Source organism: Comamonas sp. MYb69, assembly GCF_037479315.1.
Classification (GTDB): Bacteria; Pseudomonadota; Gammaproteobacteria; order Burkholderiales; family Burkholderiaceae_C; genus Comamonas.
In genome coordinates this window covers 179,965-229,692 of sequence record NZ_JBBGZG010000010.1, presented here as the reverse complement: position 1 = coordinate 229,692, position 49,728 = coordinate 179,965, and the positions used below count along the sequence as shown (strand labels likewise).

General features: G+C 61.7%; 45 protein-coding genes. 24 read left to right on the top strand and 21 right to left on the bottom strand.

Going from position 1 to position 49,728, the window contains the following annotated elements; all coding sequences use genetic code 11:
* The 3 genes from WH303_RS15580 to WH303_RS15570 all read right to left on the bottom strand — a co-directional run.
* The coding region (locus tag WH303_RS15580; protein ID WP_339519618.1) for a DUF6531 domain-containing protein at positions 1 to 281 on the bottom strand (281 nt) is incomplete at its 3' end.
* A gap of 27 nt (positions 282 to 308) precedes the next feature.
* Positions 309 to 563, bottom strand: coding sequence for a hypothetical protein (locus tag WH303_RS15575; protein WP_312989595.1), 255 nt, complete (start codon positions 561 to 563; stop codon positions 309 to 311).
* Between the two features lie 8 nt (positions 564 to 571).
* Positions 572 to 2,737, bottom strand: a complete 2,166-nt coding sequence (locus tag WH303_RS15570; protein ID WP_339519617.1) for a type VI secretion system Vgr family protein — start codon at positions 2,735 to 2,737, stop codon at positions 572 to 574.
* A 230-nt stretch (positions 2,738 to 2,967) separates the two neighbouring features.
* Here WH303_RS15570 and tssB point away from each other — a divergent pair, with 230 nt between their 5' ends.
* The 7 genes from tssB (at position 2,968) to tssG (ending at position 10,021) form a co-directional block, all read left to right on the top strand.
* Positions 2,968 to 3,528 carry a type VI secretion system contractile sheath small subunit gene (tssB, locus tag WH303_RS15565; protein ID WP_339519616.1) on the top strand — a complete coding sequence of 187 codons (561 nt, stop codon included), beginning with the start codon at positions 2,968 to 2,970 and terminating at the stop codon, positions 3,526 to 3,528.
* Between the two features lie 38 nt (positions 3,529 to 3,566).
* Positions 3,567 to 5,066: a type VI secretion system contractile sheath large subunit gene (gene tssC / locus WH303_RS15560; protein WP_312989592.1), complete on the top strand. Its 1,500-nt coding sequence runs from the start codon at positions 3,567 to 3,569 to the stop codon at positions 5,064 to 5,066.
* Positions 5,067 to 5,110: 44 nt separating this feature from the next.
* Entirely contained in the window at positions 5,111 to 5,650 is a 540-nt protein-coding gene (locus WH303_RS15555; protein ID WP_312989591.1) for an Hcp family type VI secretion system effector, read from the top strand.
* Positions 5,651 to 5,727: 77 nt separating this feature from the next.
* Positions 5,728 to 6,510, top strand: a complete 783-nt coding sequence (locus WH303_RS15550; protein ID WP_339519613.1) for a type VI secretion system accessory protein TagJ — start codon at positions 5,728 to 5,730, stop codon at positions 6,508 to 6,510.
* A gap of 14 nt (positions 6,511 to 6,524) precedes the next feature.
* Positions 6,525 to 7,058 (top strand): type VI secretion system baseplate subunit TssE, encoded by a 534-nt coding sequence (tssE, locus tag WH303_RS15545; RefSeq protein WP_339519611.1) that lies wholly within the window; start codon positions 6,525 to 6,527, stop codon positions 7,056 to 7,058.
* Positions 7,058 to 8,926, top strand: coding sequence for a type VI secretion system baseplate subunit TssF (gene tssF / locus WH303_RS15540; protein ID WP_339519610.1), 1,869 nt, complete (start codon positions 7,058 to 7,060; stop codon positions 8,924 to 8,926). The genes tssE and tssF overlap by 1 nt, the downstream gene beginning before the upstream one ends.
* Before the next feature lie 21 nt (positions 8,927 to 8,947).
* The gene (gene tssG, locus WH303_RS15535) at positions 8,948 to 10,021 is read left to right on the top strand and encodes a type VI secretion system baseplate subunit TssG (protein WP_339519609.1); all 1,074 of its coding nucleotides are present in this window, start codon (positions 8,948 to 8,950) and stop codon (positions 10,019 to 10,021) included.
* A 13-nt stretch (positions 10,022 to 10,034) separates the two neighbouring features.
* Here the strand turns inward: tssG and tssH are convergent, their stop codons facing one another.
* Positions 10,035 to 12,818, bottom strand: coding sequence for a type VI secretion system ATPase TssH (gene tssH / locus WH303_RS15530; protein ID WP_339519608.1), 2,784 nt, complete (start codon positions 12,816 to 12,818; stop codon positions 10,035 to 10,037).
* 243 nt (positions 12,819 to 13,061) lie between these two features.
* Between tssH and tssA the strand changes: the two genes are divergently transcribed.
* The 3 genes from tssA (at position 13,062) to WH303_RS15515 (ending at position 17,124) form a co-directional block, all read left to right on the top strand.
* Positions 13,062 to 14,093 (top strand): type VI secretion system protein TssA, encoded by a 1,032-nt coding sequence (gene tssA / locus WH303_RS15525; RefSeq protein ID WP_339519607.1) that lies wholly within the window; start codon positions 13,062 to 13,064, stop codon positions 14,091 to 14,093.
* 62 nt (positions 14,094 to 14,155) lie between these two features.
* Positions 14,156 to 16,336 (top strand): type VI secretion system-associated FHA domain protein TagH, encoded by a 2,181-nt coding sequence (gene tagH, locus WH303_RS15520; protein ID WP_339519606.1) that lies wholly within the window; start codon positions 14,156 to 14,158, stop codon positions 16,334 to 16,336.
* Positions 16,333 to 17,124: a PP2C family protein-serine/threonine phosphatase gene (locus WH303_RS15515; protein ID WP_043338299.1), complete on the top strand. Its 792-nt coding sequence runs from the start codon at positions 16,333 to 16,335 to the stop codon at positions 17,122 to 17,124. The genes tagH and WH303_RS15515 overlap by 4 nt, the downstream gene beginning before the upstream one ends.
* Positions 17,125 to 17,187: 63 nt before the next feature.
* Here the strand turns inward: WH303_RS15515 and WH303_RS15510 are convergent, their stop codons facing one another.
* The 11 genes from WH303_RS15510 to xseA form a co-directional block, all read right to left on the bottom strand.
* Positions 17,188 to 18,672, bottom strand: coding sequence for a sensor histidine kinase (locus WH303_RS15510; protein ID WP_339519605.1), 1,485 nt, complete (start codon positions 18,670 to 18,672; stop codon positions 17,188 to 17,190).
* Positions 18,669 to 19,379: a response regulator transcription factor gene (locus WH303_RS15505; protein WP_021024975.1), complete on the bottom strand. Its 711-nt coding sequence runs from the start codon at positions 19,377 to 19,379 to the stop codon at positions 18,669 to 18,671. Before WH303_RS15505 ends, WH303_RS15510 begins: the two co-directional genes overlap by 4 nt.
* A 111-nt stretch (positions 19,380 to 19,490) precedes the next feature.
* Positions 19,491 to 20,129, bottom strand: a complete 639-nt coding sequence (locus tag WH303_RS15500) for a sulfite oxidase heme-binding subunit YedZ (protein WP_339519603.1) — start codon at positions 20,127 to 20,129, stop codon at positions 19,491 to 19,493.
* 13 nt (positions 20,130 to 20,142) lie between these two features.
* Positions 20,143 to 21,123, bottom strand: a complete 981-nt coding sequence (gene msrP, locus WH303_RS15495; protein WP_339519602.1) for a protein-methionine-sulfoxide reductase catalytic subunit MsrP — start codon at positions 21,121 to 21,123, stop codon at positions 20,143 to 20,145.
* Between the two features lie 290 nt (positions 21,124 to 21,413).
* The gene (locus WH303_RS15490; RefSeq protein WP_339519600.1) at positions 21,414 to 22,826 is read right to left on the bottom strand and encodes an insecticidal delta-endotoxin Cry8Ea1 family protein; all 1,413 of its coding nucleotides are present in this window, start codon (positions 22,824 to 22,826) and stop codon (positions 21,414 to 21,416) included.
* A 1,186-nt stretch (positions 22,827 to 24,012) separates the two neighbouring features.
* A complete protein-coding gene (locus WH303_RS15485) occupies positions 24,013 to 26,490 on the bottom strand; it encodes a TonB-dependent siderophore receptor (RefSeq protein ID WP_339519598.1) in 2,478 nt (825 codons plus the stop codon).
* A gap of 164 nt (positions 26,491 to 26,654) precedes the next feature.
* Positions 26,655 to 27,662, bottom strand: coding sequence for a FecR domain-containing protein (locus tag WH303_RS15480; RefSeq protein ID WP_339519597.1), 1,008 nt, complete (start codon positions 27,660 to 27,662; stop codon positions 26,655 to 26,657).
* A gap of 10 nt (positions 27,663 to 27,672) precedes the next feature.
* A complete protein-coding gene (locus WH303_RS15475; protein ID WP_339519596.1) occupies positions 27,673 to 28,230 on the bottom strand; it encodes a sigma-70 family RNA polymerase sigma factor in 558 nt (185 codons plus the stop codon).
* Between the two features lie 29 nt (positions 28,231 to 28,259).
* Entirely contained in the window at positions 28,260 to 30,512 is a 2,253-nt protein-coding gene (locus tag WH303_RS15470) for a TonB-dependent receptor (protein ID WP_339519595.1), read from the bottom strand.
* Positions 30,513 to 30,754: 242 nt separating this feature from the next.
* A complete protein-coding gene (locus WH303_RS15465; RefSeq protein ID WP_021026539.1) occupies positions 30,755 to 31,336 on the bottom strand; it encodes a superoxide dismutase in 582 nt (193 codons plus the stop codon).
* A gap of 216 nt (positions 31,337 to 31,552) precedes the next feature.
* A complete protein-coding gene (gene xseA / locus WH303_RS15460) occupies positions 31,553 to 32,908 on the bottom strand; it encodes an exodeoxyribonuclease VII large subunit (RefSeq protein ID WP_339519592.1) in 1,356 nt (451 codons plus the stop codon).
* A gap of 615 nt (positions 32,909 to 33,523) precedes the next feature.
* Between xseA and WH303_RS15455 the strand changes: the two genes are divergently transcribed.
* The 7 genes from WH303_RS15455 (at position 33,524) to adk (ending at position 38,570) form a co-directional block, all read left to right on the top strand.
* On the top strand, positions 33,524 to 34,144 hold the full coding sequence (locus WH303_RS15455) for a MotA/TolQ/ExbB proton channel family protein (protein WP_021026538.1): 621 nt from the start codon (positions 33,524 to 33,526) through the stop codon (positions 34,142 to 34,144).
* 19 nt (positions 34,145 to 34,163) lie between these two features.
* Positions 34,164 to 34,580 carry an ExbD/TolR family protein gene (locus WH303_RS15450; RefSeq protein WP_021026537.1) on the top strand — a complete coding sequence of 139 codons (417 nt, stop codon included), beginning with the start codon at positions 34,164 to 34,166 and terminating at the stop codon, positions 34,578 to 34,580.
* A 42-nt stretch (positions 34,581 to 34,622) separates the two neighbouring features.
* Positions 34,623 to 35,750: a tetraacyldisaccharide 4'-kinase gene (gene lpxK, locus WH303_RS15445; protein WP_339519589.1), complete on the top strand. Its 1,128-nt coding sequence runs from the start codon at positions 34,623 to 34,625 to the stop codon at positions 35,748 to 35,750.
* An 8-nt stretch (positions 35,751 to 35,758) separates the two neighbouring features.
* Positions 35,759 to 35,956: a Trm112 family protein gene (locus WH303_RS15440; RefSeq protein WP_027010813.1), complete on the top strand. Its 198-nt coding sequence runs from the start codon at positions 35,759 to 35,761 to the stop codon at positions 35,954 to 35,956.
* 163 nt (positions 35,957 to 36,119) lie between these two features.
* The gene (locus WH303_RS15435) at positions 36,120 to 36,716 is read left to right on the top strand and encodes a hypothetical protein (protein ID WP_339519586.1); all 597 of its coding nucleotides are present in this window, start codon (positions 36,120 to 36,122) and stop codon (positions 36,714 to 36,716) included.
* A 185-nt stretch (positions 36,717 to 36,901) separates the two neighbouring features.
* Positions 36,902 to 37,696, top strand: coding sequence for a 3-deoxy-manno-octulosonate cytidylyltransferase (gene kdsB / locus WH303_RS15430; protein WP_339519584.1), 795 nt, complete (start codon positions 36,902 to 36,904; stop codon positions 37,694 to 37,696).
* Positions 37,697 to 37,913: 217 nt separating this feature from the next.
* Complete coding sequence (adk, locus tag WH303_RS15425) at positions 37,914 to 38,570, top strand: adenylate kinase (RefSeq protein ID WP_116926871.1); 657 nt, start codon at positions 37,914 to 37,916, stop codon at positions 38,568 to 38,570.
* 96 nt (positions 38,571 to 38,666) lie between these two features.
* Here the strand turns inward: adk and WH303_RS15420 are convergent, their stop codons facing one another.
* Positions 38,667 to 39,692, bottom strand: coding sequence for an asparaginase (locus tag WH303_RS15420; RefSeq protein ID WP_339519582.1), 1,026 nt, complete (start codon positions 39,690 to 39,692; stop codon positions 38,667 to 38,669).
* Positions 39,693 to 39,806: 114 nt separating this feature from the next.
* On the opposite strand from WH303_RS15420, the gene lexA reads away from it, so the two are divergent.
* The gene (gene lexA, locus WH303_RS15415; protein WP_339519581.1) at positions 39,807 to 40,523 is read left to right on the top strand and encodes a transcriptional repressor LexA; all 717 of its coding nucleotides are present in this window, start codon (positions 39,807 to 39,809) and stop codon (positions 40,521 to 40,523) included.
* Between the two features lie 144 nt (positions 40,524 to 40,667).
* Positions 40,668 to 41,228 carry a hypothetical protein gene (locus WH303_RS15410; RefSeq protein ID WP_339519579.1) on the top strand — a complete coding sequence of 187 codons (561 nt, stop codon included), beginning with the start codon at positions 40,668 to 40,670 and terminating at the stop codon, positions 41,226 to 41,228.
* A gap of 381 nt (positions 41,229 to 41,609) precedes the next feature.
* Here the strand turns inward: WH303_RS15410 and WH303_RS15405 are convergent, their stop codons facing one another.
* Genes WH303_RS15405 through WH303_RS15395 form a run of 3 tightly spaced genes read right to left on the bottom strand, consistent with a single transcriptional unit; the run spans position 41,610 to position 43,500 of the window.
* Complete coding sequence (locus WH303_RS15405; RefSeq protein WP_339519577.1) at positions 41,610 to 42,245, bottom strand: FMN-dependent NADH-azoreductase; 636 nt, start codon at positions 42,243 to 42,245, stop codon at positions 41,610 to 41,612.
* A gap of 58 nt (positions 42,246 to 42,303) precedes the next feature.
* Positions 42,304 to 43,029, bottom strand: coding sequence for an SDR family oxidoreductase (locus tag WH303_RS15400; protein WP_339519575.1), 726 nt, complete (start codon positions 43,027 to 43,029; stop codon positions 42,304 to 42,306).
* Between the two features lie 33 nt (positions 43,030 to 43,062).
* A complete protein-coding gene (locus tag WH303_RS15395) occupies positions 43,063 to 43,500 on the bottom strand; it encodes a carboxymuconolactone decarboxylase family protein (RefSeq protein ID WP_027010670.1) in 438 nt (145 codons plus the stop codon).
* Between the two features lie 106 nt (positions 43,501 to 43,606).
* Here WH303_RS15395 and pdxR point away from each other — a divergent pair, with 106 nt between their 5' ends.
* Positions 43,607 to 45,052 carry a MocR-like pyridoxine biosynthesis transcription factor PdxR gene (pdxR, locus tag WH303_RS15390; protein ID WP_339519572.1) on the top strand — a complete coding sequence of 482 codons (1,446 nt, stop codon included), beginning with the start codon at positions 43,607 to 43,609 and terminating at the stop codon, positions 45,050 to 45,052.
* Positions 45,053 to 45,068: 16 nt separating this feature from the next.
* Here pdxR and WH303_RS15385 read toward each other — a convergent pair whose 3' ends face one another.
* Complete coding sequence (locus tag WH303_RS15385; protein WP_339519570.1) at positions 45,069 to 45,863, bottom strand: crotonase/enoyl-CoA hydratase family protein; 795 nt, start codon at positions 45,861 to 45,863, stop codon at positions 45,069 to 45,071.
* Positions 45,864 to 46,075: 212 nt separating this feature from the next.
* Here WH303_RS15385 and WH303_RS15380 point away from each other — a divergent pair, with 212 nt between their 5' ends.
* Positions 46,076 to 47,065, top strand: coding sequence for a Bug family tripartite tricarboxylate transporter substrate binding protein (locus tag WH303_RS15380; RefSeq protein ID WP_339519567.1), 990 nt, complete (start codon positions 46,076 to 46,078; stop codon positions 47,063 to 47,065).
* A 55-nt stretch (positions 47,066 to 47,120) separates the two neighbouring features.
* Positions 47,121 to 47,909 carry an enoyl-CoA hydratase/isomerase family protein gene (locus WH303_RS15375; RefSeq protein ID WP_339519566.1) on the top strand — a complete coding sequence of 263 codons (789 nt, stop codon included), beginning with the start codon at positions 47,121 to 47,123 and terminating at the stop codon, positions 47,907 to 47,909.
* A gap of 56 nt (positions 47,910 to 47,965) precedes the next feature.
* Here the strand turns inward: WH303_RS15375 and WH303_RS15370 are convergent, their stop codons facing one another.
* On the bottom strand, positions 47,966 to 48,391 hold the full coding sequence (locus WH303_RS15370; RefSeq protein ID WP_339519564.1) for a PaaI family thioesterase: 426 nt from the start codon (positions 48,389 to 48,391) through the stop codon (positions 47,966 to 47,968).
* Between the two features lie 119 nt (positions 48,392 to 48,510).
* Here WH303_RS15370 and WH303_RS15365 point away from each other — a divergent pair, with 119 nt between their 5' ends.
* A complete protein-coding gene (locus WH303_RS15365; protein ID WP_339519562.1) occupies positions 48,511 to 49,005 on the top strand; it encodes a flavodoxin family protein in 495 nt (164 codons plus the stop codon).
* Between the two features lie 74 nt (positions 49,006 to 49,079).
* On the top strand, positions 49,080 to 49,550 hold the full coding sequence (locus WH303_RS15360; RefSeq protein WP_339519560.1) for a CopD family protein: 471 nt from the start codon (positions 49,080 to 49,082) through the stop codon (positions 49,548 to 49,550).
* Positions 49,551 to 49,728: the final 178 nt, after the last annotated feature.

Here is a 49,728-nt window from a genome sequence, read left to right as displayed (position 1 = left end):
TCGGCATTGACGTAGCTGCTGTACTGGCGCTGCCAGACCAGAGGCATGGCGCCGGGCAGCGCAAAGTCGAGGTCAGATGCACCGGACAGAACCTTGGCGCCTAGCTGCGGGTTGACGGGGTTGCCGACGGCCTTGCCGTTATCTTTACTCTCTGCCTTGCCACCCGGGCAAACCGAGCAAGCCACCCCGCCTTGGGTGCCGATCAGGACCGTGCGCGAGCCCGTGACGATGCGTGCGTATTTGACTTTATCGTCTATGCGGGCGGCGGGTTTTCCTGTCATGTTTTGCTTCCTGTGTTTTCTTAAGATTTATAAAAGGCAAGCGCGCTTGGCGCCACCCAGGCCATGCAGTCCCTTGGCAACTACTTCGATAGCGCTGCCTTTGCTGATGTCCATATAGAGTTGATTGCCGACCGCCCCAAAGGCACCGTGCTCCAACAGATCACCCAGATCGGGAACACAAGCGTCGAAAATTTCGAAGACGGCATATTGGTCGCTGTCTTCAAGTCTGGCTGCGTACATGCCTCTGTCGACATGCGCGAGCTCCACGATCGCTTTTGTCATGCTTGGCCTTAGGGTTTGCAGTTGAGATAAATCATGCTGGCCAGCTCTTGGATCATCTTGGGCGTCAGCGTGATGCTGCTGTCCTTGCAGACCAGCAAGATTTCTTCCGTGGCATTGAGCACAATGCGTTTGGCGCTGACCTCCTGGGTTTCCTCCACCTTGACCGTGTCGCTTTTGACCGTGGTGGTGCGAGGCCCATTGACGACCTCGGTCTTGTCCACCAGGCTGACTTCGACCCGTTTGCCACCGACAATGGAGCTATGGAACAGGCCTACGTTTTCGGAATGGACCATGCCCACGTTGAAGGTAGAGAGCATGCCCACCTTCTCCATACGGATCTGGCCGACGGTGATGTCCCACTTCTTTTTGATGACGTCGGTCTCGTTCTTGTCGATGGTTTTTTTGCGGTTTTGGTGAACCGTCAGCGTTTCATCGAGATCCACCTCTTCCTTGCGCCAGCCGTGCACATTGATCTTTTCGTTGCGGTCTACGATCTCGCTGCGGTCTCGGTGGATGGTGTTGAACTCGTCGCGATCAATTACCTTGCGCCGGTCATTACCCACCCATTTGTCTTCGTCGTTCTCGACCTCGGTGAGCTGGTCCTTTTGCGCATGCAGCCATAGCTGCTCTTGGCCCGCCTTGTCTTCAAAGCGCAGCGCATTGGCATCGCCCGGGCCATTCTTTTCTCCGGCGCCAGCCGCCCCACCCTTGCTGGAATTGGTTTTGATGCCCGACTGGGTTTTGTTGCCCGGCAAGTCCCAGGGCGGCATCTGCATGGCGTTGTAGACGCGGCCAGTGATGATGGGGTAGTCCGGATCACCATTCAAGAAATCAACGATGACTTCTTGTCCGATGCGCGGTATGTGCATGCTTCCGTAGTTGGCTCCCGCCCAGGTTTGGGAGACGCGTATCCAGCAGCTGGAGTTCTCATCAAAACTGCCATACCGGTCCCAGTGGAACTGCACTTTGACGCGGCCGTATTTGTCGGTGTAGATTTCTTCCCCTGCAGGGCCGGTGATGACAGCGGTTTGCGGGCCCGTGGTACGGGGCTTTGGGGTGAGGCGCTGGCTTCGGTAAGCGGTGTTTTTGGGCACCACGGCAAAGCGGATGCGGTAGGTGGTTCCACTGTCCGCGCCACCTCGCTTGCCGCCACCCGAGCCCCCGGCACCATCGCTGCGGCGCACGTTCTCCTCAAACCGGTAGTGCGCCGATTCGATGAGGTACTCTTTGTTCTGGTCCGCTCTGGGGTATTTGTTGAACGTGAAAAGATAGCCCGGCGCGATGTTGCGGGCGTTGCCCTCGCCCTGGGCTATTTCGCGTTGCGCCTTTTGTTGCTCGATGCGGATGCGCGCATAGTTCTCGCCATCCCCAAACTCGGTATAGCCACCGGGCCACTCGTAAAGTTCACGGCTGTCTTCGCTGTGACCTGCAGGCTGCTGCTGCCGGGTATCGAGCAAGGCTTTGGGCTTTTCAAAATCATAGTCATCGGCAGCAAAGTTGCCCGAGGCGATGTCTTCTGCAAACGACCAGCCATCAATGAAGTCTTCGTCATGCACATGCGCGGCCCGCGTTTCTGGATAGTATGAAAGCGTGCTCGGGCCGTTTGGCAACGGACTGTGGCCGCCGATATCGTCGGCTAGCACCAGTGTGTGGCTGCCCTGGCTGTGGCTGAAGTAGTAGTAGCCGCCTTCCAGCTCCAGCAGGCGCGAGACGAAGTTGAAATCACTCTCACCGTACTGGACGATATAGGGCCACTCCCGGTACGCGCCTGTCAGCTTGTCCTCGATGGAGAAGCCATATTTGCCCAGCACCTCCTTGATGATGTCCGGGGCTTTTCTGAACTGGAAGATCTTGAAGTCTGAGCGCCGTGTGGCATGCCACAGCCATGGACGCAGGATGCTCTCGTACAGGTAGTAGTCGCCGTCGCGCCCCACGTAGGTGAACTGGGTCACCTGCCCGGAGATGAACCGCTTGCCCCGACCGTTCTTCTCTGTGGTGAGATCGACTTCAACGCTCATGTCCTTGCCCAGCAAGCTCTTGGCATCGATGGACGCGCTTTGGCTCAACAGACGTACACGAAACCCGAACAGACGCGACATCTGCTCTGTCCCCTCCATCGAGCGAAATTCCAATTGATCGCCCAGTGGGCTGTGGACGACGAAAGTGCGGTTCATGTACCCAGACTCCTCAAAGCTTTGCTATCCATTTCTTCGGCCTCTTGCGTCGCGTGCTGCTCAGCGAGGCCACAAAAAGTTCAGCCAATGATAGTCAAAAAGTTTTGAAAAACTGTTGACGATAGACGACGTTTAAATTGCAATTTTTAAGTAAACTAATGAACATTGCAACATCAATCACCAATAGCTATCGATAGTTTTTGGTCGATCTATCACTGCGGAGCTACGGTATGACAACGAGCATGAACATCAAGCAGCGCCTGGCTGCACGGGGCAAAAGCGGACAAAAATTCATTGCGCGCAATCGCGCTCCGCGCGTTCAGATCGAGTACGACGTGGAGGTCTACGGGTCTGAGAAAAAAATTCAGCTGCCCTTTGTCATGGGTGTGATGGCCGATCTATCTGGCAAGCCGGCAGAGCCTCTGCCGGAAATCGCTGATCGCAAGTTTCTCGAGATCGACGTCGATAACTTCGACAGCCGCATGAAGGCGATCAAGCCACGTGTGTCCTTTCAGGTGCCCAACACCCTCACGGGCGAAGGCAACATGGCCATCGACATCAGCTTTGACAGCATGGATGACTTCTCGCCCGATGCCGTCGCCAAAAAGGTGGACTCGCTCAGCAAGTTGCTGGAAGCGCGCACGCAGCTGGCCAATCTGCTGTCGTACATGGATGGCAAGTCTGGTGCCGAAGACCTGATTGCCAAGGTGCTGGCCGATCCAGCACTGATGAAAGCGCTCTCTTCCACCCCGAACCTGCCCCCTGATACGCCAGCCAACCAAGCGCAATAAACAAAGCTGCATAGCCGCACAAAATGAGAGGACGAAGTATGGCGATCACTGAAAAGCAAGGCCTGGACCAGACCGTCGTGTTGGAGAGCAATGAATTTGCAGCCCTGCTCAGCAAGGAGTTCAAGCCCAAGACAGACCAAGCACAAGAGGCGGTGGTGTCGGCAGTGCGAACCCTGGCCGAGCACGCATTGGCCAACACCAACATCATCTCTGGCGATGCGTACCGAACCGTCGAAGGAATGATCGCCGAGATCGACAGAAAGCTCTCCGAGCAGATCAACCAGATCATTCACCACGCAGATTTCCAGCGTCTGGAAGGAAGCTGGCGCGGCCTGCACTACCTGGTGAACAACACCGAGACGGATGAGACGCTGAAGATTCAGGTCATCAATATCAGCAAGAAGGAACTGGGCAGAACGCTCCAGCGCCACAAAGGCATTTTGTGGGACCAGAGCCCCATCTTCAAGAAGGTGTATGAGGCTGAGTACGGCCAGTTTGGTGGTGAGCCGTTTGGCTGCCTGGTAGGCGATTACTTTTTTGACCACAATCCCCAGGACGTCGCACTGTTGACCGAGATGTCCAAGATTGCGGCTTCTGCACATTGCCCGTTTATATCTGGCGCGGATTCCAGCCTGATGCAGATGGAATCGTGGCAGGAGCTCGCCAATCCCCGCGACCTGACCAAGATTTTTGGCAATACCGAGTACATCAAATGGCGCGCCCTGCGAGATTCCGACGACGCGCGCTACCTCGGCTTGACCATGCCGCGCTACCTGGCGCGCCTGCCCTACAGCAGCAAAGACAATCCGGTGGACGGGTTCGACTTTGAAGAAGACACCGCAGGGGCCAGCCACAATAATTTCTGCTGGTCGAACTCCGCCTATGCGATGGCGACCAACATCAATCGCTCGTTCAAGTACTACGGTTGGTGCACTTCCATTCGCGGTGTGGAATCTGGCGGCATTGTGGAAGATCTGCCCGTCCATATCTTCCCAAGCGACGACGGCGGCGTGGACATCAAATGTCCCACCGAGATTGCCATCAGTGACCGGCGCGAAGCGGAGCTGGCCAAGAACGGCCTGATGCCCCTGGTCTACCGCAAGAACAGTGATGTAGCGGCCTTCATTGGCGCCCAGTCCCTGCAAAAGCCTGCTGAATACTACGACGCGGATGCCACAGCCAATGCCAATCTGTCTGCACGGCTGCCCTACCTGTTTGCCTGCTGCCGGTTTGCGCACTACCTCAAGTGCATCGTGCGCGACAAGATTGGCTCCTTCAAGGAGCGCCACGATGTGGAGCGCTGGCTCAACAACTGGATCATGAACTATGTCGATGGTGATCCGGCCAACTCTTCCGAAGGCATCAAAGCGATGAAGCCTTTGGCAGCCGCCGAAGTGATTGTGGAAGAGATTGAAGACAACCCCGGCTACTACACCGCCAAGTTCTTCTTGCGCCCCCACTACCAGCTCGAAGGCCTCACCGTCTCCTTGAGGCTGGTATCCAAGCTGCCGTCCGTCAAACAGGCAGCAACCCAATAATTTTCCCACTAGCAGTTATTGACCAAAGTATTGGAGGTTGAGAGATGGCCATTAATCGTTTGAACAGCCCAGTTGCCAATGTCGCGCCAGAGCAGCGCCTGGGCGGTATTGTTGATATTTATTGCAAGATCGATGGTGTGGATGGAGAGTCGCAAGACGCCAAGCACCAGGGATGGATCCATGTCGAAGCGCTTGCGGGCGGCGTCGCCAATGCCGGTGCCTTTGCCTACGGCGGTGGCGGTGGCTCGGGCAAGGCCCAGTGGCAAGACATCACCATTCGCGGCAAGTTTGACAAGTGCTTTGCCACCTTGATGCAAAAGTGTGCGACCGGTGAACACATCGGCAAGGTCGAGATCTCCGCATGCAAGGCGGGCGGCGAACAGCAAGAGTTCCTCAACATCAAGATGGAAGACGTGATCATCTCGTCTCTGAATCTCTCTGGTGCTGAATCGACTGAACCCATGTTCGACTGCGGCTTCAACTTTGCCAAGGTCACCGTCACCGGCAAGGGCCAGGACAGCAAGGGCAGCATGGGTGGCGCGGTCACCGCGGGCTACAACGTCAAGCTCAACCAAAAGGTCTGAGCAGCTGGCACGCGCGCTCAATGGAGGGGCTATATGCCCCTCTTTTTCTTATCCTGTCTCCCCTATCCATCCCCACCATGTCCGAACTATCGCTTGTAGAAAAAGTCTCGCAGGTTCAGGGTGCCATCCGCCAAACGCCCTCTGACGACAAGCTACGCATCCATCTTTTTCAGCTGTATGTTCAACAGGGTTGGTGGCAAAAGGCCTTGGCACAGCTGCAGGTAGCAGCTCAGTTGAACGCGTCGCACAAGATGATGGCGCAAGCCTATCGCCTCGCCATCCGCGCAGAAATGGTGCGCGAAGAGGTATTCAAGGGGAAAAAATCACCCCATGTGCTGGGCCAACCGCTGCAGTGGATCAGCTACCTGATCGAGGCGCTGCAAGCAGATGGCCAAGGCCATTCTCAGCAAGCGCTGGAACTTCGGCTGCAAGCCCTTGACCAGGCAAGCGCGGTGGCCGGCCGGCTCGATGACCAGCCTTTTGGCTGGATTGCTGACACCGATTCCCGCTTAGGTCCGGTGCTGGAGGTGTTTGTCAATGGCGACTACTACTGGCTGCCATTTGAAGCCATCCGAGACATCACGATTGACGCCCCCGTTGACCTCCGCGACCTGGTCTGGCTCCCCGCGCAGATCACCCTGGTCAATGAGGGGCACCACGCCATGCTGCTGCCAACGCGGTACCCACTGCTGGACGGGCAGGCAGAAGATGGGCATCTGCAGTCCAGAGCGTCGACCTGGACGCCCATGGAGGGCGATCTTCTGCGTGGACAGGGGGTCAAGGTCCTGACCACAGACACCAGTGATGCCTCACTTTTGGATACGCGCGCCATCCATCTCGACAGCGCCCCAGAGGACTGAGAGCGGTTCAATCTATGCGCCAGGACGACCCCTCGCTTCCCAGCCATGGCAATGCCGACAACCTGCTTCCGACGCTTTTGGATCGGCTCACCGACCACGCGCCCCAGCGTCAGAACGACACGCTGTCGGAGATAGTGGTCTCTCGCAAGCAACTGCGCCAGATTATTTTGCGTGACCTGTCCTGGCTGCTGAATGCCACCAATGCCGATTCGGATGCCGCATTTCAAGAGTTCCCACAGGTCCGGCGCTCGACGCTCAACTATGGGCTGCCGGCGTTCTCAGGCAAGCGCGCATCCGATGTCAAACTCGGTGAGCTCGAAGATGAGATGCGCAGTGCCATCGCATTATTTGAACCCCGTGTGATGACCAGTACCCTCGCTGTGCGGGCCATTGTGTCTTCAGACAATGAGGCGGCCCACAACACCGTGGTGTTTGAGATTCGCGGCCAGATCTGGGCCTATCCCTACCCGATTGAGATGCTGCTTAAATCAAGTATCGATCTGGAGACCGGCTCGGTATCGCTGCTGGATCAATTAGGAGACAACTGATGGATCCCCGCCTGCTCGATTACTACAACCGCGAGCTGTCCTATATGCGCGAGCTGGGACAAGAGTTTGCGCAAGAACACCCCAAAATCGCAGGGCGTCTTGGCATCAAGGGGACCGACATTGCGGACCCGTTTGTCGAGCGTCTTCTGGAGAGCTTTGCGCTGCTGACCGGCCGCATCCAGTTGAAGATGGATGCGGAGTTCCCCCGGTTTTCGCAGCGACTGCTCGAACTGATCTACCCCCACTATCTGGCGCCAACGCCCGCCATGGGCATTGTGCGCATGCACCCGGGCAAGGCCGATAGCGGACTTACCGGGCCCTTTTTGGTGCCTCGCCATACGCTCCTGCGGGCGCCGGTCTCCCCAGGGCAGGTAACGGCCTGCCAGTTTCGAACTGCGCATGATGTTGAGCTGCTCCCCATTGCCATCGAGCAGGCTTGGATGGAGGGCAGCGCCAGCGACGTGCGCATTCCCCACAGCAACAAAAAGGTGGCCAGCAGTTTGCACCTGGCACTCGGCAGCACGGACGGGCGGCCAATCAGCCAATCGGGCTTTGACCGGCTACCCATCTATATTGGCGGCCCCTTGGAGCGAGCACTCTTGGTATTGGAGCTCATCTGTGGCCGCAGGGCCGGCGCGGCCCTTCAGTGGAACGAGGGTGGTCAAGCGCAACAAGTCTGGCTGTCGCCAGCACAGATCGAAGGCATGGGGTTTGAAGCGCAGGAGGCACTGATTCCCTATGGCTCGCAAGGATTCAGCGGCTATCGCATGCTGCAAGAATTCTTCGCCTGCCCGGATCGCTACCGGTTCTTCAATATCAAGGGCCTGGCCCCGCTTCTAGCTCGGGTGGCAGCCACACAGTTCAAGCTCGTTTTCTATTTTGACCGCAGCGCCACGGCGCTGGAAAAAGTCGTCGATGTGGATAGCTTTCAGCTGTTTTGCACCCCCGTCATCAACCTTTTTCCAAAGCGCGGGGACCGCATCGACATCTCGATGGCCCACTACGAGCACCACCTGGTAGGTGACAGGACACGGCCGCTGGACTATGAGGTCTATTCGGTATCGGCGATCCATGGCTTCTCCGCCGATAACACAGAAGTCCAGACTTTTCTGCCCATTTATGAAACGCTGGGTGCGCTCCAGCAGTCCCATGCGCAGGCCTATTTTTCGCTGCGAAGAGAACCTCGCAAACTCTCGGAAATCGGAAAAAGGCATGGCCCACGCACAGGCTATACAGGCAGCGAGGTCTTTGCACAGCTCGTCGACCGACAAGACACGCCCTACCCGCACGCACTCCACCGGATTGCGCCAGACATGCTGTGCACCAACAGGGATTTGGCATTGCTGATCAGCGCATCGGGAGAGCGTCAACTGCAGTTGACGGTGTCAGCACCGGTAAAACAAGTGGAGCTCTTGACAAGTCTGAGCAGACCCACGCCTGCCATCGCCGAGATGCGCGCGACATGGCGGCTGCTCAGCCACCTGCAGCTGAACTTCCAGACCCTGACCGATTCCAGTCCGGAGGAAGGGGCCAAAGTCATGCGTGAGTTGCTGAACCTGTATGCACTGTTGAGCCAGCAGGAAGGCGTGCAGCAAGCCGACTCCGTCTCGTCCATGCGCGTCTCTCCCATGCATGTCAGGGTGCCCCAGCCTGGCCCTATTCTCTTTGGCCGCGGTGTCGACATCCAGGTGGTGATCGACCAGTCCAAATTTGGTGGCAGCAGCCCTTGGCTGTTTGGTGCGGTGCTCGAGAGATTTCTCTCTCGCCATGTCAGCATCAACTGCGCCACGCGCTTGAAGCTAGACACGCTGCAGCATGGCCCCTTTGCCACCTGGCCGGCTCGCATGGGCCTGCGGCCCAACGCATAAGCATTACCGCCAGCGTCCAATATGGCTCCTTCGCAAAAACCACCAATGCCTGCAACTGGCAAACCCGGTAACCTTGAACGCATCCTGGACAGGAATAGGCAATCCCCGGAGTCGCTGGACCTGTTTGCGCTGCTCAGGCATATCGATGCCCGCAGCGACGGGGCCAGACTGGGCTACTCCCTCACACCGCGTGAGGATGGGGTGCGGCTGGGCCAGAATCCCTCGACCCTGTTTGCACCCTCGACCATTTTCAGTATCGACAACCCCAGGCGCGACCAGCGCCCGGTCATCAAGATACTGAGCTTTGGTGTATTTGGCCCCAACGGAGGCTTGCCGCTGCACCTGACCGAATATGTACGCGAGCGCCTGCATAACCACCAAGACAGCTCACCAGCAGATTTCATCGACATCTTCCACCATCGCCTCATCTCGCTCTTCTACCGGGCCTGGGCGGATTCACAATCCATCGTTCAGCTGGACCAACCGGGTATCGATAAATTCAGCTTTTATGCAGGCGCCTTGATCGGCATGGGATTTGAAGGCAGCTGGCAGCGAAACACCGTAGAAGACCATGCCAAGCTCCATGCGGCCGGCCACCTGGTGCGCTTGACCAGAAACCCCGAAGGTCTGGAAAACCTGCTGGCCCACTACTTTGGTACGCCAGCGCTGATCACAGAGTTCAGAAGCAACTGGATTTGCATCGACAACAGCGAACAAACGCGCCTGTGCGCCTCAGGCATGAACAACCAGCTGGGCCTGAACGCCGTTTCCGGGGCCAAAATACAAGATGTGCAAAGCAGATTTCGGATTGCGTTGGGCGCTATGCCGCTGGCTCTTTACGAGCGTTTTTTGCCCAGGCATCGCGGCAGTGCGCAAATCCGAGATTGGGTGCGGGACTACATCGGCATCGAAATGGATTGGGATCTGCAATTGCTTCTGGCCGCGAAGGAAGTCCCGCCATCCACCCTTGGGGGGCCTACGCGCCTGGGATGGACGACCTGGCTTGGGCAGCGAACATCCCAGCAGCCGGCCGATGAGCTGTGCCTGAACCCCGAAAAAGATGCCAACCGATTCGTCAGGCGCAAGCCCGCCTGACGAATCCCAAGCCTTAGTCAAACTGCAGCATCAGCCCTTGGTCAGTGGCAACCACCAGCTGCACATCAGACAGCGTTTGCCCGTTCATGGTGCGGCTCAGCACTTCTTTGCTGATACCCCCCAGGACGCTGGCAGAGAGAATGGCATCGACCATCCGGCCTCCTGACTCGATATCGGAGACCCGCTCAATAATGGCTTGCACAGCATCCTCTTGCCAGTGGAAGTGTGTGCCATGGTTGTTGCGCATGCGAGACCGGATTCGTTCGAGCTTGAGCTCTACGATCTTCGCCATCACGTCGGCGGCCAGCGGAAAATAAGGCACCACGGTCATGCGCCCCAGGAACGCGGCGGGAAATACCTTGAGCAAAGGCTCTCGCATGGAACTGGCGAGCACATGGGCTGGCGGCACCAGATCCGGATCACTGCACATGCTCATGATCAGATCAGACCCCACGTTCGACGTCAGAATGATGACCGTGTTCTTGAAATCAATCAGGCGGCCTTCGCCATCTTCCATAAAGCCCTTGTCAAAAACCTGGAAGAAGATCTCGTGCACGTCCGGGTGGGCTTTCTCGATTTCATCGAGCAGCACTACGCTATAGGGCTTGCGGCGGACGGCTTCCGTCAGCACACCGCCTTCTCCGTAACCCACATAGCCCGGGGGAGCACCTTTGAGGGTGGAGACGGTGTGGGCTTCCTGGAACTCACTCATGTTGATGGTGATCATGTTTTGCTCACCTCCGTACAAGGACTCGGCGAGCGCCAGGGCCGTTTCCGTCTTGCCCACGCCGCTTGGGCCCACCAACATGAACACACCAATCGGCTTGGAGCTGTCTTCCACTCTGGCGCGAGAGATTTGAATCCGCTGGGCGATGGTCTCCAAGCTATGGCCCTGCCCCACCACGCGTTTGCCCAAGGTATCAGCCAAGGCCAGCACGGCAGCGATTTCGTCCTTGACCATTCGGCCAACGGGTATGCCGGTCCACTCCGACACCACGGTTGCCACCGCTTGCGCATCGACAGCAGGTAACACCAAGGGCTGGTCCCCTTGCAGTTGACAGAGTGCAGCCTGCGCTTGTTCAAGCTGATGCACCAGGTCAAGACGCTCTGCCTCCGTTAGGGCTGGCACGGCGAACGCGTCTGCGTCCTGCAGATTCACGCCCTCGAGCGCAGCCGGTGGTTGGCTAAAGAGGCTCGCACCAGAGGCCTCTGATAGCGGCAACGGGATGGGCGATAAGCTGCCCAAAGCCGCCTTCTGGTTGAGTTTCTTGCGCAGGTCAAAGATCTGGTTGACGAGTAAATGCTCTTCAGTCCAGCGCTTTTGATGCGCTTGGAGCGATGCTTGCAAGGCATTGATCTGGGCTTCAATGGATAGCGCACGCTCCGCATGGCCAATGCCAATGGACTGCTCACGCATCAAAATCTCGCGCTCCGTGCTCAGCAAACCCATCTGCCGCTCGATCGCTTCAATACGCATCGGCGTCGCATGCTGCGTCAGCGATACACGGGCACAGGCGGTATCGAGCAAGCTGACGGCTTTGTCAGGGAGCTGGCGCGCAGGGATATAGCGATGCGACAACTGCACCGCAGCGTCCAGCGCCTCATCCAGAATCAGTACCTTGTGGTGCAGCTCCATTTGTGCGGTCATGCCTCGTAGCATGGCGACCGCCTTGTCCTCTGAGGGCTCCTGGATCTGCACCACCTGGAATCGGCGTGTCAGCGCAGGATCTTTTTCGATGTATTTTTTGTACTCTGCCCAGGTCGTGGCGCCAATGGTCCTCAGATTGCCACGCGCCAACGCCGGCTTGAGCAGGTTGGCTGCATCCCCCGTTCCCTGGGCGCCACCTGCGCCGACCAGGGTATGCACTTCATCGATGAAGAGAATGATCTTGTTGGCACTTGACTGGACCTCGTCGATGACTTGGCGAAGCCGCTGTTCAAACTCACCTTTCATGCTCGCTCCGGCTTGCAACAGCCCCACATCTAGCGTGTAGACCGCAACATCGCGCAGCGGCGGAGGAACATCGCCTGCGGCCACACGGGCGGCAAAGCCTTCGACAACTGCCGTCTTGCCCACACCTGCCTCACCCGTCAGCAGCGGGTTGTTCTGGCGCCGGCGCAGCAAGATGTCCATGATCTGACGAATTTCATCGTCTCGCCCAGTGACCGGGTCCAGCTTGCCCTCCAGCGCCTTGGCCGTCAGGTTCAGCGCGTATTTTTTGAGCGCACTGCCTTTTTGGCTGGCGCCGCTGACCGCCTGGCTCGCCTCTCCGGGCTGCGCATGCCCATCACCCGCGCCTTCATTCACCGACAGCGCATCTTCGGGAGAGCCCTTGATCCACTGCAGCAAGCCTTCCGCCACCTGGTCTGGCTGCAGCTTGCGGAACTCGGGCGACATGCGGTGCAAGACTGCACGCAGCTGCGTTGTTTTGAGAATGCCGACCAGCAAGTAGCCACTGCGAATGACCTCATCGCCATAGAGCAAGGTCGAATAGATCCAAGAGCGCTCAATGGCCAAGTCAATATGCTCCGAAAAATCGACGATGGCCGTGGCACCTCGGGGAAGCCGATCGAGTTCGGCCACGATATCTTTTTCCAAAGCCGCAGTGTTCACATGGAAGTGCTTTAGCAAGCGGCGAAAGTCAGAATCCTGGTCCTGTTGGATTTGTTGAATCCAATGCACCAGCTCGACATAGGGATTGCCTCTTATTTTGCAGGCAACCGTGGCAGCTTCAGCCGCCCCGAATAACTGCTTATTCAACTTCCCAAACAGATGGCTACGGCTGATTTCCGACATTTCGGCTCCTCAAGAAAAAGGTCATGCGATGAATAGCGCTCCGACCTATGGGCCAGATGACTTTGCGTCCAAGCCCAAGACCGAAGCGTGCTTTCTGACAGGTAGCGCTGCGCTGCACCGGACCGCAGCGATCCATCCATTGCACAAACAATTAATAACAACTATTGATTTATTTACAACAATCCAAAACAGCTATCATAGTCGAAACTATGCACTCAAACGCGCAAGACGGGAGCACGGACAGTGGAAGATTTCAAAGTGGATGTCGATTGGGCTGCACCTATTTCTGACAGGGAGCCTGCAGGAAAGAACGCCGAATTCGACACCAGCTACGCAGAACTTGAGACGGCCGTGCTTGTCAGCCCCGAGCAACAGTACGGTGACATGGTCATCGCCGCCAAAGATCCAGACTGGCAACAGGTACTGAAACTGGCGACCACCCTCTCTGCGGAAACCAAAGATCTGAGGGTGATGCTGTGGATGACCCGTGCGTTGACGCGTATGCATGGGCTGCATGGCCTGCACTACGGACTGCAGTGCATCAATACGGTGTGTGAGCATTTCTGGCAGCAGCTGCATCCACAGCTGGAAATCGATGGCGAAGCCGATCCCCATATGCGCTACAGCGTGCTCAGCGATTTGGGCGATGTGGGCGCACTGGTTGCCGATATGCGCCAAAGCGTGCTGCTCCCCAGCCATCTTGGAGCGTTCAGCATCAAGGACCTGGAGCGGTTGATGGACAACGGCTCGCTGGAGGTCAATGGCGTTTCGGTGACGCAAACACAAATCGGCCAGATCGTTCAAGAGCAAGCCCAGTCCAACCGCGCTGAGCTGATTGGCATGCCAGCGCGGATCATCGGCGAAATTGGTGCTCTTCAACAGCGCTGCTTGCAAGAGCTTGGCAGCGAATACGAGCCCAACCTGCAGGCGCTGACGCGCCCGCTGGAAAAAATTCGCAGACTTCTCGACAGCTGCAGTGGCCCTGAGGAAACTTTGCTGCAGCCAAACCTAGATGCGGGCACCAACGAAGTCTCCACACCGGGCTCCATGGTGGTGGCCACCGGCCCTATTCAGTCGCGCAGGGACGCAGTGCGCCAGCTGGAGCTGGCTTGCCAGTACCTGGAGCAATACGAACCCACCAACCCTGCGCCACTGCTGGTTCGCCGCGCGATCAAGGTCATGGAGATGAGCTTCATGGACATCGTCAAAAACATGGCACCTGACGGTCTCAACCAGGCCATGTTCATTACTGGTGCTGAAGCTTCTGAAGACTGAGCGCACTTCAGGCTATGACTTTTTGAATGGGGTATGCCATGTTTTTGCAGTTAAGAGCCCATGTGGCCTATGCCAACGGTGCTGAAAATGTCGTGCACCATGTCTTTGACACGCAAGGGGGCACCATCGGCCGCGATCCGCATTGCCAGATGGTGCTGCAAGACCCGTATAGACGCATATCCCGCATCCAGGCCCAAATCGTTTTTGAGGGCGCGCAGTTCAGGCTGATCAATGCCAGCACGTCCAACCCCATCTATGTGGACGGACAGGAACTCAACCCGGGTGCTGCCAACGCAGTAGAAGCGGGCTCTTGCTGGCGCACGGGCAACTACGCAATTACCGTTGAGCACATCGGCGATGCGCCCCTCCCGGGCTCCGGCACCCAGCCACCCAACCATGGCATCCAGCAAGCACCTGCCCCGCTGGGCCACCAGGAAACGCCTGTGGAAATCGCCTTTGCATCCGAAGGAGGTCAAGGCCCTTTTGCCGATTTGTTAGCCCAGCCGGTAGAGCCACCGATAGCGCCGCCATCTGGCGCGGCAGAGCCGGATGCATCAGCAGACACTGCGCAGCATGCGCCCGCACCAACACCAGCCAGGCACGCCGAAGAAGCGCCAGCGCTACCGGCCTCCCTTCCCGATCCCTTCTCGGACGCGGACAAGCCAATACCACAAGCGCTCCCAAGACCGCCCGATACGATGTCACTGGGCACCGACCCGTTTGCCGACCTACTGGCGGCGCCCCTGAGCAGCCAGGTCGCTGCGGCGCCGTACCAACGCCAGCACGCCGGCATGATTCCGGAAGACTTCAATCCTCTGGCGCTCCAAGGCGTATCACCCCGCAACACAGCCGATCCGCTGGGCCAGATGGATAGCCCGGCCAGCTTTGGTGACATGTTCGCCGAGCAGACCGTGGACGCCAGCTTCCAGCCCAGCGAAGGCAATATTTCCGAGCTGACCCAAGACCCGCTCAATGGCAGGCAACACCAAGGGCTGGTCGACGCATCCCACACGCTCGACCCTTTGGAGCTGTTTGCCAAGCAGTCCGCCGACGCCATGCTCAACCCGGAAGCCATGTTCCAGGACCGGGCCAGTCAATCCCCGGCCTTGGCAGACCACCGAGTAGAGATGGGTGCGTATTTTCGCGCGCCTCGCGCCTATGACCCAAGCCCATCGCCGCCAGCTGCTGAGACAGCAGTGTTGCAAGATCCTGCGGCTGCACATGCAGACGAAGCGCAGACATCCTGCCCTGCTGCACCAGCCCTACTGGAGGGTGGTCCGGGCGGTGGCAACGTACTGGAACCGCTTTTCGACATCGCTTCGTCAAGCGCTGGCCTAGAAGCGCCAGCTGTGGCAAATGCCCTGCATGGTGGATCGGCCCTGGATGGGCAAGCGCCCACCGAAGAGCGCGGGCATTGCCATGCGCCGCCCGATCAGGCCCTCGCCATGGACTTGCGTGGCGTACTGCAGCACCCCAGGGCAGATACCGAAACCGCCGCAGCGACGGGACCTGCGGGCGACCCGCGCGTCAATTCAGCACCAGCGTATTCATCTGCAGCAGAGCCTGCCTCAGACATTCCAGCGCCCTCGGCCACAACACAAGCACAAGCACAAGCACCACAACCTAGCGAGCAGGCCGATGTGGCACAAGCGCTGTTGCTGGGCTTCAAAGCAGGTGCGGGGCTGAGCGAATGCCGGTATCCAGAGACACTGACACCGGAGCTGATGCATGTCATCGGCAGGATGCTGGGCACCTCGGTACAAGGCTGCATGGACCTGCTGGGCTCGCGCGCAGCCGCCAAGCAAGAAGTCCGGGTATCGGTCACCCTGATCAATGCCGAGGCCAACAATCCGTTGAAGTTTCTACCCACCGCTGACTCCGCACTGGCGCAGATCTTTGGCCCACGTATGCCCGGTTTTCAAGCGGGGCCGGAGGCCCTTGTAGACGCCTTTCAGGACTTGCGCAGCCACGAAATGGCCATGATGGCAGGCACCCAAGCCGCTGTGCGCGGGCTGCTCGACCGGTTTTCGCCAAGGCATTTCAACGAGCAGCTTCAGGCCCTGGGCCGCAACAAGACGCTGTTTGCCGCCCAGCGCCAGGCGCGTCTTTGGGAACTGTACTGCAGCCACTATGAGTGGCTCAAGGAAGAGATGAAAAATCAAAGCCCTACGGCATGGGGCAGCGAGTTTCTCAGCGCTTACCAAGCTGAGGCAGCGAACCACCATGAGGACCATTCCCAATGACCGGGCAAGCCCACCCATGCGCACAGTCATCCCTGGCGCTCGTACACCACTCCCTCAGCCACAAGGGGGACCGCAGCTACAACGAGGACGCCTATTGCCATGTCCGGGACAAACATGTCGTGTCCTTTGCGGTAGCTGATGGCATGGGCGGTGCCGCTGGTGGCGCCCAGGCATCACACCTGGCCATGCAGGCCGTCAGAGCCGCAGTCTTGACGCTTGACCCCGAGCAGTTCAGCGCGCAACTCCGGGCGATGTCGCAACGCATCCAGGATGAGCAACAAAGCAACCCCCGGCTCAGGCAGATGAGCACGACGGTGGTCGAATTGCGCATCGATACCTATGCCCAAAAGGCCGTCTGGGCCCACTGGGGCGACTCACGCATGTATTGGTTTCGTGCCACAGAGCTCATGGCCATGACGGTGGACCACAGCGTCGTGCAGAGCCTGGTCAGTGCGGGCCTGCTCTCGGCCCAAGAGGCCAGATCCTACCCCCAAAAAAATGTACTGCTGGGAGCCGTCGGCGCCAACAGCGAGGTCGGCCCAGACGTCCTTGCCGCACCGGTCGACGTGGCAAGCGGCGATGCATTTCTCTTGTGTACCGACGGTATCTGGAACTGCCTCGCACCTGAAGATATTGAGGCATCGTTGAAAAAGTCAGGCTCGGTGCAGGCCTGGGTCAGCGATCTGATGGACCAGGTCGAGCGCGTAGGCCAGGGCAGCAACGACAATTTCACCGCCACTGGCGTGTGGATCACCAGTGATGGAGAGCAGACCCTGCTGTTGCGATAGGCCTGCTCAGCTGCTTCTGCCATAGCATGGGCTTGGCCGTGGCGAAGCCCATGTCGCTATGCCCTAGCGCAAATAAAACCTAAACCGCGCCCCCGCTTCCCCTGCCCCGCTCAGCAGCTCGATCGAGCTGTCATGCAGCTGCAGAATGCGGTGCACAATCATCAGCCCCAAGCCACCAGACCGCCCATCGCTTTGGCTGTGCATGCGGCTCAAGGTGGGGCGTTCGAACAGGCTGTCGCGCAGCGCGGGGGGGATGCCTGGGCCGTTGTCCTGCACGGTCACGCTGATGCGGCCCTGCTCTGCGGCACGCAGCTCCACCTGAATATCCCCGCCTGGCGGCGTGGCGCGGATGGCGTTGTCGATCAGGTTGACCAGCACGCGTTCGAGCATGCCCAGATCAGCGGTGACGGGGGGCAGATCCGGATCGATCACCGCGTGCAGGCGCTGTGCCTTGGCTTCGGCGGCCAGCTCGAACTTCTGGAACACGTCCTGCAGCAGATCGGGCAGAAAGAAGCGCTCGGGCTCGGGCTTGACCACGCCGTATTCCAGGCGCGCCAGCTCAAACAGTTTTTGCGCCAGATCACCGACCTTACGGCTTTGGTCCAGTGCAATGCCCAGGTAGCGGCGGCGCTCATCGGGCGACAGCACATCGGCCTTGATCTGCAAGGTCTCCAGATAGCCATGCAACGAGGTCAATGGCGTGCGCAGGTCGTGGGAGATATTGGCGAAGAGCTCGCGCCGCTGCTGGTCTTGGCTGCGCAGCTTTTGCCACTGCTCCCAGGTGCGTTGCGCCAGCTGTGCAAAGGCCTGGCTGAGCAACGCTATATCGGCTCCGCCATGGGCGGCCTTCTGCAGCTTGGCCTGCGCCTGGGGCAGGTCGGCCAGGCCATCGGTTTGCAGCTCTTGCACCGCGGCCGTCAGGCGACGCAGCGGCCGGGTGATCAGGCCAAAGGCCACAGCTGCCGCGACCGCGCCCAGCACCACCACGACCAGCAGCGACCACAGCAGTGTGCGCAGCGCGCCGTCGCTGCTCACGCGGGCAGCCAGGTTGTCACGGCCCTGACCTTGCAGGATCACATAGACATAGCCAGATCGCTGGCCGCCCTGCATCAAGGGCGCGGCGCTGAACACCTTGCGCTCGGTCATGCTGCGGGGATCGTCTCCCAGCACGGGCAGCGCCGCGCCGCTGAACAGGCGCTGCAAGGGCTCCAGATCAACCTTTTGGCGCAGTATCTTTTCTTGCGGCGCATCGTAGGCCTGGATGGCGCCGCTGTCGTCGAGCAGGTAGACCTCGACGCTCGGGTTAACCTGCATCAGCTTGCCAAACAGCTCGCGGCTGGCGCCGGCATTCAGGCCATCGGCACGCATCAGCTCCGGGTATCGAGCGATGCGTGCGGCCAAATCCTGCGACAGGCGCTGCACCACCTCTTGCTCGCGCTGATCCGACACCCGCATCTGCAGCAAGACCGTCGCCGCACTGCAGGCGAGCAGCAGCAGCACAAAGACCAGGGTCAGGCGCTGGGCCAAGGTGGTGGATGCGAGCCTCATGGCGTCTCCTCCGCCCATTTGTAGCCATGGCCCCATACCGTCAGAATGCGCTTGGGGCTGCCCGGATCGGCTTCGATCTTGGTTCGGAGGCGGTTGATATGGGTATTGACCGTGTGCTCGTAGCCATCATGGCGGTAGCCCCAAACCTGGTTGAGCAGGTCAAACCGGGAAAACACCTTGCCGGGGTTGCGCACAAAAAAATGCAAGAGGTCAAACTCCCTCGGTGTCAGCTCCACCTGGGTGCCACCCAGCTTCACCTCGCGCGATATGGGGTCAATCTCCAGATGGCCGAGCACCAGCACACCCGCATCCAGCCGGGCGTTCTGCGCCAAGGCCTGGCTGCGGCGCAGCAGCGCGCGCACCCGCGCCACCAGCTCCAGCACCGAGAAGGGCTTGGCCAGGTAGTCGTCCGCGCCCAGCTCCAGCCCCAGGATGCGGTGCATCTCGCTGGAGCGGGCACTGGTGATGATGATGGGCACGTAATAGGCCATCGCGCGGGCACGCCGGCAGATCTCCAGGCCATCCACCCCGGGCAGCATCAAATCCAGCACCAATGCATCCCAACCGCCCCGCTCCAAGGCCTGCATGCCCGCGTCGCCATCGGCCATGTGCACCACCTCATAGCCTTCATCGCGCAGATGCAATTGCAGCAGCTCCGCGATGGGGGCATCGTCTTCCACGATCAAGATACGTTTGCTGGGGTTCATGCTGTCATTGTGCGGTACATGGGGCGGTCTGCTGGGATCGGCACTTGGCGGCAAACCCAGGCGCCGCGCCCGCAAACACTGGAGGCAAGCGCGCTTGAGTGGCCAATCCAGTCAGACCCTGGCAGCCTTGGCCGCCGCCTGCATCTGCTTGCGCTTTTGAAAAACCCAGCGTGCCGCCAGCAAGCCGGCAAGAATCAACCCGTAGAGCCACACCTCGGCAAAGTTGTTCTTACCCGAGCGCATCCACCAAAAGTGCAGCACGGCCAGCGCAGCCGCCCCATACACCGCGCGGTGCAGCATCTGCCAGCGCTTGCCGCCCATGCGCCGGATGATCTTGGGCACCGAGGTAATGGCCAGCGCCAGCAGAATCAGCCAGGCCAAGGTGCCCACAAGGATAAAGGGGCGCTTGATCAGGTCGTCGACGATCGCGGGCCAATCCACCCCCATGTCAAACACCACATAAGCCAGCCAGTGCAAGCTGGCGTAGAAGAAGGCATAAAGGCCCAGCATGCGGCGGTAGGCCGCCAGCCCGTTCCAGCGCAGCCACTGCCGCAAGGGGGTGACTGCCAGCGCAAAGCAGATAAAGCGGATGGCCCAGTCGCCCAGCGAACGCAGCAGTGCCTCAGCCGGGTTGGCCCCCAGGCCATCGGTGGCTGCCAGATAAAACAGCCAGGCCGCTGGCACCAGGCATAACAAGTGCAGCAGCAGCCGCTGCACAGCTTTGGCAGAAAAACGTGAAGGCTTGGGCATCGGCATGTACGCGTCAGTAGTTCTTGCGCAGATCCATGCCAGCGTACAGCTGGCCCACCTGGGCTTCGTAGCCATTGAACAGCAAGGTCTTGTGGCGCTTGGCAAACAGGCCGCCTTCACCAATGCGGCGCTCGGTCGCCTGGCTCCAGCGCGGATGCGGCACATCGGGGTTCACATTCGAGTAAAAGCCGTACTCATTGCGCGCCGCCTTGTTCCAGGCGGTGCCCGGCTGCTTCTCCACCACACGGATGGTCACGATGCTCTTGGCGCTCTTGAAGCCGTATTTCCAGGGCAGCACCAGGCGCACCGGTGCGCCGTTTTGCGGGGTCAAGGTTTTGCCGTACATGCCAAAGGCCAGCAGGCTGAGCGGGTGCATGGCCTCGTCCATGCGCAGGCCCTCGGTGTAGGGCCAGTCGAGCACACTGCTGTTCAGGCCAGGCATCATCTTGCGATCGGCCAAGGTGACGAACTCCACATACTTGGCGCTGCCTTGCGGCTCCACCTGCGCCAGCAATTTGGACAGCGAGTAGCCCACCCAGGGGATCACCATGGACCAGCCCTCAACACAGCGCAGGCGGTAAATGCGTTCTTCTTGGGCGCTCAGCTTGAGCAGCTCTTCGATATCAAAGGTCTTGGGTTTGTTGACCAGGCCTTCGACCCGCACCGTCCAGGGCCTTGTCTGCAAGGTGTGGGCGTAGCGCGCCGGGTCGCTTTTGTCGAGGCCAAACTCGTAGTAGTTGTTGTAGGTGCTGGCATCCTGGAAGGATGTGGGCGTCTCCATCGATATCGCACCGGGCACCGTAGAGCGAACGGTGCTGATTGCTTGCGTGCCATCGGACTTGGCGGCTTGCGCCCAGGCGCCGCCTGCGGCCAGCGCCGTGCCGCCTGCCGCACCGAATTTGAGCAGGTCGCGACGGCTCAGATACAGATGCTGAGGCGTGATGTCGCTGCTGCTGCCGTGGTCAAAGCCCGCGTTGTTGGTACGTATCAGCATGGGTATCGCTCCTGAAGTCGGTAGATGCAGATGAGGCCGGCCAGCAGGCCTGCCTCGGTTACCTCTAATAGACACTATCTTCAGCGCAAAGATCTCAAGCGCTGCTCAGTATTTGTTAAACAAAAAGTTATAAATACAGCGGACCACGGCTGCTTGACTGCCAATGACGCTCTGCAAAACCCCATGCCGTGGTCCGCATGCAGACGCGGGCGGCCACATGCATTTCACTGGGCAAAGATTTTGCAGAGGAACGCTCACCGTTCTTTTTCAAGCTGGGTCATTGAGTTTCGCTATATTAAACCATGGTTGGGAATAGCTTCATCCTCCAGCCACTTCAGCACCTGCGGCGCAATCTTGGGTGCCATGCTGTTGAGGGCTTCGCGGGACATGGGAGCGCCACTGGGATGAATCAGTTGAAACCCGAATACGCAGCCACGGACAGCTCCTTCAGCGGCCCCCATTCCGATACCCACGTGACGAATTGAGGACAGCCGATGCCCAGAATAAGAACTATCAAACCTCCTGATAGGCGTGTCATCATCAGCATCTCTACCTACTTTCGTCCAGCGCCCATCATTGCTACGAAATCTCATTTGATACACACCTGCTGTAGCTTCCGCAGTAACCCTATTGATATATTTTCCCACCCGCACATTGTGGGAATTACTGATTCTGGAGCCGGAACTCATGACACTGCCATCTTCATACATCGCATCAAAACCGAATATAAAACGCGTGCGCCATTGCATTCTATCCCAGACTTCAAGGCTACTCAGCGGGGAGGATGGACGCCTCCACACTGGAATAACATCAGGCCTGCTATTTTTTCGCCCCAACCAGCCAATGACGGGCGTAAATATCTCGCGATCGAGTTTAATACGAGATTTACCAGGATAGCGAATCGGATCAAGATTCGCCCAGGTATCTCGCAGGTCAAGCACCGTCAACTGATATTTTGTTTTCTCTATCAGCATCGCGGACAAAGGCATGTTTTGCGCCAAGCCGACGGTAGAGTGCGGGTTATCTCTGCGCGCTTTATCGATGGTGGACGAGGCGTGGGTATCCACATAGATGGTATACCGTCTGATCAGCACAACCATTTCACTGGTGTATCTAGCCACAAGCCCGTCACTCAGACCAATATCTCGTCCTTTGAGCACCATATCTCTCAGCAATGCCAAATGAAGGGTAGCAGCGATCGCAAACAGAGGCAGCAGCGCAGCCTCCTCTCCTCTGACTTGAAACCCCGGAACCATGGCCGTAAATTGCGTATTGGCAGCGATGCTTTGAGCCCTAATTTCGTCACTATTTCCACTTTCAATAGCAATCTTATAGAGGCGACTGACTTCAGAAAGACCGACCAGATCCCTCTGAGCCAATCTCAACAATGCATCTGAAATCCTGGCTCTCATCAGGCGGTTCCACATCTGCTCCGGTGACTCACCAGAACTGGGTATAAACGATGCACCCAAAAATGACAAAAATCCGCCGATCACCGGGACTGCAAACGCACCAATGAGAATGCTCTCTCGTAAAACATCATAGATATCCCCCGCCAAACCAGACTGACGTACTTCGTCTTGCATAGGCAAATCATCATTGGCATAGACAAGCCCCGCAGTTGATAAGACAGATGCCCCAGCTGCGGCTCGTTGTATGAAAACTCTGCGCCCTGATGATGTCTCGAATTTTGCTTTTTTCATCGCTCATCTCCCACAATCCAGCTGATTAATATCAGCGTAGATTGATCACAACCAATAATAATATCCGGCACGCTTAAGGATACTTTGCACTTGCAGGCCAGAACGTTGGTAGCCAACTATAAATTATGTAGACATTGCTCACCTCCTCTGCCTAAAAGGCAGTCATCAATCCACTGAACATTGAACCAACCTTCCACTAGGATGGGCCGATACTAATAGACTGAAATTTTTGGTGCTCACATCAATTGTCTGTAATTGCTACCAACTCAATAAGACGATCTATTCAAGCCATACATTTAGCCGATCAAAATTTATCAGAACATGCTTCGCGTACCCCACACCTTCATGCCTGCATGCTCCTAAATCTCATTTTTGATTCTCTACAAACTGTCACCTGCTCCGCACCTGTGACCGGATAGTTGTCGCCAAGCTGCACCTGAAAAATCGTGGGGACTGACTAGTAAATCCAAACAAATACTTACACTTGTATAGGCATACTCCGCACTTGCTATAAAAACCTTTTGATGCAATATCACCATGCAGATTACTGCGAAGCAATCCACTTAAGACTCGATAGAAACAAGGCACTCGGTATTCATCAGTACGACCTCGCTGTGAGACAGTGAAGACCTGTTCAAAGTCCCCTACCCACTGCATTCAGCATCTTGGTGAATCAGAATCGCTGTCTGAACGACGTCAGTTGCGAGCGTTGCAACGCCCTCAGTGAGGTGCAGGAGAGTGAATGCAGGGGAAGGCTCCGTGCAAGGTGGAGCCGTATGTCATGTTCTGTGCCGCGCTGCGCCGGATCAGAAGCAGAGCCTGTGGGCCATACCGCTCCTCTAGTTGCCCAAGTGGCGCACAGTGCCTGCGTACTTTTCGATGTGGAACATATCCGGCGCAGCGATCTGCCTGTTGCAGGCATAAAAATCGCGACGCTGTGAGCGTGCAGCTAGGTGTCCCAGACATTCTGGATGGACAGGTCACCGTGCAGATCGCCAAGCAAAGTGGACGACACAGGTGGAGGGTGATGCCCTAACGCAGGGCAGTCCAGCGCAGCCTCAAGTGGCTGGTGATGCGCAAGCGATGGAGGAAAAACTGCGAGCTTGCCCAACAGCAGTCCGCAGCTCCTCCATTTGGCCTTGTTGGCCTTGTTGGCGCTACAGCGCAAACGACGGCGAACAGGCGCTTAGAACTTATAGCGCGCCGACAGGTAATAGCTGCGCGGATCCCCATACACGCCCGTGCCATACGAGCCCATGCCCGGCATATAGGTCTTGTTCAGCACATTGCTCAGGTTCAGCGCTACCGACAAGTGCGAGTCCACCTCCCAGCGCGCCATCAGGCCCAGCAAGGTGTAGGCCGGCTGGGTGGCGCGCCACTGGGTGTCGCCCGCTTGCTGGTAGTAGGTCTCGCTCTGCCAGCTAAGCGACCCGCCCACCGTCACGGGGTTCCACTGGCCGGGCAGGCGGTAGCTGGTGCTGAGCTTGACCAGGTGCTTGGGCTGGTTGGTGTTGACGGCGCTCAGGATCACATCGGGCTGGTAGCCCAAGGTGGACTCGCGGTAGGTGTAGCCCGCATACACATTCCAGGCCGGGGTGACCTGGCCGGAGACCTCCATCTCCACGCCCCGGCTCTTGACGCCCTTGGCCGCGATGTAGATTTCTTCGCCAGTGGCGGGGTTGGAATCCACATACTGCGCGGCATTGTTTTGCTGGGTGTGGAACAGCGCGACCGAGGTGTTGAGCTTGTCATCCAGCGGCGCGCCCTTGATGCCGATCTCCTGGCTCTTGCCGCTGAGCGGCGGCAGTGCCGCACCGCCCGCATCCTTGTAGTAGGTCTGCGGGTTGAAGATATCGGTGTAGCTCGCATAGGCCGACCACTGCTTGCTGAAGTCATAGACCACGCCGGCATAGGGAATGACCTTGTGGTTTACCTTCAGCCGGTCGTTGAGCGTGTAGGCGCTGCTTGCCAGATCGGTCTCGCCATCGACCAGGCGGTACCAGCTCAGCCGCGCGCCCAGGATGACGGACAGCGCATCGGTGGGGCGCAGGCGCACAGCACCAAACGCACCTTTTTCGGTGACGCGGGTATCGCGGTCGCTGATGCGATTGAATTGCGGCTCCGGTGCATTGCCTTGCCATTCAAAATAATTGTCCACGGGGTCGTAGCTGGAGGTATAGCCCGGCGCGCCACGGCGCCCGCGCGACCAACCCGCCCCCAAAGTCAGCTCATGGCTGCGGCCCAGCAGCTCGAACGGGCCTGACAGCACGGCGTTGAGCGAGTCGGTGGTCGAGGTGGTGGGGATTTTGACTGAGAGTCGGTTGATGCCCTGCCCCGTCACCGGATCGAGCTCCCCATAGGCCGCCACACCCACCTTTACATCACGGCTTTGGCGCAGGTGGCTGCCAGCCAGCTCCAGCTTCCAGCCGTTGTCAAACACATGTTTCAGATCGGCAAACAGGTTGCTGCTGTCGTTGTTCCAGTACGACCAGCGCGTAGCCGGGTTGAGCGAGGTCGGGAAATGCGTCTGCCGGCCATCCGAGAAAAACAGCGGCAGATGGCCATAGCTTGCGCCGTCAGCACGGGTCTGCATGTAGTCAATGCCCAGCGCTGCCGTGGTATGGGGCGCCAGGTCGGCCTCCACAATGCCATAGAGGTTGCGGGTATCGCGGCTGTAGTAGTTCACATGCGAATCGGCATTCTGCGCGGCGGCCACCATGCGCGCCCGCACGCTGCCATCGGCGTTCAGGGGTCCGGATACATCGGCCACACCGCGTTGCTTGCTCCAGGATCCCACACCACCTTCCAGCGAGGCCTGGAACTCCTTGGTGGGCCGCTTGCGCACCAGATTGACCACTGCACTGGGGTTGCCAGCGCCGGTCAACAGGCCGGTAGCACCTTTGACCACCTCCACCCGGTCGTAGATGGCGCTGTCAGCCAAAGACGTGGTGTACTGGCTGGCCGAGTCCATCGTATTGGGCATGCCGTCAAACTGGAAGTTCTCGACGGTAAAGCCGCGCGAGTAGAAGGTCGCGCGCTCGCTGTCATTGCGGCCCACGGTAATCCCGGTCACCTTGTCCAGAATCTCGGGCAGGTTGCTCAGGCCCTGGTCGTCCATCTGCTGGCGAGTGATCACCGTCACCGACTGCGGTGTCTCACGCAAGGACAAGCCCATGCGCGTTGCCGTGCTGGATTCCGCTGCCGTGTAAGAACCCGTGTGCTCCGAAGCAGCCACCCGGTCGGCCTGGGCCTGCACCACCACCGGCGCCAGCACCATCTCGCCCGCCACCGGGGCCTGGCTGGCCGCCGCGCGCTTGCGCAGCACATAAGAGCGGTCGCCCGCAGGCACGGCCTCCAGCCCGGTTCCCGCCAGTAGCAGCTGCAGTGCCTGGGCCACGGGCAGCTGCCCGCGCACGCCGGGCGATTGTGCGGCGCTCAGCAGCTCGGGCGTGCCGCTGACGCTGACACCGGTTTGCGATGCAAAGGCCACCAGCGCGGCTGGCAGTGGCCCGGCCGGCACCTGCAAGGATTGCACCGCGCCCGCAGGTGCAGTGGCCTGCTCGGCGGCGGTTTGGGCATGGGCCGGCACGGCCAGCCCCAGCATGGCGCTGACGCCCATGGTGATGACGGCGGCTTGCACCGCGCGGGCCAGGGTCGATGGCATGGGCTGCGCTCCCGCTGGGGTGGGGTGAGGACGATAAGAAACGGTTGGCATAAGGCTTCCTGCTTGGGGTCGGTACAGATGAATTCGCTGTCTCTATGCAGGACAGCCGACCGCACCCAAAGGGGCCAACTTGGCAGAAAATTTTTAAAAGTGCTGTGTAAAGTTCAGTGCGACAAGGGCAGCACCGTGATCCAGTAAGGAGTTCGGGCACTGATCTGCACCGGCAGCAAATGGGCCAGGTTGGCCAGCACCGCGTCGGTATCGGCCAGCTGGAACGCGCCCGAGATGCGCAGCGCCGCCACCTGCGGGTCGCAACGCAACCAGCCTTTGCGGTAGCGGCCCAGTTCGGCCAAAAAGGCATCCAGGCGCATGTTGTCGGCCGCCAGCACACCTTGCGTCCACTGGCTGGCCCCGGCCTGGGCGGCCTGTGGCTGTCCTGCTTCGCGGTCGCTAAAGCGCAGCTGCTGGCCGGCCTGCAAGCGCAGTGCTGCAGCGCCGCCGCGTGGCCGCACCTCCACCGCATCCTGCTGCACGGCCACATCGCTGTAGCCATCACCACAGCGCACACTAAAGCGCGTGCCCAGTGCACGTACCTCACCCTGCTCGGTGGTCACCATAAATGGCCTTGCGCTGGCCTGCGGATCGGGGGCTGTCTCCACATAGAGCGCGCCAGCGCGCAGATGGATGCGGCGCTGCAGCGCATCGAACTGCACATCGGCGGCACTGGCGGTGTCCAGCACCATGCGGCTGCCATCGGCCAGCGTCCAGCTGCGCCATTCGCCAGTGGCGGTGGCGTGGCTGGCCGTCCACTGCTGCATCGGGGCCATGCGCCAGGCCAGCCAGCCCGCGGGCACCGCCGTGATCAGCACTGCCAGCGCGCGCACGGTATCACGGCGCGTGGCACGGCGCTGGGGCCGCGTCAGCGCGGGCGAGCCCAGCGATGCCGGAATGGAGCCCGCCCGCAGGCTGACGGCCATCGCCCGCTGCCAGGCACGCTCATGCGCAGGCGATTGCGCCCGCCAGCGTGCCAGCGCGGCCTGCGCATCGGCGCTGCCGGCCTCCTCTTGCAGACGCACAAACCATTCGGCCGCCTGCATCGCCACCTCGCGGGTGATGAGGGGCGTGGCCGCAGGCGCGGGCACGGGCGCGGGCGGCGGATTCCAGACGCTCATGGCGGGCACCTCAGTCCGCCAGCAAAATGCACTCGGCCATGGCCTGGGCCATGTAGCGCTTGACCGAGCGCAGGCCCACGCCCAGCACCTGGGCAATCTCGGCATAGGTCAGGCCGTCGATCTGCGAGAGGATAAACACCGCCCTTACCTTGGCCGGCAGTGCATCGAGCATCGCATCGACCTCCTGCAAGGCTTGCAGAATGGCCAGTTGCCGCTCGGGCGAGATGGCCTCGGGCTCGGGCAACACCGCCAGCGCCTGCAGATAGGCCTGCTCCAGCGACTGCCTGCGCAGGTGGTTGACCAGCACATGCTTGGCCACCGTGGCCAGGTAGGCACGCGGGGCGCGCAGCGCAGCGGCCGGCGGCGTAGCCGCGCTGGCATCGCCATGGCTGGCAGCGGGGCTCAGCAGCCGCACAAAGGTGTCTTGCGCCAGGTCTGCAGCCTGGTGCGCATCACCGAGCCGGCGGCGCAGCCACCCTTGCAGCCAGCCATGGTGCTCCACATAGAGCGCGGCAATATCGGGCAGCACGGGCGCAGGCTGCAGGGGCACGGGGCTGGTCGCAGTCATGGGGCACACCGCAGTCCGGCTCTCAGCGCTTAGAAGTCCACACTGGCGCTGACCGTGAAGGTGCGCGGGTTGGACAGCACCAGGTAGCCGGTCGAACCCACCGAGGCCCAGTAGTTGCGGTTGGCTGCGTTCTCCACGCGGGCACGCAGGGTCACCAGGCGGCCATCGATTTCGGTCAGGTAGCGCGCGCCCAGGTCAAAGCGGGTCCAGCCTGCCACCTGCAAGGTATTGGTCGCATTGGCATAGCTGCTGCCAGTGGCCACCGCGCGGCCATCCAGGCTCAGTCCACGTACGCCCGGCACATCCCATTCCAGGCCCAGATTGCCTTGCTGGCGGGGCACGCCAATCACGCGCTTGCCGGCATTCGGGTTGTTGCCATCGGCTAGTTGCTTAGCATCCAGCCAGGTGACACCGCCCAGCACACGCAGGCCGCGTGTGACCTGGCCAAACACATTCAGCTCCAGGCCACGGTGGCGGTCCATGCCTTCAGGGCCGTAGACGCCCGAGATGGAATTGCGGAACACACGCGGCTTGTCGGTGGTGAACCAGGCCAGGCCCGCGCCGATATCGCCACCGTCCCACTTCAGGCCCACTTCCTTTTGCTTGGAGACATAGGGCGCCAGCGCCGCGCCGGCATTGGCCACCGGCAGGCCCGAAGACAGCGCCGGTGCAATCTCGCCCGGGGTCAGGCCTTCGATGTAGTTGGCGTAGAGCGATACCCGCTCGGCCGGCTTGAAGACCACGGCCGCCATCGGGCTGGTGCGGCTCTTGTCCACCTTGGGCGCTGCAATGCCGGTGTTGTAGGCAAAGGTCTGCGTCTCGATGGTCTGGTGGCGCACACCCAGCGTGAGCAGCAGGCGCTCATCGAACATCGACAGGGTGTCCGACAAGGCCAGGCTCGACAGCTTGATGCGGGCCTGCACGGCCGGGTCGTCCAGATTGTTCGAGCTGGTGCCCAAGGGCGGTGCCGCGCCATAGACCGGGTTGTACAGATTGGTGGCCAGCGCGCTGGCTGCGGGCTGCGAGTAGAAAGCGTTCTTGCGCTTGTCCGAGAAAGCCGAGGCTGCCAGCACGATGCTGTGGCCAATGCTGCCGGTGGTCAGCTTGCCGCGCAGGCCGACTTCGCCGGTGAAGATGTCATCGGCGCGGGTATTGTCAAAGCGCCCTTGGGTGCCGCTGCCGGTGCTGCCATTGTTCAGGGTCAGGCTGGCGAGCGAGTTGCGCTCGCGGCCAAAGCGTGCACCGCCGGCCACCCAGGCAGTGAGCCGGCTGTTGATGTCGTATTCGGCGCGAACCGAGCCAAAGCTGTCGCGCTCGTTCGAGTAGGTCCAGGGCTGGGCAAAGTTTTTGCTGTTGTCCGAAGCGCTGGGCACCTGGGTCACCGCGGCGCCCAAGGTCACATTGGGGCGTGGCGTGGTCAGCTTGTGGCTTTGGTAGCCCACATCGGCCGACAGGCGCAGATTGCTGGAGCGCCAATCCATCCCCAAGGACACCACACTCAGGTCGACGCCTTCGTCGTCGATCGTGGTATCGCCCTTGCGCTTGGCCACGTTGAGGCGCAGGCCGGTGGCCTGGTCGGGGCCAAAGCGGCGGCTGATGTCGGCCGCGGCATAGCCTTGCGCGCCGCTCGAGCCGCCCACGCTGACCCGCGTCAGCGGCTCGTTCGACGCACGCTTGGGCAGCAGGTTCAGGGCGCCGCCAATGCTGTCACCGGCGGGCGAGGCCCCATTCAAAAAGCCGCTGGCGCCGCGCAGCAGCTCTACGCGCTCAAACAGCTCGGCCGACACATACTGGCGCGGTAGCAGGCCGTAGAGGCCGTTGTAGGCAATGCTGTCCGAGCCCAGCACAAAGCCGCGCACAAAATACGATTCCTGGAAGTTGCCAAAACCGCGCGAGACCCGCACCGAGGCATCGTTTTGCAGTACATCGCCCACGCTGCGGGCCTGCTGGTCGCGGATCAGATCCTGGGTGTAGGCCGTCGTCGAGAACGGCGTGTTCATGATGTCTTCGGTGCCCAGAATGCCCACGCGGCCGCCGCGCGCGACCTGGCCGCCGGCATAGGCCTTGGACAGGCCCTGCGCCGATGCATCGGCACTGGCGTTGACGGTCACGGTCGGCAAGACGCTGTCTTCGCTGGTAGGTTGAGCTGCCGCAGCGGTGGCGGGAGCGGTGTCAGCAGCACCCTCCTGGGTTTGGGCCAAAGCGGGGGCGCGAGCAAAAGACACCAGCAGAACGACTGCGCCAGCCACCGGGTGGAGCGCAAAACGGGAAGCAAAAAACATACAGACAAGCAGCCAAGAAGCAAATGAGACTGATTATCAATCATGCATCTGAGCGCCCCGGCAAACTGGCGCAAATCAGGGGCTTTGCCAGAGGGAAGTGTTGCCTGTAGCTGACAGACTGGGCACTGGCGCTGCTGCACCGCCCTGCCCCCCCAAAAAGCAAAAGGCCGGATGCGGTGCAATGCACCATCCGGCCTTTTCTCTGATCAGGTGTGCCCGGCCATCATGCCGGGCAGCCGCTATCAGGCGAAATTGCTTTCCGCAAACTTCCAGTTCACCAGCTTGTCGAAGAAGGTTTCAACAAACTTGGGGCGGGCATTGCGGTAGTCGATGTAGTAGGCATGTTCCCAGACGTCAACGGTCAGCAGCGCTTTGTCGTCGGTGGTCAGCGGGGTGCCAGCGGCGCCGGTGTTGACGATGTCCACCGAGCCATCGGGCTTCTTGACCAGCCAGGTCCAGCCCGAGCCAAAGTTGCCCACGGCCGAAGCCTGGAAGGCCTTCTTGAACTCGGCGTAGCTGCCCCACTTCTTGTTGATGGCATCGGCCAGCGCGCCGCTTGGCTCAGCGCCGCCGCCGGGGGTCATGCAGTTCCAGAAGAAGGTGTGGTTCCAGATTTGAGCAGCCTGGTTGTAAATACCACCGGTCGCCTTCTTGATCACGGCTTCCAGTTCCAGGTTCTCGAACTCGGTGCCCTTTTGCAGCTCGTTGAGCTTGTCCACGTAGGCCTTGTGGTGCTTGCCGTGGTGGTATTCCAGCGTTTCCTGGCTGTAAGCAGGGGCCAGGGCATCAATCGCATAGGGCAGTGGTGGCAGAGTGCGTTCCATCGTGGTTTCCTCGTGGTTGGTATGGTTTCAAAGCCGGGCCAGGCGGTGTTGGCAAACACCGGCCAGCCAGCAGCCTCAGTAGTCGATTGTAAAAAGGAAAATCGACCCGTTTATGAATACGGGTTCAGCCCATTTACTATGACGACGATAGCATGCGAGCCAGACGGCACGGCGTCAGAATCCACCGCCAATCGATCGCCTGCACACCGAACCAACTTAGACCAGCAAGCGCTGGGTCGCCACCATATCGACACTGCCATCGGCCAGCTCGGCATGCAGGGCCTTGCCCGGTGTCGCCTGGGTTACCGAGCTCACCACCTGGCCTTGCATGTCGGTCAGCAAGGCATAGCCCCGTGACAGCACCTGGCGCGGGTTGAGCAACTCCAGCCGCGCATGCAGCTGCGCCAGGCGCTGCTCGCTGCGCTCCAGATGGCGCGCGGCCACCGTCGGGAACACGCTGGCCAGGTGCTGCACCCGCTTGTCCTGCCCATGCAACTGGCTTTGTGCAGCACTTTGCAGGCGGCGGCCCAGGCGGTCCAGCATCTGCTGCTGGCCGTGCACCAAGGACGAAGGCCTGCCGATCTGGCGCGCCGCCATGTCCAGGCGCTGCTGCTGGCGGTCCAGATGGCGCTCGACGCCATCGGCCAGGCGCTGCTCGGCGAGCTGCAGCGCAGCCAGCCAGACATCGCGCGGCTGGCAGACCAGCTCGGCAGCGGCCGTGGGCGTGGGCGCGCGCAGGTCGGCGCAGAAATCAGCGATCGTGAAGTCGGTCTCATGCCCCACGCCGCTCACCAGCGGCACCGGGCTTTGCACCACGGTGCGGGCCAGCTGCTCGTCGTTGAAGGCCCAGAGGTCCTCCAGCGAGCCACCGCCGCGCACCAGCAAGATGGTGTCGATGGCCACCGCCGGCGCGTCAATGCTCAGGCGGGCGTCATAGGCGATCTGGGCCTCAGCCAGGCGGTAGAGCTTTTGCAGCGCCGCCACCATCGATGGCGCCGCCTGCGCGCCCTGCACCAAAGCAGGGACCAGCACCACCGGCAGTTGCGGCACGCGGCGGCGCAAGGCCGTCACCACATCGTGCAGCGCCGCCGCGCCCAGCGAGGTGACGATGCCGATGCCGCGCGGCATCAGCGGCAGTTGCCGCTTGCGCTCGCTGTCAAACAGGCCTTCGGACTCCAGCTGCGCCTTGAGGCGCAGGAACTGCTCAAACAACGCCCCCTGCCCGGCCCGGCGCATGCCTTCGACAATCAGCTGCAGATCGCCGCGCTGCTCATAGACCCCCAGCTTGCCGACCACCTCGACCAGCTCGCCGTCGCGCGGGTTGAAGTCAAGCGCCTGCGCAGAGCGGCGAAACATCGCGCAGCGCACCTGGCCGTTGGCATCCTTGAGGTTGAAGTAGCAGTGGCCGCTGGCCGCGCGCGAGAAACCGCTGAGCTCCCCGCGCACCTCCACCGGGTTGAAGCGCGCCGCCAGCGCATCGGCCACCGCCCGGCACAGCGCGCCCACCTCCCATATACGGGGGCTGGGGGCGGCATTGGCAGCGGCAGTGGGCGGGTAGTGTGTGGTGTCCATAAAAATGGCCGGCTGAGCGGCAGGCTCGGCGCAGCAGAAATCAGGAGAGGTGAGTGTTGGTTGCGCCGCAGTACGGCATCCAGCAGACATGGTAGCGGCTGGAGCTTGCGCCAGGGATCCAGCGGGCTCGCCATCGTTTGCCAGATGCAGAGGCTCCGTTATCGGAAGGGGCTGCCAATTAGCTGCCAAAGCAACCACTGGCAGCGGCATTTTTTCCCGTCACAGCAACGACATAGAGGCCATGGAAGGCTCAAAAATCGCCTTTTCCCACACCTCCAATGCGCAGTAGTCCACAAGAGAGCGGCTCTGTGACAGCGTCATGCATACGTCATACTCTGTAGCACAAAATATTGAACCTACGTACAAGCTTTTGATTTTTCGATATTTTTATCAGCTTATTTTTTAAGCAATCTAAGAAAAACCCCGTAAATTGGGCAATTTTTCCGGCTGATGACACATTACCCACAAAGTTATCCACATTTTTTGTGGATGACTGGGCCTTTCCGGCATCCCGGGACTGTGGGTTGGACGCAGCGCCAGCGCCGATTTTAGGCGGACCGGCAGTGGCCTTGGGCCATAATGGCCGCTGAAAAAAGAAAGAGCGGAGAGAGAATCTTGTTTTCCATCATTCAAGCAGCAGGCTGGCCCATCTGGCCCTTGATTGCCTGCTCCATCCTGGCCCTGGCATTGATCGTTGAGCGCTTTGTGGCCTTGAAAGCTGACAAAGTCGCCCCGGCCAACCTGCTGCAGGAAGCCATGTCCGTCTCTGCCAATGGGGTGCCCAGCGCCGAAGTGGTGAACCAGCTCGGCCAGAACTCGTCGCTGGGCGAGGTGCTGGCCAGCGGCCTGCGCACCATCACCTTGGAGCCCCGCATCTCGGAGGCCGACCTGCGCGCCACGCTGGAGAGCACCGGCCGCCGCGAAGCGCAAAAGCTCGAAAAGTACCTCACCGCCCTCGCCACCATCGCATCGGCCGCGCCGTTGCTGGGCCTCTTGGGCACGGTGATCGGCATGATCGAGATCTTTGGCTCGCAAAGCGGTGGCGGCAACAACCCCAGCATGCTGGCCCATGGCATCTCGATCGCGCTGTACAACACCGCTTTCGGTCTGATGGTGGCCATCCCTGCCCTCATTTTCTGGCGCTACTTCCGCAGCCGGGTCGATGGCTACCTGCTCACCCTGGAGCTGTCGGCCGAGCAGTTTCTGCGCCACCTGAACAAGCTGCGCCGCAGCTGATCGCCGGGCAGGAGCCAGCATGAACTTTCGCCCCCGCACCACGACAGAGCCCGAGATCAACCTGATCCCGTTCATTGATGTGCTGCTGGTCGTGCTCATCTTCCTGATGCTCTCGACCACCTACAGCAAATTCACCGAGCTGCAGCTGACCTTGCCGACCGCCAATGCCGAGCAACTGCGCGACCGGCCCAAAGAGATCATCGTCTCCGTCGCTGCCGATGGGCGCTATGCCGTGGGCAAGGTCGCGCTGGAAGGCAAGACCGTGGCCGACATGGCCGAAGCACTGCGCAATGCCGCCACCGCTGGCAAGGACAGCGTGATCATCATCAGCGCTGATGCGCTGGCGCCGCACCAGTCGGTGGTCTCGGTGATGGAAGCCGCCCGCCGCGTGGGTCTGCAGCAGATCACCTTTGCCACCCAGACGGCCGCACGCTAAACCCCAGGCACTGCGCCTGGGCAGTGCTAGCATGCAGCCTGCATGACCGTCCCGCCTCCCCCTCCATCCACGCCTGCCGCGCCCTCCAGTGCCACGCGCCCCCGCTCGGCACGCATCACCGATGCCTGGCAGCGCAAAGGCCTGCTGGCCATCGCGCTGCTGCCGCTGTCCTGGTGCTATGCAGCGCTGGGCGCGCTGCGCCGCGCCCTCTACCGCACCGGTCTGTGCAAGGCCTACCGCGCGCCGGTGCCCGTGGTGGTGGTGGGCAATGTGATCGCCGGGGGCGCGGGCAAGACGCCTGTCACCCTGCACCTGGTGCAGGCCTTGCAGGCCCAGGGCTGGCGGCCAGCGGTCATCTCGCGCGGCTATGGGCGCGACAACAGCAAAAATCCCAATGCCATTGCCGTCAGCCCCGGCAGCGACCCGCGCCTGGTGGGCGATGAGCCCTTGCTGATCGCCCAGCGAAGTGGGGTACCGGTGTATGTGGCCGCACTGCGTGCTACCGCAGCAAAGGCCGCCTTGCAGGCCCACCCGGAGGTGGATGTGCTGGTTTGCGACGATGGCCTGCAGCACCTGGCGCTGGCCCGTGATGTGGAGATTGCCGTCTTCAACGCCCAAGGCATCGGCAATGGCTGGCAACTGCCGGCCGGGCCGCTGCGCGAGCCCTGGCCCCGGCGGCTGGATATTGCGCTCTACGCCGGCCCAGCGCCCCAGCAGCTGGCAGCCACAGGAGCAGCGGCCTGGCCGCTGCAGCGCAGCCTGGCCTGCTATGCTGTTGGCCAGGATGGCCGCCGCCATGCGCTTGCCGATCTGCGCGGCCGGCCGGTGCATGCGCTGGCCGCCATTGCCTATCCGCAGGAGTTTTTTGCGATGCTGCAAGCCCAGGGCCTGCAGCTCGCCCGCAGCGATGCACTGCCCGACCATGCGCCGCTGGACGACCCGGCCTGGCTGGCAAGCCTCGGAATCGCCGCGACCAGCGCACCTACAATAGGAGCACCCGATGCCCCCGTGCTGCTGTGCACCGAAAAGGATGCGCACAAGCTCTGGCGCATTGCCCCGCATGCGCTGGCTGTGCCGCTGGAGGTCGCCATCGACCCGGCCTTTGGCCAGCATGCCGATGCACTGCTGCGCCAGCGCCAGCCCGCATCGCCCCCTGTTAAGAAAGACTGATTGCTGCTATGGACCCGAAACTGCTCGAACTGCTGGTTTGCCCCGTCACCAAAGGCCCCCTGCGCTATGACCGCGAGCGCCAGGAGCTGGTCTCGCGCAGCGCGCGCCTGGCCTACCCGGTGCGCGATGGCATGCCCATCATGCTCGAAGGCGAAGCGCGCCCGCTCAGCGACGAAGAAATCGACGCCTTAGCTGCGGCAGATTAAGCTTTGATGAAGTTGCGGCCCCACCAGGGCCGGCATGGCCGTCCGCACAGGCAAACCCCAATAGCGGTTTTGTAAAAAAAAGACACAATTTGCTGAAATTTTAGGCACGCCGCCCCTGCGGGCAAGCCTTGTGGATTGCATCCATTACTTTCAGCACATTGCCATGCATACCCTGATTCTCAAGAAAACCGACAAAGGCATGGAGGCGCTGCGCGCCCGGGATCCCTCGTTGCCGCACCGCATGCGACCGGCCTTCATCATGTTTGATGGGCAAAAAAGCATTGAGCAGGTGATGGCACTGTCGCCGTCGGTGGGCGGACAGCTGCAGGTGCTCGAAGACATCAAGCAGCTGCTGCAGCAAGGCCTGCTGGAGTTGCTGCGCCCCAGCGACGCGGGCCAATGGCCCTCCAGTGCCAGCGACATCATTGACAGCCTGGCCGCCCCTGCGCCCACGCCGCCGCCCGCTGCCGCAGCCGCCCCAGCTGCTGCGCAGGCCACAGCCACCCAAGCGGCTGCCGCCATCAGCAATCCCAGCGAGCGCTATATCAAGGCCTATGCCGCTGCCAGCCAGCTGGTCAGCGGCCTGGGGCTCAAGGGCTTTCGGCTGCAGCTGCAACTGGAAAAAGCCCAGGGCTATGACGGCCTGGTCGCCATCCTGCCCAAGCTGCGCGAGATGATCGACGCCAAGAAGCTGCGCCCCATCGAAGCCATTCTGTTTGGCAGCAACGAGACCAATACGCCTGTCAAGCCTGCGCCCTGAGCTCGGGCGCCGCAGCAGCGGCGACTGCCTGGGTAGGTGGCTTGCCGCTGTCGGGCCTGGTCGGCTGCGACTCGCTGGTTGCACCTTGTCGGCCACCTCGCTGGCAGCACGTGGCCGGCCGCACCTCGCCGGCTGCCCTCCTCGCTACAATTTACGTCAGCTTCACTCTCCTCTCCTTTAGCACCATGGCATCCGCACCCGCGCCGTTTACTGTCTTGATTCCTTCGCGCATGGCCTCGTCGCGCCTGCCCAACAAGCCCCTGGTTGATATCGCCGGCCTGCCCATGGTGGTGCGCGTGGCCAAACGCGCGCAGGAGAGCGCCGCCCAGCGCGTGGTGGTGGCTGCAGATGACGAGCGCATCATCGACGCCTGCAAAAAGCATGGCGTGCAAGCGGTGATGACCTCGCCCAAGCACCCCAGTGGCAGCGACCGCCTGGCCGAGGCCTGCAATGTGCTGCAATTGGGCGGCGATGACATCGTGGTCAATGTGCAAGGCGACGAGCCCTTGATCGCGCCGGCGCTGATCGATGCGGTCGCGGCGCTGCTCAGCGACCGGCCCGAGGCCAGCATGGGCACCGTCGCGCACCCAATCGCTGATCTGGAGTCGCTGCTCAGCCCCAATGTCGTCAAGGTGGTGCTCGATGCCCAGGGCCTGGCCAGCTATTTCAGCCGCGCGCCCATCCCCTGGGGTCGTGATTTTGTCAATGTCGCCTGGTGGAAGAACCCCGGCACCACCGGCACGCCCGGTTTTGCGCCGCTGCACCATATGGGCATCTACAGCTACCGCGCCCAGTTTTTGCATACCTTCCCCACGCTCAGCCAGGCCCCCACCGAGCAGATCGAGATGCTCGAGCAGCTGCGCGCGATCTGGCATGGCCACCGCATCGCCGTGCATGTGACGCGGCAGATCCCCGGCTCGGGCGTTGATACGCCCGAAGACCTGGTGCGCGTGCGCCAGCTGCTGGGCGCGGTGATGTAACCCGCGTGCCTGCCCTGCACCGCAACGGCCACCGATGCAAGCACACCGTAAGCTAAAAGGCGCAGCATGCCTGTCTTGCGCAGCCGAGACACGGTATTGGCGCCAGTTCGCTGACAATCCCCTGATGCGTGATATGCTCAAGCCCAGTTTTTTTGTGTAAAAGCGGGCTTTAGTGCCCGCTTTTGCCGTGCAAGTTTTTTATTCTCCAAGGACCGTCATGAAATTAATTCTTTTGGGAGCACCCGGCGCCGGCAAAGGTACGCAAGCTGCCTTCATCTGCCAAAAATACGGTATTCCCCAGATTTCCACCGGCGACATGCTGCGCGCCGCCGTGAAGGCTGGCACGCCGCTGGGCCTGCAAGCCAAGGCCGTGATGGACGCCGGCCAGTTGGTCAGTGACGATCTGATCATCAATCTGGTCAAGGAACGTATCGCCCAGGCCGACTGCGCCAATGGCTTCCTGTTTGACGGCTTCCCCCGCACCATTCCCCAGGCCGACGCGATGAAGGCCGCTGGCGTCAAGCTCGACTATGTGCTGGAAATCGATGTGCCGTTTGAAGCCATCATCGAGCGCATGAGCGGCCGCCGCAGCCACCCCGCTTCCGGCCGTACCTACCACGTCAAGTTCAACCCGCCCAAGACCGAAGGCCTGGACGATGTGACGGGCGAGCCCCTGGTGCAGCGCGAAGACGACAAGGAAGAAACCGTCAAGAAGCGCCTGGATGTGTACAGCAACCAGACCCGCCCCCTGGTGGACTACTACAGCAGCTGGGCTGCACAAGACCCAGCCGCCGCCCCCAAGTACCGCGCCATCAGCGGCATGGGCTCGGTCGAAGAGATCACGCAACGCGCCATTGCCGCGCTGCAGGCCTGATAAGTCGCTCGGACTTATCCGCACCGCCACTGTCTTGCGACAGTGGCTTTTTTATGCCTGTCCCCGTCATCAGCAAGCAGGCCTTCGGTACCTGCGCTAACCCTTGGCGTGGGTCTGTGCCTGCACCAGCGCCAGCTGCAAACTCACCCGGCATTTGTAGGGTGTCAAGGCCACCGCCAGGTCCTTTTCCAAATCGGCCGCCCCGGGCAACACCGCATCGCTGATCACGCCATCGCTGCAGCGGCTGCTGCGCCATACCGGCAAACCTTGCTGGCGTGCACGCACCATGGCCTCCAGCAGCACCTGATGCACGGTGCCATTGCCGGTGGTCGCCACCACCAGGCCGTCGATGCCCTGTGCCTGTAGCGCCTCCACCAGCCCCGGGCGCAGTCCCGCGTGGCTGGTGACGATCTCCACCCAGGGCCAGGGCTGGCTGGCCGGCACTGGCAAGGCGGCCAGCCACTGGCTGCCGCTGTAGCCGTCTGCTGTGCCTGGTGCCTGCGGCGCATAGCCCTGGCGCAGGCGCACGGTCACACCATCTACCCAGCCCAAGAGGCCCTGCTCGCCCGAGGAAAAGGCCAGCAAGCGGTGCGGATGCACCTTTTGCAGCCAGCGCGCGCTGTGCAGCTCGCCGCCGCCCGTCACGGCCACCACCTCACGCAGCAGAGGTTGGCCATCCGCATCCAGCGCCGCTGCGGCAGCCACGGCGTCCTTGAGGTTCTGCGGGCCATCGGGCATCAAGGCATTGGCCGGGCGCATGGCGCAGGTCAGCACCACGGGCTTGGCCAGGCGCCCTAAAACGCAGTGCAGGAACCAGGCCGTCTCTTCGAGCGTATCGGTTCCGTGGGTGATAACAACAGCGCGCACGGTCTCATCGCGCATGGCCGCATCGCAGCGCTTGAGCAGCGCATGCCAGACCTCGTCATTCATGTCCTTGCTATCAATTTGCGCTATCTGCACCGCATCCAGCGGGCCTGCCGCAGCTGTCTCGATACCGCTCACACCCGCCAGCAAGGCCGCAATGGACAGCTGGGCTGCGCGGTATTGGCCGGGTTTCTCGGCATCATCGGCCATGCCGGCAATGGTGCCGCCGGTGCCGATGATCAAAATTTTTGGCTGCAAGGCTTGCCTCCTGCAAAAAACTGGTTAAAAATACAGGTACTGGATTGATATACAGGTGTTGGGATGCACAGTGGCTTTGCTTCTGCCCGGCACCGCAGATCACACGGAGATCTTATGCGAGACCATCCCAAACTGACCGCGCGCCAACAAGAAATTCTGGACCTGATCCAGACCGCCATTTCGCGCACCGGCGCCCCGCCAACGCGCGCCGAGATTGCCAGCAAGCTGGGCTTCAAATCGGCCAATTCGGCAGAAGACCACCTCAAGGCGCTGGCCCGCAAGGGCGTGATCGAGCTGGTCAGCGGCACCTCCCGGGGGATTCGCCTGCAAAGCGATACCGTGCGCTCCATCAATGCCGCTCGGGGCACGCGCTTCTCCTCACCGCTGGCAGGCGTGTCCAATGCCGCCGCTGGCCTCGGCCGCGTGGTGCAAGAGCTCGCCCAGCTGGCGCTGCCGCTGATCGGCCGCGTCTCGGCCGGCTCGCCCATCCTGGCGCAAGAGCATGTCGACCAAACCTATACCGTGGAGGGCGGCCTGTTCCAGCAGCAGCCCGATTACCTGCTCAAGGTGCGCGGTATGTCGATGCGCGATGTTGGCATCATCGATGGCGATCTGCTGGCCGTCAAAGCCACGCGCGAGGCCCGCAACGGCCAGATCATTGTGGCGCGCCTGGGCGATGACGTCACCGTCAAGCGCCTGCAGCGCACCAAGGACGGCATTGAGTTGCTGGCCGAAAACCCGGATTACCTGCCCATCATCGTGCAGCCCGGCGAGCCCTTCGAGATCGAAGGCATTGCCGTGGGCCTGATCCGCAACACGATGCTGAACTAGGCCTAGCGGCCCTTCCGGCCACTTCGGCCCTCCCTTTTCTGCGCAACCCCAGGTAGCGGGCGTTGTGGGCTCTTGGCCCACAGCCCTGGGGGATGCGCTCGCCCTGCGCAATCCTGCTGTTACCCGTATACCAAGGAGTCTCCTATGCTTGTAGCAGATGCATTGCGCGCGCTTGCGCCCTTTTCCCTAGTCGCTGGCCTGCCCTGGTTCCAGTCCATCCAGCGTGCCATTGTGCGCAGCAACCGCCGCCGACCCGGCCATGGCGCCGCCAATGACGGCCAGCTCGCCGCCCAGGTGCACTGCTTTGCCACCGCGTCCTCTGCCGCTGTACAGCGTGGCGCCGCCCAGCAGCTGAGCTTGCTCGATGGCCAGGGCCTGAACATGTCCGGCGTGGACACGTCCCGCGTGGGCTCCCCTGCCGATGAGGCCCCCGCACAGCGCCCCATCGACCGCATCCGCCTGCCGCGCAAGCCCGCTGCGCGCCGCCGCCTCTCGGTAGGCGTACAGTCCCACACCCGCCCCTTCCTGTCGGTGCAGCGCTGCAGCGCCCAGGCCGCCAACGATGCCCCCATCAAGATGTACTGGGCCCAACCGGCCAGCCTGCACCGCCAAAAGGGTATGCGCTGGGCCATGTCGGGCAGCATGGCCGATATCTGTGCCGAGCTCGAACGCCTGGAACGGCTGGAACATCTGCACGCCGTCTAAGCCGCTGCCCGGGCGGGGGGCCAAGTCTCGCCGCCAGCATGCGTTGAACGCTGCAAACAGGGCCAGGCGAGCCAAGGGTTTGGGCATGGGGCTCGGTGTTCCCGACCCGTCACCATGCCGCAGGCAGCCCGATGTGTCAGTTGGTGCGGCCGGCCAGGTGCGGCCGGCTAGACAACGGCCTACCGGAGGGATTCCAGAACGGCGCTGAGAAATTCCGGGCAATATGCAGGGCGGTTGCAACAGCGGCTCAGAGCTGCCCAGCCAGCAGCATCCCTTCCTGCCGCTCAGACCAGGCCATGGTGGCACAAGGCCCGCGTGCTCGGCAACCCGCGCTGTCAGCCATCTCTGTCTGCTGCCCACTTGCGCCAGCCTCTTGTCCTGTCAGCGCGCAGCAGCCAAAGCCTCCAGCGCCTGCTGCTTGAATGGGGCCAGTTGCTCGCGCAACGCATCTCTTGCGCCATCCAGCGCAGCAGCCACCGCGTCAGGCCCAAACACCAGGCCTTGCAGCAACACAAAATGCACATTGCGGATGCCAATGGAGGCCAGCGCATAGCGCAGATAAGGCGTCAAAAAGTCTTCCTGCTTGGCACGGGGCCCCGTATGGAAGCCGCCGGAACTCACCAATACCAAGCTAGGACGGTCCTTCATCAAACCAATCTTGCCTTCGGGCGTGGATGCAAAGCTGCGGTGGATACGGATCACATGGTCCAGCCAGAGCTTGAGCGTGGCCGGCACCGCAAAGTTGTGCATGGGGGTCAGAATCATCAGCAGATCGCTGTCTTCCAACTCTTTGATCAGCGTTTCCGACCAGGCCAGCGCGGGTGCATCTGCGCTGGCATTGGCGGTGATTGCCAGTGCATAGTCGCGGCTGATCGGCGGTATCGGTGTCGCCACCAGATCGCGCTCCAGCAGCGGCTGCTGCGCTAGGCCCAGCTCGCCCAGCATATCGGTCGCCAGTTGGTAGCCATGGCTGGCCTGGCCATGGGGGCCACAGTTCAAGAGCAAGGTACGGGTCATCAGTCGTCCAATCGTTTGAAAATAATCACACCCCGGTGTCCAGCCAATGCCTGGGGCATCAAGCCGCCCTGCATTTGCAGACCCAGGCCGCCAGCGTGGTCCGTCCCAGGCGAGCGGGTCCCGTGGGCAGCAAGCTGTCACCGTCCAGCAACGCCCCCCGATACAGAGCGTGGGCATCGCCCAGCACTTCCCGTGGGTCGCCGCGCAAGCGCAGGTAATGCTGCATCCAGTCGGCCATCGCCATCTTCTGGGGCCCGGCCACCTCCATGCAGCCATCCAACGGCTGCGCCAGCGCTGCATCGGCCACCAGCATCGCCAGGTCCTCTGCGGCCATCGCCTGCATCTGCGCTAGGGGCATGGTCAGCGCGGTGCCGGCTGCGCCGCCCTGTGCCAGCTGCGCCAGACTTTCGTACAGGGGTGCGGCACGCAGCACGGTGTAGGGTGTGCTGCCCGCCTGGATCAGCTGCTCTCGCAGCGCCAGCGCCTGGTAGTAGCCGCTGCGCTGCAAGCGCTGCACCCCCAAGGCCGACAGCGCAATATGGTGCGCCACAGCGGCAGCCGCAATGGCGGCATTCAGCTGGCGGCATGCGCACGCCCAACCCTCCAGCGCGTCGGTCGTATCCAGCACAGGCGGCTCCCGCACATCCATCAGCACTTCAACACCATGCAGCGCTGCTGGCATATTGGTGTCTGCATCCGCGACCACCGGGTAGCCCAGCTGCCGCAGATTGCTGACCACCTTCGCGCCCAGCGGCCTGCAGCCGCCCAGAACCAGGATTTTCATAGCCCGCCTTGCGCCACGCCGGGAGCTAGCTTCTTAAACCGGCATCTTGCGAAAGGCAATCGCAAAGCGGTTCCAGCTGTTGATCGAGGTGATCACGGCGGTCAGCTCCATCAGCTCGGCATCCGTGAAGTGGGGGCGCACAGCGTCCCAGACGGCGTCGGGCACATGGTCGTGCGAGACAAGCGTCAGCGCCTCGGTCCATTCCAGCGCAGCACGCTCACGGTCGCTGAAGAAAGGCGTCTCGCGCCAGGCGGCCACGGTCGCCAGGCGGCGGCTGGATTCGCCGGCCTTGACCGCATCGGTCACATGCATGTCCAGGCAGAAGGCGCAGCCATTGATCTGCGAGGCGCGCAGGCGCACCAGTTCCTTGAGCAGAATATCCAGGCTGCCCTTGGCAATCTGGTTTTCCACGCCCATCAGGGCCTTCATGATGGCGGGGTCGGCGGTGTAGAAGTCGAGTCGGGTTTGCATAGCTATCTCCATCCAGGGTTGCGTCGGTGAATTCCGTTGCTGGTAGCCAGTATGCGATGGTCTTGGCCAAGCCAAAAGAGCCAAGAAATGCAAAAATGACTAGGCCATGATCTCTACCCCTCCCAACGCCCACCCTGAGCCAGCGCTGCAGCTGCAGATCGACCGCAGCCTGCAGCTGCCCATGTACCTGCAGATCTGCCAGCGCTTCAAAACCGCCATTGCGCAAGGCCATCTGCGCGCCGGCGACCGGGTGCCTGCGTCGCGGGCGCTGGCCACCGAGCTGAACCTGGCGCGCGGCACCGTCGATCTGGCCTACCGCATCCTGGCCGATGAAGGCTATTTCCAGGTCCGCGGAGCGGCGGGCACCGTCATATCACCGAGCCTGCCCCCGGCTGCCACGGCCCCGGCGCCGCAAGCCATGGCCCAGCCACCGGCCGCCGATATCGTGGACCACGACGGTCTGCAGCCCCGCCCCCTGCAACTGGGCCTGCCGGCGATCGATGCCTTTCCGCGCAAGGTCTGGAACCGGCTGGTCACCCACCGCCTGCGCAGCAGCGAGCCCTTCCGCCTCGCCTACCCCAACCCGCAAGGCGATGAGGAGCTGCGCCAGCGCATAGCGGCCTACCTGGCGGTGTCGCGCGGCGTGACCTGCGTGCCCGAGCAGGTCTTTGTCACCACCGGCCTGCGCAACACCTTGGAGCTGAGCCTGCGCAGCCTGGCCAGCCCTGGCGATGCCTTCTGGTTCGAGGACCCGGGCTATATCCTGGCGCGGCCGTTTTTGCAAAATGCCGCCGTGCAGATCGTGCCGGTGCCCGTCGATGCCCAGGGCCTGCAGGTGGATGCGGGCCGGCAGCTGAGCCCCTATGCGCGTTTTGCGATGGTGACGCCTTCGCACCAAAGCCCGCTGGGCGTGACCTTGTCGCTGGAGCGGCGCATGGCGCTGCTCGAATGGGCGCACGAAGCCGGCAGCTGGATCATCGAAGACGACTATGACAGCGAGTTCCGCTACCAGGGCCGGCCCCTGCCTGCCCTCAAAAGCCTGGACCGGCAGGACCGCGTGATCTACGCCGGCACCTTCAGCAAGGTGATGTTTCCCGGTCTGCGCCTGGCCTACGCCGTGGTGCCGCTCGAAGTCGTGCCCCGCTTTCAGGCCGTCAGCTCCAACCTCAATGCCGGTTGCCCCTACCTGCTGCAGGCCAGCGTGGCCGACTTCATGGCCCAGGGCCACTTTGCCCGCCACCTCAAGAAGATGCGGCTCTTGTATGCCGAGCGCCGCGCAGTCGCACAGCGCAGTTTTCAGCAAGTGCTGGGCGATCGCCTGCGCATTGACTTGCAGCCCGGCGGTCTGCACTTGCTCGGCCAGATCCAGGACGTCGACAACGACAGCCTGGTGGCCCAGCGCGCCCGCGCGCTAGGCCTGGCCATGCACCCGCTGTCGCGCTGGTATATTGATGCCGCGCCGCGCCAAGGCCTGTTGATGGGCTTTGCCAATATCACGAGCGAGGCGCAGGCCTTTCAGCTGGCCCGTCAGATTCAACAAGCCTTTGGCTAGGGGGAAGAACGCTGCGTTATCCCTTGAACTCAGGGGTGCGCTTTTCAAGGAAGGCGCTCACGGCTTCACGGTGGTCGGCCGTCTGGTGGGCCAGCGCCTGGTAGGCGGCTGACAGCTCCAGCAGCGAAGACAGGCTTTGGTGCATGCCTTCACGCATCAGCTTCTTGGTCATGCGGGTGACCTGGGGCGGGTTGGCGGCAATCTCGCTGGCCAGGGCGTTGGCGGCGTTCAGCAGTTCCTCGGCCGGCACCACCTGCGACACGAGGCCCCACTGCAAGGCGGTGGCCGCATCGATCATGCGGCCGGTCAGCGACAGCTCGGCCGCACGCGCCATGCCAATCACCCGGGGCAGCAGCCAGGCGCCGCCATCGCCGGGGATGATGCCCATCTTCACAAAGCTCTCGGCAAACTTGGCCTTGTCCGAGGCCACGCGCAGGTCGCACATGCAAGCCAGGTCCAGGCCCGCGCCTACTGCCGCACCATTGATCGCCGCGATGGTAGGTACTTCCAAGTTGAACAGCGCCAGCGGCAGGCGCTGGATGCCGCGGCGGTAGTCATCGCGGATGCGCATGCCATCCACATCGCCAAAGGACTGCTGCTGCATGGTCTTGATATCGCCGCCCGACGAGAACGCCGGGCCCTCGCCCGTCAGGATCACCGCACGCACGCTGCTGTCGGCTGCAATCTTCTCGCAGGCGGCCAGAATCTCGGCCACCGCCGTGTTGCCGGTCAGCGGATTGCGGCGCTCGGGCTGGCTCATCGTCAGGGTAACGACATGGCCTTGCTGTTCGTACTTCAAAAATGCAGTCATGGAAGGGGCTCCTGGTTCCGGGTAGGTCTCGATGTGCTCAGCGCTGTGCGCCGAATGAGCCAGAGCATACGGTTAAAGCCCGCATGCGCCTGCATATCAGCTGAGTGCAATTTGGTATTGGACGCTGCCCAAAAACGGCCCTAGCCTGCATGGATGCTGGGGCAGGCAGCGCCCCACATGCCGAGAACTACATGCTGCCTAGGAGACAGTTGATGCCCATATCCCGACGCCAGTTCCACCACCGTCTTGTGCAATGGGGCGCAGCCGCCAGCCTGGCCAGCCCCTGGCTGGCACGCGCGGCCGATGCCCCCTTGCGCTGGGTCGTGCCCTACCCCGCAGGCGGCGCCGCCGACCAGATCACCCGCATCGTGGCCCAGGATGTGGGCCAGAGCACGGGCCAGCCCATCGTCATCGAGAACAAGGCCGGCGCCGCCGGCATGATTGCGGCCGAGACGGCGCTGCGCGCCCCCGCCGATGGGCTCACCTTCTTTGTCGGCTCCAATGCGCCGCTCGTCATCAACAGCGCCATCTACGCCAAGATGAGCTATGACCCGGTCAAGGATTTTGTGCCCGTTGCGGGCCTGGGCAAGGCGCCTTTGCTGCTGGTCACCCGCAAGGACCTGGGCGCCAGCGATCTGCGCGCGCTGATCACGCTCGCCCAGCAGGCGCAGCGCCAGGGCAAGACGCTCAGCATGGGCTCGGCCGGCAGCGGCAACATCACCCACCTGGCGGGCGAATATGCCGCCGAGCGCATGGGCTTTCAAGTGACGCATGTGCCGTTTTCCGGCAGCGCACCGGCCATCACCAGCATGATGGGCGGCAATGTGGACATCATGTTCGACGCGCTGCCCTCCTGCATGCAGCAGGCCATTGGTGGGCGCATCGTGCCCCTGGCCATCCTGGACAAACAGCGTTTTGCAGCGCTGCCCCAGGTGCCCACCCTGGCCGAGCTGGGCTTTGGCGATACCGAGGCCAGCGCCTGGTTTGGCGTGGTGGCCCGCAGCGGCACGCCGGCTGACGCAGTGGCGCGCATGGCCCGGGCCATCAACCAGTCCCTGGCCAAGCCCGATGTGCAAGAGCGTCTGCGTCGCATAGGTGCGCAGCCGATTGCGGCCAGCACCGCAGAATGGGGGCAGTTTGTGGCCTCCGAGCGCGAACGCTGGATACCGGTGGCCCAAAAGCTGGGCATCCGCGCCGAATAGCCCCCGCTGCCGCCCCTGGCCCGCCCTACCGTTTTATTGTTGAAAACCGACTGATATGACCGCCCTGACCCTGAGCATGCATGGCACCACCGCCGTGCTGACGATGAACCGCCCCCAGGCCCGCAATGCGCTCGACGAGCAGATGCGCGAGGATTTCAGCCGCCTGATCCCGCAGGTGCGCGATGACCGCGCGATCAAGGCCGTGGTGCTGACGGGGGCCGGCGGCCATTTCTGCGCCGGCGGCGATATCAAGAGCATGCAAGCGGCCGTTGCCGGCAAGCAGGATGTGTTTGACAGCCGCAACCGCATGCTGGGCCTGCACCGCTGGTTTGACGAGCTGCTGGACATGGAAAAGCCCGTCATCACCGCCGTGCAGGGCAGCGCCTTTGGCGCCGGCCTGTCGCTGGCCCTGGCGGGTGATTTTGTGCTGGCCGCGCCCTCTGCCAAGTTCTGCTGCGTGTTTGCCAAGATCGGCTTTGTGCCCGATCTGGCCGGCATGTATTTGCTGCCGCGCCTCGTGGGCCTGCAAGCGGCCAAGGAGCTGGCCTTCACGGCCCGTGTCGTCGCCGCCCCCGAGGCGCAGCAGATGGGCATGGTCTACAAGATCACCAGCGAAGACGTGCTGGCCGACGCGCTGGCCTTTGCCGAGCGCTTTGCCAGCGCACCAACCGAGGCCATGGGCTACACCAAACGCGTGATGAACCGCGCCTTTGAGACCCAGCGCGACGAGATCTACCAGCAAGAAGCGCTGGCCCAGACGCTGTGCCGCGAAAGCGCCTTCCACCAGGAAGCCATCGCCCGCTTTGTGGGCAAGCAGCCGCCGCTGTTCCAGTGGCAGGATTGAGCACGTGATCTGAATGCGCAGCTGCAGTGGCCCTGGTGGGTTGCTGCTGCGTCAGATCAGTACTTCACATTGACAATCGTCGCCTGCAGCAGCGCCACCACCTTGGGTGGCACTGCCGCATCTGCGCCATAGGCCAGCACCTCACCGCTGCACACCGTCAGCAGCTTGCCGGCGTTCACCACCTTGCCAATGGCGACAAAGCGCTCGCCAATCGCCGGCCGCATCAGGTTGATCTTGAACTCGGCCGTGACCACCTCATAGCCCTCGGCCGCCACCGTCAGCGCCGCATAGCCTGCCGCGCTGTCCACCACGCTGCTGACGGCGCCGGCATGCAAAAAACCATGCTGCTGCGACAGCACCTTTTGGTAGGGCAGCGCAATCTGCACCTCCCCCGGCTGCACGGACAGCAGGCTCGCGCCCAGGGTCTGCATCAGCCCTTGGGCATGGAAGCTGGTGGAGATACGTTCAAACAATGCGTTCATGGTGGTGTGCCTGGTGGCCAGGACGGGGTCGTGATGGGCCAATCTAGCATGCGCTGCCTCCCAATGCGCGGCCCCGCGTCCTGCACATGACAGCCGCCTTTGCCACTATGCTTGCGTCCATGGACAGCCCCCAACTCCTGATCGTCTACCACAGCCACACGGATGGCAGCCGCCAGATGGCCGAGGCCGCGCACGCCGCCGCCAGCCAGGCCGGGGTACAAGCACGCCTGCTGTGCGCGCCCGATGCCGGGCCTGCCGATGTGCTGGCCGCCAGCGGCTACCTGTTTGTCTGCCCCGAGAACTTGGCTGCGATGAGCGGGCTGATGAAGGACTTTTTTGACCGCTGCTACTACGCGGCGCTGGGCCGCATGGAGGGCCGGCCTTATGCCGCCCTCATCTGCGCTGGCAGCGATGGCAGCAACGCGGCGCGCCAAATTGCCCGCATCGCGACCGGCTGGCGGCTCAAGCCCATTGCCGAGCCGCTGATTGTCTGCACCCATGCCCAAACGCCCGAGGCCATTGCCGCGACCAAGCAGATTGGCGCGGACGATCTGCAGCGCTGCCGCGAGCTGGGCGAAGCCATGGCCGCAGGTCTAAGCATGGGTATTTTTTAAAGCAGGCCCGCATCCCCAGCCAGGGCGGCTTGGCGCGTACCATAGCGCATCCCCACACCATAAAACGGCCCCCGATGCTCTACGTCATTCTCAAAACCGTGCACCTGCTGTCCATCATCGTCTGGCTGGGCGGCATGGCCTTTGCACATTTCTTTCTGCGCCCTGCGCTGCAGCAACTAGAACCGCCTCAGCGCCTGATGCTGATGCGCGATGTGCTGGGGCGCTTCTTTGCCGTGGTGCTGGTCATCATCGCCACCGTGCTGCTGTCGGGCATCGGCATGATGGGCCTGGTCCATACCATGGCCGCGCAGGCCAGTGCCAAGTTCAGCATGCCCGTCTCCTGGATGGTGATGGCCGTGCTGGGCCTGGCGATGATGGCCGTGTTTGGCCATATCCGCTTTGCGCTGTTCAAGCGCCTGGACCGCGCCGTCAATGCCAAGGACTGGCCGGCAGGCGGCAAGGCGCTGGGCCAGATTCGCCAGCTGGTAGCGCTGAACCTGGCGCTGGGCGTAGTGATTGTGCTTTTTCTGCGCGTACCGCTGTAAGAACCTGTTCAAACAGTGCCAAGCCGCAGCGGCGCCCCCCCCCCCCCCCCCGCCCCCGCCCCCGGCCCCTATCACCCCCCCCCCGGGGGCGGCACGCTTTAATTTTTGAGACAACCCCACGGCAGGTCTCCATCACAAAATACGTTGTTGCTATCGGCTGGCCCGTTGCGGCCTAGCC

Bases quoted from the DNA above. Each gene is read 5' to 3' on its own strand.
- WH303_RS15570 (WP_339519617.1), bottom strand. From the start codon at position 2,737: ATGAACCGCACTTTCGTCGTCCACAGCCCACTGGGCGATCAATTGGAA.
- WH303_RS15375 (WP_339519566.1), top strand. From the start codon at position 47,121: ATGACCGCCCTGACCCTGAGCATGCATGGCACCACCGCCGTGCTGACG.
- WH303_RS15485 (WP_339519598.1), bottom strand. From the start codon at position 26,490: ATGCCATCGACCCTGGCCCGCGCGGTGCAAGCCGCCGTCATCACCATG.
- WH303_RS15435 (WP_339519586.1), top strand. From the start codon at position 36,120: ATGCATACCCTGATTCTCAAGAAAACCGACAAAGGCATGGAGGCGCTG.
- WH303_RS15410 (WP_339519579.1), top strand. From the start codon at position 40,668: ATGCTTGTAGCAGATGCATTGCGCGCGCTTGCGCCCTTTTCCCTAGTC.
- lpxK (WP_339519589.1), top strand. From the start codon at position 34,623: ATGACCGTCCCGCCTCCCCCTCCATCCACGCCTGCCGCGCCCTCCAGT.
- xseA (WP_339519592.1), bottom strand. From the start codon at position 32,908: ATGGACACCACACACTACCCGCCCACTGCCGCTGCCAATGCCGCCCCC.
- WH303_RS15370 (WP_339519564.1), bottom strand. From the start codon at position 48,391: ATGAACGCATTGTTTGAACGTATCTCCACCAGCTTCCATGCCCAAGGG.
- WH303_RS15450 (WP_021026537.1), top strand. From the start codon at position 34,164: ATGAACTTTCGCCCCCGCACCACGACAGAGCCCGAGATCAACCTGATC.
- WH303_RS15480 (WP_339519597.1), bottom strand. From the start codon at position 27,662: ATGAGCGTCTGGAATCCGCCGCCCGCGCCCGTGCCCGCGCCTGCGGCC.
- WH303_RS15465 (WP_021026539.1), bottom strand. From the start codon at position 31,336: ATGGAACGCACTCTGCCACCACTGCCCTATGCGATTGATGCCCTGGCC.
- WH303_RS15500 (WP_339519603.1), bottom strand. From the start codon at position 20,129: ATGCCCAAGCCTTCACGTTTTTCTGCCAAAGCTGTGCAGCGGCTGCTG.
- WH303_RS15475 (WP_339519596.1), bottom strand. From the start codon at position 28,230: ATGACTGCGACCAGCCCCGTGCCCCTGCAGCCTGCGCCCGTGCTGCCC.
- WH303_RS15405 (WP_339519577.1), bottom strand. From the start codon at position 42,245: ATGACCCGTACCTTGCTCTTGAACTGTGGCCCCCATGGCCAGGCCAGC.
- tssF (WP_339519610.1), top strand. From the start codon at position 7,058: ATGGATCCCCGCCTGCTCGATTACTACAACCGCGAGCTGTCCTATATG.
- WH303_RS15365 (WP_339519562.1), top strand. From the start codon at position 48,511: ATGGACAGCCCCCAACTCCTGATCGTCTACCACAGCCACACGGATGGC.
- msrP (WP_339519602.1), bottom strand. From the start codon at position 21,123: ATGCTGATACGTACCAACAACGCGGGCTTTGACCACGGCAGCAGCAGC.
- WH303_RS15440 (WP_027010813.1), top strand. From the start codon at position 35,759: ATGGACCCGAAACTGCTCGAACTGCTGGTTTGCCCCGTCACCAAAGGC.
- tssC (WP_312989592.1), top strand. From the start codon at position 3,567: ATGGCGATCACTGAAAAGCAAGGCCTGGACCAGACCGTCGTGTTGGAG.
- tssB (WP_339519616.1), top strand. From the start codon at position 2,968: ATGACAACGAGCATGAACATCAAGCAGCGCCTGGCTGCACGGGGCAAA.
- WH303_RS15515 (WP_043338299.1), top strand. From the start codon at position 16,333: ATGACCGGGCAAGCCCACCCATGCGCACAGTCATCCCTGGCGCTCGTA.
- WH303_RS15490 (WP_339519600.1), bottom strand. From the start codon at position 22,826: ATGAAAAAAGCAAAATTCGAGACATCATCAGGGCGCAGAGTTTTCATA.
- tssH (WP_339519608.1), bottom strand. From the start codon at position 12,818: ATGTCGGAAATCAGCCGTAGCCATCTGTTTGGGAAGTTGAATAAGCAG.
- WH303_RS15380 (WP_339519567.1), top strand. From the start codon at position 46,076: ATGCCCATATCCCGACGCCAGTTCCACCACCGTCTTGTGCAATGGGGC.
- WH303_RS15395 (WP_027010670.1), bottom strand. From the start codon at position 43,500: ATGCAAACCCGACTCGACTTCTACACCGCCGACCCCGCCATCATGAAG.
- WH303_RS15510 (WP_339519605.1), bottom strand. From the start codon at position 18,672: ATGAGGCTCGCATCCACCACCTTGGCCCAGCGCCTGACCCTGGTCTTT.
- WH303_RS15385 (WP_339519570.1), bottom strand. From the start codon at position 45,863: ATGACTGCATTTTTGAAGTACGAACAGCAAGGCCATGTCGTTACCCTG.
- WH303_RS15550 (WP_339519613.1), top strand. From the start codon at position 5,728: ATGTCCGAACTATCGCTTGTAGAAAAAGTCTCGCAGGTTCAGGGTGCC.
- WH303_RS15470 (WP_339519595.1), bottom strand. From the start codon at position 30,512: ATGTTTTTTGCTTCCCGTTTTGCGCTCCACCCGGTGGCTGGCGCAGTC.
- tssE (WP_339519611.1), top strand. From the start codon at position 6,525: ATGCGCCAGGACGACCCCTCGCTTCCCAGCCATGGCAATGCCGACAAC.
- WH303_RS15555 (WP_312989591.1), top strand. From the start codon at position 5,111: ATGGCCATTAATCGTTTGAACAGCCCAGTTGCCAATGTCGCGCCAGAG.
- WH303_RS15400 (WP_339519575.1), bottom strand. From the start codon at position 43,029: ATGAAAATCCTGGTTCTGGGCGGCTGCAGGCCGCTGGGCGCGAAGGTG.
- WH303_RS15360 (WP_339519560.1), top strand. From the start codon at position 49,080: ATGCTCTACGTCATTCTCAAAACCGTGCACCTGCTGTCCATCATCGTC.
- WH303_RS15575 (WP_312989595.1), bottom strand. From the start codon at position 563: ATGACAAAAGCGATCGTGGAGCTCGCGCATGTCGACAGAGGCATGTAC.
- WH303_RS15505 (WP_021024975.1), bottom strand. From the start codon at position 19,379: ATGAACCCCAGCAAACGTATCTTGATCGTGGAAGACGATGCCCCCATC.
- adk (WP_116926871.1), top strand. From the start codon at position 37,914: ATGAAATTAATTCTTTTGGGAGCACCCGGCGCCGGCAAAGGTACGCAA.
- pdxR (WP_339519572.1), top strand. From the start codon at position 43,607: ATGATCTCTACCCCTCCCAACGCCCACCCTGAGCCAGCGCTGCAGCTG.
- kdsB (WP_339519584.1), top strand. From the start codon at position 36,902: ATGGCATCCGCACCCGCGCCGTTTACTGTCTTGATTCCTTCGCGCATG.
- tssG (WP_339519609.1), top strand. From the start codon at position 8,948: ATGGCTCCTTCGCAAAAACCACCAATGCCTGCAACTGGCAAACCCGGT.
- lexA (WP_339519581.1), top strand. From the start codon at position 39,807: ATGCGAGACCATCCCAAACTGACCGCGCGCCAACAAGAAATTCTGGAC.